This is a genomic window from Aeromonas sp. FDAARGOS 1416 (assembly GCF_019048085.1).
GTDB lineage: Bacteria > Pseudomonadota > Gammaproteobacteria > Enterobacterales > Aeromonadaceae > Aeromonas > Aeromonas veronii.
Genome location: NZ_CP077301.1, coordinates 4,237,501 through 4,293,967, shown reverse-complemented (window position 1 = coordinate 4,293,967; position 56,467 = coordinate 4,237,501). Strand labels below are relative to the sequence as shown.

The 56,467-nt window shown below is 60.4% G+C and carries 48 protein-coding genes, 6 tRNA genes, 2 rRNA genes, 1 pseudogene and 1 riboswitch (1 of these 58 cut by a window edge); of the genes and pseudogenes, 27 read left to right on the top strand and 30 right to left on the bottom strand.

Annotated features, from left to right (window positions below):
* Nucleotides 1-23 precede the first annotated feature (23 nt).
* Entirely contained in the window at nt 24-503 is a 480-nt protein-coding gene (locus I6L46_RS19570) for a murein L,D-transpeptidase family protein (protein ID WP_031227763.1), read from the bottom strand.
* 279 nt (nt 504-782) lie between these two features.
* On the opposite strand from I6L46_RS19570, the gene I6L46_RS19565 reads away from it, so the two are divergent.
* The gene (locus I6L46_RS19565; RefSeq protein WP_216976831.1) at nt 783-3,929 is read left to right on the top strand and encodes a S41 family peptidase; all 3,147 of its coding nucleotides are present in this window, start codon (nt 783-785) and stop codon (nt 3,927-3,929) included.
* 36 nt (nt 3,930-3,965) lie between these two features.
* Here I6L46_RS19565 and I6L46_RS19560 read toward each other — a convergent pair whose 3' ends face one another.
* A complete protein-coding gene (locus I6L46_RS19560) occupies nt 3,966-5,258 on the bottom strand; it encodes a ferric reductase-like transmembrane domain-containing protein (RefSeq protein WP_216976829.1) in 1,293 nt (430 codons plus the stop codon).
* A gap of 308 nt (nt 5,259-5,566) precedes the next feature.
* Between I6L46_RS19560 and I6L46_RS19555 the strand changes: the two genes are divergently transcribed.
* On the top strand, nt 5,567-5,800 hold the full coding sequence (locus tag I6L46_RS19555; RefSeq protein WP_216976827.1) for a hypothetical protein: 234 nt from the start codon (nt 5,567-5,569) through the stop codon (nt 5,798-5,800).
* Between the two features lie 84 nt (nt 5,801-5,884).
* On the opposite strand, the gene I6L46_RS19550 is transcribed toward I6L46_RS19555, so the two are convergent.
* Nucleotides 5,885-7,750, bottom strand: a complete 1,866-nt coding sequence (locus tag I6L46_RS19550) for a M3 family metallopeptidase (RefSeq protein ID WP_216976825.1) — start codon at nt 7,748-7,750, stop codon at nt 5,885-5,887.
* 276 nt (nt 7,751-8,026) lie between these two features.
* Between I6L46_RS19550 and I6L46_RS19545 the strand changes: the two genes are divergently transcribed.
* A complete protein-coding gene (locus I6L46_RS19545; protein WP_216976823.1) occupies nt 8,027-9,709 on the top strand; it encodes a methyl-accepting chemotaxis protein in 1,683 nt (560 codons plus the stop codon).
* 265 nt (nt 9,710-9,974) lie between these two features.
* A riboswitch (cyclic di-GMP riboswitch) is annotated at nt 9,975-10,060 on the top strand.
* 65 nt (nt 10,061-10,125) lie between these two features.
* Nucleotides 10,126-11,547, top strand: a complete 1,422-nt coding sequence (gbpA, locus tag I6L46_RS19540; protein ID WP_216976821.1) for an N-acetylglucosamine-binding protein GbpA — start codon at nt 10,126-10,128, stop codon at nt 11,545-11,547.
* 150 nt (nt 11,548-11,697) lie between these two features.
* Here gbpA and I6L46_RS19535 read toward each other — a convergent pair whose 3' ends face one another.
* The 11 genes and pseudogenes from I6L46_RS19535 to I6L46_RS19485 form a co-directional block, all read right to left on the bottom strand.
* A complete protein-coding gene (locus I6L46_RS19535; RefSeq protein ID WP_216976819.1) occupies nt 11,698-12,534 on the bottom strand; it encodes a transporter substrate-binding domain-containing protein in 837 nt (278 codons plus the stop codon).
* Nucleotides 12,531-13,293 (bottom strand): annotated as a pseudogene (locus tag I6L46_RS19530) (amino acid ABC transporter ATP-binding protein). Before I6L46_RS19530 ends, I6L46_RS19535 begins: the two are co-directional and overlap by 4 nt.
* A complete protein-coding gene (locus I6L46_RS19525; protein ID WP_216976817.1) occupies nt 13,290-13,952 on the bottom strand; it encodes an amino acid ABC transporter permease in 663 nt (220 codons plus the stop codon). The pseudogene I6L46_RS19530 and the gene I6L46_RS19525 overlap by 4 nt, the downstream one beginning before the upstream one ends.
* Before the next feature lie 92 nt (nt 13,953-14,044).
* Nucleotides 14,045-14,710 (bottom strand): amino acid ABC transporter permease, encoded by a 666-nt coding sequence (locus tag I6L46_RS19520; protein ID WP_040067357.1) that lies wholly within the window; start codon nt 14,708-14,710, stop codon nt 14,045-14,047.
* Entirely contained in the window at nt 14,707-15,918 is a 1,212-nt protein-coding gene (locus I6L46_RS19515; protein ID WP_216976815.1) for a threonine synthase, read from the bottom strand. The genes I6L46_RS19520 and I6L46_RS19515 overlap by 4 nt, the downstream gene beginning before the upstream one ends.
* Nucleotides 15,919-16,113: 195 nt before the next feature.
* Complete coding sequence (cbl, locus tag I6L46_RS19510) at nt 16,114-17,061, bottom strand: HTH-type transcriptional regulator Cbl (protein WP_042030338.1); 948 nt, start codon at nt 17,059-17,061, stop codon at nt 16,114-16,116.
* 123 nt (nt 17,062-17,184) lie between these two features.
* Nucleotides 17,185-18,252 (bottom strand): sulfate/molybdate ABC transporter ATP-binding protein, encoded by a 1,068-nt coding sequence (locus I6L46_RS19505; RefSeq protein WP_181497617.1) that lies wholly within the window; start codon nt 18,250-18,252, stop codon nt 17,185-17,187.
* A gap of 22 nt (nt 18,253-18,274) precedes the next feature.
* Nucleotides 18,275-19,165 (bottom strand): sulfate ABC transporter permease subunit CysW, encoded by an 891-nt coding sequence (cysW, locus tag I6L46_RS19500; RefSeq protein ID WP_104015986.1) that lies wholly within the window; start codon nt 19,163-19,165, stop codon nt 18,275-18,277.
* On the bottom strand, nt 19,162-20,001 hold the full coding sequence (gene cysT / locus I6L46_RS19495; RefSeq protein WP_216976812.1) for a sulfate ABC transporter permease subunit CysT: 840 nt from the start codon (nt 19,999-20,001) through the stop codon (nt 19,162-19,164). The genes cysW and cysT overlap by 4 nt, the downstream gene beginning before the upstream one ends.
* 271 nt (nt 20,002-20,272) lie before the next feature.
* Nucleotides 20,273-20,848: an alpha/beta hydrolase gene (locus I6L46_RS19490; protein WP_216976809.1), complete on the bottom strand. Its 576-nt coding sequence runs from the start codon at nt 20,846-20,848 to the stop codon at nt 20,273-20,275.
* A gap of 56 nt (nt 20,849-20,904) precedes the next feature.
* Nucleotides 20,905-21,906 (bottom strand): sulfate ABC transporter substrate-binding protein, encoded by a 1,002-nt coding sequence (locus I6L46_RS19485; protein WP_216976807.1) that lies wholly within the window; start codon nt 21,904-21,906, stop codon nt 20,905-20,907.
* 217 nt (nt 21,907-22,123) lie between these two features.
* On the opposite strand from I6L46_RS19485, the gene I6L46_RS19480 reads away from it, so the two are divergent.
* From I6L46_RS19480 to I6L46_RS19465, 4 genes are all read left to right on the top strand, one after another.
* Entirely contained in the window at nt 22,124-23,386 is a 1,263-nt protein-coding gene (locus I6L46_RS19480; protein WP_216976805.1) for a DUF4010 domain-containing protein, read from the top strand.
* Nucleotides 23,387-23,472: 86 nt separating this feature from the next.
* The gene (locus tag I6L46_RS19475; RefSeq protein ID WP_216976803.1) at nt 23,473-24,063 is read left to right on the top strand and encodes a sugar O-acetyltransferase; all 591 of its coding nucleotides are present in this window, start codon (nt 23,473-23,475) and stop codon (nt 24,061-24,063) included.
* Nucleotides 24,060-24,398, top strand: coding sequence for a DUF1294 domain-containing protein (locus tag I6L46_RS19470; protein ID WP_043850033.1), 339 nt, complete (start codon nt 24,060-24,062; stop codon nt 24,396-24,398). Before I6L46_RS19475 ends, I6L46_RS19470 begins: the two co-directional genes overlap by 4 nt.
* Nucleotides 24,399-24,512: 114 nt before the next feature.
* Nucleotides 24,513-24,725 carry a hypothetical protein gene (locus I6L46_RS19465; RefSeq protein WP_216976801.1) on the top strand — a complete coding sequence of 71 codons (213 nt, stop codon included), beginning with the start codon at nt 24,513-24,515 and terminating at the stop codon, nt 24,723-24,725.
* 68 nt (nt 24,726-24,793) lie between these two features.
* Here I6L46_RS19465 and yrfG read toward each other — a convergent pair whose 3' ends face one another.
* The gene (gene yrfG, locus I6L46_RS19460; protein ID WP_216976799.1) at nt 24,794-25,474 is read right to left on the bottom strand and encodes a GMP/IMP nucleotidase; all 681 of its coding nucleotides are present in this window, start codon (nt 25,472-25,474) and stop codon (nt 24,794-24,796) included.
* A gap of 143 nt (nt 25,475-25,617) precedes the next feature.
* Between yrfG and nudE the strand changes: the two genes are divergently transcribed.
* The 3 genes from nudE (at nt 25,618) to I6L46_RS19445 (ending at nt 28,785) form a co-directional block, all read left to right on the top strand.
* A complete protein-coding gene (gene nudE, locus I6L46_RS19455) occupies nt 25,618-26,226 on the top strand; it encodes an ADP compounds hydrolase NudE (protein ID WP_058058568.1) in 609 nt (202 codons plus the stop codon).
* Between the two features lie 37 nt (nt 26,227-26,263).
* The gene (cysQ, locus tag I6L46_RS19450) at nt 26,264-27,076 is read left to right on the top strand and encodes a 3'(2'),5'-bisphosphate nucleotidase CysQ (RefSeq protein WP_216976797.1); all 813 of its coding nucleotides are present in this window, start codon (nt 26,264-26,266) and stop codon (nt 27,074-27,076) included.
* Nucleotides 27,077-27,513: 437 nt separating this feature from the next.
* A complete protein-coding gene (locus I6L46_RS19445; RefSeq protein WP_103252478.1) occupies nt 27,514-28,785 on the top strand; it encodes an aromatic amino acid transport family protein in 1,272 nt (423 codons plus the stop codon).
* Nucleotides 28,786-28,855: 70 nt separating this feature from the next.
* On the opposite strand, the gene I6L46_RS19440 is transcribed toward I6L46_RS19445, so the two are convergent.
* From I6L46_RS19440 to metJ, 3 genes are all read right to left on the bottom strand, one after another.
* Nucleotides 28,856-29,194, bottom strand: a complete 339-nt coding sequence (locus I6L46_RS19440; protein WP_005343050.1) for a tRNA-binding protein — start codon at nt 29,192-29,194, stop codon at nt 28,856-28,858.
* A gap of 72 nt (nt 29,195-29,266) precedes the next feature.
* On the bottom strand, nt 29,267-30,001 hold the full coding sequence (locus I6L46_RS19435; RefSeq protein WP_042053270.1) for an AraC family transcriptional regulator: 735 nt from the start codon (nt 29,999-30,001) through the stop codon (nt 29,267-29,269).
* A gap of 41 nt (nt 30,002-30,042) precedes the next feature.
* Entirely contained in the window at nt 30,043-30,366 is a 324-nt protein-coding gene (gene metJ / locus I6L46_RS19430) for a met regulon transcriptional regulator MetJ (RefSeq protein ID WP_005340251.1), read from the bottom strand.
* 220 nt (nt 30,367-30,586) lie between these two features.
* On the opposite strand from metJ, the gene metB reads away from it, so the two are divergent.
* Together metB and I6L46_RS19420 are read left to right on the top strand one after the other, a co-directional pair.
* Nucleotides 30,587-31,759 (top strand): cystathionine gamma-synthase, encoded by a 1,173-nt coding sequence (gene metB / locus I6L46_RS19425; RefSeq protein WP_216976795.1) that lies wholly within the window; start codon nt 30,587-30,589, stop codon nt 31,757-31,759.
* Nucleotides 31,759-34,215 (top strand): bifunctional aspartate kinase/homoserine dehydrogenase II, encoded by a 2,457-nt coding sequence (locus tag I6L46_RS19420; RefSeq protein ID WP_216976793.1) that lies wholly within the window; start codon nt 31,759-31,761, stop codon nt 34,213-34,215. Before metB ends, I6L46_RS19420 begins: the two co-directional genes overlap by 1 nt.
* 92 nt (nt 34,216-34,307) lie before the next feature.
* Here I6L46_RS19420 and I6L46_RS19415 read toward each other — a convergent pair whose 3' ends face one another.
* Together I6L46_RS19415 and I6L46_RS19410 are read right to left on the bottom strand one after the other, a co-directional pair.
* Nucleotides 34,308-35,573, bottom strand: a complete 1,266-nt coding sequence (locus I6L46_RS19415; RefSeq protein ID WP_005343043.1) for an inorganic phosphate transporter — start codon at nt 35,571-35,573, stop codon at nt 34,308-34,310.
* 25 nt (nt 35,574-35,598) lie between these two features.
* A complete protein-coding gene (locus tag I6L46_RS19410) occupies nt 35,599-36,279 on the bottom strand; it encodes a TIGR00153 family protein (RefSeq protein ID WP_005340244.1) in 681 nt (226 codons plus the stop codon).
* A gap of 169 nt (nt 36,280-36,448) precedes the next feature.
* On the opposite strand from I6L46_RS19410, the gene I6L46_RS19405 reads away from it, so the two are divergent.
* Nucleotides 36,449-37,417 (top strand): inorganic triphosphatase, encoded by a 969-nt coding sequence (locus I6L46_RS19405; RefSeq protein ID WP_216976791.1) that lies wholly within the window; start codon nt 36,449-36,451, stop codon nt 37,415-37,417.
* Between the two features lie 60 nt (nt 37,418-37,477).
* Here I6L46_RS19405 and I6L46_RS19400 read toward each other — a convergent pair.
* A protein-coding gene (locus I6L46_RS19400; RefSeq protein WP_216976789.1) for an IS3 family transposase occupies nt 37,478-38,697 on the bottom strand; the annotation gives its coding sequence in 2 pieces (ribosomal slippage) (nt 37,478-38,349 and nt 38,349-38,697; 1,221 coding nt in all).
* A gap of 119 nt (nt 38,698-38,816) precedes the next feature.
* Nucleotides 38,817-39,689 carry a 4-hydroxy-tetrahydrodipicolinate synthase gene (dapA, locus tag I6L46_RS19395; protein WP_043820620.1) on the bottom strand — a complete coding sequence of 291 codons (873 nt, stop codon included), beginning with the start codon at nt 39,687-39,689 and terminating at the stop codon, nt 38,817-38,819.
* 280 nt (nt 39,690-39,969) lie between these two features.
* Between dapA and rsmC the strand changes: the two genes are divergently transcribed.
* From rsmC to I6L46_RS19350, 9 genes are all read left to right on the top strand, one after another.
* The gene (gene rsmC, locus I6L46_RS19390; RefSeq protein WP_216976787.1) at nt 39,970-40,998 is read left to right on the top strand and encodes a 16S rRNA (guanine(1207)-N(2))-methyltransferase RsmC; all 1,029 of its coding nucleotides are present in this window, start codon (nt 39,970-39,972) and stop codon (nt 40,996-40,998) included.
* A 151-nt stretch (nt 40,999-41,149) separates the two neighbouring features.
* Nucleotides 41,150-42,367 carry a glucose-1-phosphate adenylyltransferase gene (gene glgC / locus I6L46_RS19385; RefSeq protein WP_005340236.1) on the top strand — a complete coding sequence of 406 codons (1,218 nt, stop codon included), beginning with the start codon at nt 41,150-41,152 and terminating at the stop codon, nt 42,365-42,367.
* Nucleotides 42,357-43,817 (top strand): glycogen synthase GlgA, encoded by a 1,461-nt coding sequence (glgA, locus tag I6L46_RS19380; RefSeq protein ID WP_005343039.1) that lies wholly within the window; start codon nt 42,357-42,359, stop codon nt 43,815-43,817. The genes glgC and glgA overlap by 11 nt, the downstream gene beginning before the upstream one ends.
* A gap of 128 nt (nt 43,818-43,945) precedes the next feature.
* Nucleotides 43,946-44,031 (top strand) — tRNA-Leu (locus I6L46_RS19375).
* Nucleotides 44,032-44,084: 53 nt separating this feature from the next.
* Nucleotides 44,085-44,170 (top strand) — tRNA-Leu (locus I6L46_RS19370).
* A 44-nt stretch (nt 44,171-44,214) separates the two neighbouring features.
* Nucleotides 44,215-44,300: transfer RNA gene (locus I6L46_RS19365), tRNA-Leu, on the top strand.
* A gap of 46 nt (nt 44,301-44,346) precedes the next feature.
* A tRNA-Leu gene (locus tag I6L46_RS19360) sits at nt 44,347-44,432 on the top strand.
* Nucleotides 44,433-44,503: 71 nt separating this feature from the next.
* A tRNA-Leu gene (locus tag I6L46_RS19355) sits at nt 44,504-44,589 on the top strand.
* Between the two features lie 109 nt (nt 44,590-44,698).
* Complete coding sequence (locus I6L46_RS19350; protein ID WP_005343036.1) at nt 44,699-44,971, top strand: late competence development ComFB family protein; 273 nt, start codon at nt 44,699-44,701, stop codon at nt 44,969-44,971.
* On the opposite strand, the gene I6L46_RS19345 is transcribed toward I6L46_RS19350, so the two are convergent.
* The gene (locus tag I6L46_RS19345) at nt 44,966-45,175 is read right to left on the bottom strand and encodes a hypothetical protein (protein ID WP_005343034.1); all 210 of its coding nucleotides are present in this window, start codon (nt 45,173-45,175) and stop codon (nt 44,966-44,968) included. The genes I6L46_RS19350 and I6L46_RS19345 overlap by 6 nt on opposite strands.
* A 301-nt stretch (nt 45,176-45,476) precedes the next feature.
* Between I6L46_RS19345 and nhaC the strand changes: the two genes are divergently transcribed.
* On the top strand, nt 45,477-46,886 hold the full coding sequence (gene nhaC, locus I6L46_RS19340) for a Na+/H+ antiporter NhaC (protein WP_005357819.1): 1,410 nt from the start codon (nt 45,477-45,479) through the stop codon (nt 46,884-46,886).
* A 138-nt stretch (nt 46,887-47,024) separates the two neighbouring features.
* Here the strand turns inward: nhaC and erpA are convergent, their stop codons facing one another.
* The 3 genes from erpA to clcA form a co-directional block, all read right to left on the bottom strand.
* Nucleotides 47,025-47,375, bottom strand: coding sequence for an iron-sulfur cluster insertion protein ErpA (erpA, locus tag I6L46_RS19335; protein ID WP_005340225.1), 351 nt, complete (start codon nt 47,373-47,375; stop codon nt 47,025-47,027).
* Between the two features lie 87 nt (nt 47,376-47,462).
* Nucleotides 47,463-48,158, bottom strand: coding sequence for a DUF6776 family protein (locus I6L46_RS19330; protein ID WP_005343032.1), 696 nt, complete (start codon nt 48,156-48,158; stop codon nt 47,463-47,465).
* A gap of 91 nt (nt 48,159-48,249) precedes the next feature.
* Nucleotides 48,250-49,638: a H(+)/Cl(-) exchange transporter ClcA gene (gene clcA, locus I6L46_RS19325; protein WP_216976785.1), complete on the bottom strand. Its 1,389-nt coding sequence runs from the start codon at nt 49,636-49,638 to the stop codon at nt 48,250-48,252.
* Between the two features lie 244 nt (nt 49,639-49,882).
* Between clcA and hemL the strand changes: the two genes are divergently transcribed.
* Both hemL and I6L46_RS19315 read left to right on the top strand, forming a co-directional pair.
* Nucleotides 49,883-51,169 carry a glutamate-1-semialdehyde 2,1-aminomutase gene (gene hemL / locus I6L46_RS19320; protein WP_185227833.1) on the top strand — a complete coding sequence of 429 codons (1,287 nt, stop codon included), beginning with the start codon at nt 49,883-49,885 and terminating at the stop codon, nt 51,167-51,169.
* Between the two features lie 217 nt (nt 51,170-51,386).
* Complete coding sequence (locus tag I6L46_RS19315) at nt 51,387-52,202, top strand: hypothetical protein (protein ID WP_216976782.1); 816 nt, start codon at nt 51,387-51,389, stop codon at nt 52,200-52,202.
* Here the strand turns inward: I6L46_RS19315 and I6L46_RS19310 are convergent.
* Both I6L46_RS19310 and I6L46_RS19305 read right to left on the bottom strand, forming a co-directional pair.
* Nucleotides 52,117-53,019, bottom strand: a complete 903-nt coding sequence (locus I6L46_RS19310) for a sulfite exporter TauE/SafE family protein (RefSeq protein ID WP_075115952.1) — start codon at nt 53,017-53,019, stop codon at nt 52,117-52,119. The genes I6L46_RS19315 and I6L46_RS19310 overlap by 86 nt on opposite strands.
* 296 nt (nt 53,020-53,315) lie before the next feature.
* On the bottom strand, nt 53,316-54,065 hold the full coding sequence (locus I6L46_RS19305) for a DsbA family protein (protein ID WP_042084194.1): 750 nt from the start codon (nt 54,063-54,065) through the stop codon (nt 53,316-53,318).
* A gap of 197 nt (nt 54,066-54,262) precedes the next feature.
* Between I6L46_RS19305 and I6L46_RS19300 the strand changes: the two genes are divergently transcribed.
* Nucleotides 54,263-54,350: transfer RNA gene (locus I6L46_RS19300), tRNA-Ser, on the top strand.
* Between the two features lie 627 nt (nt 54,351-54,977).
* Here I6L46_RS19300 and rrf read toward each other — a convergent pair.
* Together rrf and I6L46_RS19290 are read right to left on the bottom strand one after the other, a co-directional pair.
* Nucleotides 54,978-55,092 (bottom strand): 5S ribosomal RNA (gene rrf / locus I6L46_RS19295).
* Nucleotides 55,093-55,211: 119 nt separating this feature from the next.
* Nucleotides 55,212-56,467: ribosomal RNA gene (locus tag I6L46_RS19290) — 23S ribosomal RNA — on the bottom strand (it continues 1,633 nt past the right edge of the window).

Sequence of the window (56,467 nt, the reverse complement as noted above, 5' to 3'; positions counted from 1 at the left end):
AGTCGCGGGCGTGCACAAGGGGATCAGGGCTCGATGACGATGGGCGTTCCCGGGTCAACGGCGTCCCACACCTCATCCAGCTCGTGATTGAGCATGGCGATGCAGCCGTTGGTCCAGTTGGAAGGCTGAACCCTGCGGTTGCCAATGCTGTTGCGCTGGCCGTGGATCATGATCATGCCACCCGGACGAACACCCAGCTCGTTGGCACGCTTGATGTCATCCAGGTTCGGATAGTTGATATGGATGGCTTTGTAGTAGCCGGAATTGGTCTTCTTGTAGTCGAGGGTGTAGCGCCCTTCCGGCGTACGCTGATCCCCTTCCTGCTGCTTGTGCCCCTTGGGCGCCGGGCCCAGAGCAATCCAGTAGCGCTTCAGTTCTTTGCCATCCTTCATCAGGGTCAGGCTATAGGTCGACTTCTTGACCACCACCAAATCGGCTTTTTCGGTCAAGGCAAAACTCAATGCGGGCCAAAGCCCCAACAAACACAGTAATACGGCTCTCATTCCATCCCTCGACAAGCCTCTGGTGCGGGCTTTTCTTGTTACCAGATCATCTGAACGATGCCCGCCGAGCGGCGAGCGAGCGCCATGATATTGGATCGCCATCAATACTCAATATGCCCGGCAAAACATATCTTGCCGCAGCCAGGCCATCTTCCTTGAACGCCATCATTTGGCATTGGTAATTAACAGTTAAAACAACAAGATACCAAAAATTATCGCGCTGGCACCCGGGGCAATGATCGGCGAAGATAACACTCTACTCCCCGACAGGATCATGCCATGCGCTCTTCGTGCCGCCTCGCCACCCTGCTGTTCTCGCCACTCCTGCTCTGGCTGCCCGCCAGTGTCGCCGCCGATGCACTCTGGCTGCGCGAGCCCGCCCTCTCCCCCGATGGCAAGCGGCTTGCTTTCACCTGGCAGGGGCGCATTTTTGTCGCCAGTGCCGAGGGTGGCCCCGCTACGGCGCTCACCGGCAGCGACTACCTGAGCCAGCGGCCAATCTGGTCACCGGATGGCAAACAGCTCGCCTTTGCCGCCAATCTCTACGGCAACGAGGATGTGTTCGTGGTGCCTGCCAGCGGCGGCGAGATGGTGCGCCTCACCCGCGATTCACGCACCGATCTGCCGCAAGCCTTCAGCGCCGATGGCAAACGGCTGCTGCTGAGCAGCCAGCGCCTGGGGGCTCCCGATGCCGACCATTTTGTTGCGGAAGGCTACCAATGGGGCGAGCTCTACTGGACCCCGATCACCGGCGGCACCTTGCAGGCCGATCTGCCGCTGCCTGCAACTCTCGCCCGCCCCCACGGGGAGCGGCTCGTCTACCAGATGCCCGCGGCGGATCAACCCTTTCGCAAGCATCAGCACTCGTTCGCGGTGCCCCGTCTCTGGTTGTTTGATGGCAAGCAGCACAAGCAGCTGACCGAAGATCGGGTGGCGGCCACCGATCCGGTCTGGAGCTACAAGGGAGATACCCTCTTTTACCTGAGCGAGCGCAGCGGCGATTTCAACGTCTGGCGCCGGGATCTTACCAGCGGCAAGGAGCAACAGCTGACCCACTATCAGGGCCATCCGGTGCGGGGGCTCAGCGCCTCTCGCAATGGCGATCTGGTCTGGTCATGGCTGGGCGAACTCTATCGCCTTGATGCCGGTAGCAGCGAGCCACGCAAGCTGACCCTCACCCCGCAAGTGGCGAGCGCGCCGGATGAGGCGAGCGAGACCATGACCCTGGCAGACGAAGCACTGGTCAGCGAAGAGGCGGACGAGCTGATCCTGGTGAGCGAGGGCAACCTGTTTGCCGTCGACCCCGAGCGGGATCGGGTGCGCCAGCTGACCCGCGATCCGAGCGAGCAATCCAGCCCCCTCTTTGCCGAGCAGGGACGCGCCCTCATCTATCTGTCGGAGCAGCAGGGGCACGCCGCCCTCTATCGCCTGCGCAAGGGAGATCCGGATCTGCTGTTCAGCGATCCCGGCACTCTGACCGAGAGTCTGCTGCTGGCCATTCCCGACAAGGGGATCAGCCGTCCGGTGCTATCCCCCGACGGCAAGCAACTCGCCTTCGTGGTGGATGGCCAGGCCATCCATCTGCTGGATCTGGCGAGCAACAAGCAGCGGGAGCTGGTGCCTGCCAGCTTCAACCCGTCTCGCCACGAGGTGCATCTCGCCTTTGCCCCCGACTCACGCCATCTGGCGCTCACCTTCCGCCCCGATGCGGCAGAGCAGGAGATCGCGGTGATCGATACGGCCAATCCCAAGGCCAAACCGGTCAATGTCAGCCTCAACGGCTATCAGGATGGGCAACCGGGCTGGAGTCAGGATGGCGCCATCCTCTACTGGCAATCGACCCGATTTGGCGCACTGGGGCCCGATGGCGAGCCCCTCGTCACCAACCTGCTCGGCATTTACAGTAGCCGCGCCGCCAGAGCCGATGCCATTGCCGAACTGGAGCCGCCGAAAGGGGGATACGGCTTTGAGAGCGATCGTCTCAACCATCGGGAAGCGCTGCTGCTGCAACCCACCGGTACCCTGCTCGCCAGCCGCATCATCGGCGACCAAGTGATCTATCTGGTGGAAGAGATGGGGGTCAACAGCGAGAGCGAGATCAAGGGCTACAGCCAGGATCTGCGCAAGGGCAAAACCAGCGAACTGTTTGGCGAGCAGCCCGGCCCAGCGCTGGCAAGCCTCAACCAGCAGGGCACCCTGGCTACCCTGGTGCGGGATGGGGAGATCACCCGGATCCACCTCGACTCCGGCGAAGCCACCAGCGCCCCCTTCGCCTTGCAACCCACCAGCCGCTGGCAGGAACGCATGACCGCCGCCTTCGATCAGATCGCCCGGCTCACCCGGGACGAGTTCTATCTGGACGACATGAACGGGGTGAACTGGGATAGCTATGTCGCCGCTTACCGCCGCCTGCTGCCGGGCATCGGCAACCCGCGGGACTTTGGCAACCTGCTGGCGGAGCTGGCTGGCGAGCTCAATGTCTCCCACACCTGGGGCAGCGGCCCCGCCCCCTTCCCGCGCATGGCGGACGAGACCGCAAGCCTTGGTGGCTACTGGCAGGATGGCGAGCAGGGGGTGATGCTCACCGCCCTGCTCTCTGGCGGCCCGCTGGATCAAGAGAGCGATATCGCCCCGGGCGCCCGTCTGCTCGCCATCAACGGCGTCCCGATTGCCAATCTGGCCGAGCTGGATCGGGCCCTCAACCATCAGGCCGGTGCCCGGCTTGCCCTCACCTTCCAGCAAGAGGGCAACAAGCAAACTGACGAGGTGGTGCTCACCGCCATCGACAAACAGCAGGAGTACCAGCTGCAACAGGATCGCTGGATTGAGAAACGGCGGGAGCTGGTGGCCAGCCTGAGTGGAGGACGGGTCGGCTACGTCTATCTGCCGGCAATGAATAGCGAGGTCTACGATGCGGTGGTGGCGGATGCCCTCGGCAGGCAGCGCAATCGCGAGGCGCTGATCGTCGATGTCCGCTTCAACAGCGGCGGCTATCTCGCCAATACCCTGGTGGAATTTTTGACCGGCAGCGGCAGCACCAAGGGGATGGCCAGCAGTTGGCCCCGTCAGGGCAAGGGTGAAACCGACGCCGCCACTCGCCAGTGGACCAAGCCTTCGGTGGTGCTGGTCAACGCTGGCAGCTACTCGGAAGGCTCCGCCTTCCCCGAGTACTACCGCACCCTCAAGGTCGGCCCCATCGTCGGCGATCCGGTGCCCGGCACCGGCACCATGGTCTACAGCCACGACTCCCGGCTGATCCCGGGCCTCTCCTACGGCATTCCGACCCTGGGGCTGCGCAAACCGGACGGCACCTTCTACGAGAATCAGGAGCTGATCCCGGACCTGCAGGTGCCCCTCACCCCCGCCGACATGGTGGCCGGGCGCGACCCGCAACTGGAGGCGGCAGTACAAGCCGCCCTCAAGTAGTTGCCAGCCAGCGCCAAATAACGGCGCCCATCGAGCTCAACGAAAGCGAAACAGCTCGCGATGCAGATGCCCGTCCGGCAACAGCCGGGTCAGGGCATCTGCCATCCCCTCCGGCCCGCAAAACCACACCTGCTCGGGCACATCCTGCGCGATGCGAGCCAGATCCAGCCGCTCGGCCGCCTTGTCCAGATGCAGCTGGTAGCGCACACCGGTGCGATGACAGATCTCGGCCAACCGCTGGTGGTAGACGGCGCCCGCCAGATCCGGCGCGCACTGGATCAGGGTGATCCCCTCGCAGCGCTCTCCACGGGCAGCCAGCCCCTCCAGCCAGGCAACAAACGGCGTGATACCTATCCCGGCCCCCAGCCAGAGGGCTCGGCCTCCCCTCTGCGGGGCGACAAAGGCGCCATAGGGGCCGGTCACCACCACTCCATCCCCGACGCGCGCCTCTGCCACCAGCTGACGGGTATGATCCCCAAGCGCCCGCACCGCGATCACCAGCTGGCGCCGATCCGCCGACACCCGCACCAGAGTAAAGGGGTGCGGCCCCTCCTTGGCGTCAAATTCGAAAAAGGCAAACTGACCCGGGCGGTAATGGGCGAGCGGCCGCCCCAACTGCATGGTCAGCTCGCAGGTGTGATCCGCCAGCGTCCGCACCGCAATGACCCGGCCCGGATGGCGATCCCGTGCCCCCACTTGTCCCAACAGAGAGTAGAGGGCCCCGATAGCTCCCAGCCCACCGATCAACCAAATCGATACCCCCACGGGAGTGATGGCTCCAATCTGAGGCAACAGGCAGAGCCCATGCCCCCACCCCGCCAGATAGATGATCGGCGCCAGCCGGTGGATCAGCCGAAAACGGCCATAACTCACCAGCGCCAGCAAGCTCACCACCACCAGCGCGATCAGCAGATAGAAGCTCCACTCACCAAGGGTATTGCCAAGGGCATGGAGCGAGATGCCATTGCCTGTGCCAGCCCCAGCACCGCTGGCCCCACGCCGAACGGGACGGCTCAGCCAACCCGCCGAGACCGCCCACTTGGGCGCCTCCACCAGCAGCCAGTGGGCGGTCAGCGCCATTGCGCCGCCGATGGCCGTCTGGCGGTGCAATCGCAACATCCGGTCCAGACCACCACACCACACCTCCAACTGCGGCAGACGCAAGGCCAGCAGCAGCGAAATGGCCATATAGGCCATCCCCAGCAGGCCGGTCAGTAACAACATCTCATGGCGCCAGGGCCACACCCCGTTGGCATCCCCCGCATAACCGAGCCACCAGACCCCGACCACCAGCAGCGGCAACAGCCACCACATCCATTTATTCGTCATAACATGCTCCCTCGATCCACCGCGGCAGGGCCTCATCTCCCTGCTCATGGCACCATTGCACACCTGTCTGGTCACAAAACTTTGCCATTGGGGGAAGCTTGTGTGGCAATGTGTGACAAACGGAAACAAAAGAGGGGCCGACTGGCCCCTCGTGATCACCCTTGTTGGCTCGCCCCTCTTCACAGGAGATAGCGCACAATTCGCCTCCGCTGTGATTGACGATCCGCCAGCAAAAGAAATCAAATGGGGACGTTACATATCTGCGGCGGAAAACCTGCTGCCCACTCTTCCGGACAAGGAGATCCCCCTTGCTTTCATCCACCGAACAACGCGTCTGCCCGAGTTGTCAGCGCGAGACCACCCATGTCGTGGTGCTGGTCGACAAATCCTATGGAAAAGAGGTGAAACCAGAGCAAAAGCGCACTGCATTTATCAAAGACTTCATTACCGGCTGGGCCGCCGGCCCCTTTCTGGCCAACATGGATCGCTTTGAACGCCACACCATCTGTGAAAATTGCGGAAAAAAGGTCATAGATGAGTAGTGAACAATGAGCAAAAAGAATGGCAGGAAGGTCGCCCCTCCTGCCAATTGCCTATTCATATCAAGCCTTCCTTCATCACATCACTTACTGCACGCAGCTCAGCTCCTCTCTGACATCTCCAGCAAAGTAGCACCGGGTAATCCACGCTTCGAAGTCGGCCAGCATGCGGGTTTCCGACTCGCTGTTGTCGGCGATAAGCTCGGCGCCGTGTAACACCCGGATATGGGCATCGAGCGGGCTTCCCTCACCCGCCGCGGGGCGCTGCTGGGCGGCAGCCATGCAGGCTTGCGCCTGTTGCCACGCCTCGGCGGCGCTCAGGTTGCACGCCTCGGCCAGCGGCACGGCACTGAAGCCTTCCCCGGTCAGGCTGCGCAGGGTCTCATCGTGAGTCATGCCATTGCCCGGCCCCCAGTAGTGGGCAGCCAGATCCGGCCCGATGCGCGGGTTGTCGGTAAGGTAGCCATCGCGCTTGAGGAAGTAAGCGCGGGTTTGCTCCACCGCCATCAGCGCCAGCAGGTAGCCGTGATAGGCGCAGGCCGACTCCTGATTAAGGAGGTGCGGAATGGCCAGCAACGGGCGCGGGCTCTCGACCCCGAGGATCTTGCGCTCCCATTTGCGGGCCAGTGCCAGCACAGCCTCGGGCGTGCGATCGCTCTCTGCCATGGCGTAGAGATCCCGCTCGAAGTAGGCCACCAGCGCGATCTGGCGTTCGTTAAAAGCGCGAAACGGCTGGCGGGCGGCGATCATCTCCTTGATGAGGGCATCGGGGATCGCCTCTCCTGCCGCATTTCTGGCGTAGCGTTTGAGCCAGTCGGCATCGTCCAGCAGGCTGTCACAGAACATCGACTGGGTCTCGGCATAAGCCATGGAGGTGGGCGGGAACTCCTGGGAGAAGCAGGGGGCATTGCCGGTGACATTGGCAAAGTGCGCAGCGTGGCCCCCCTCGTGGAACAGGGTGTTGAGGCCACTCCAGCCGCTGCCCACCTGCGCCGGATCGGCCAGGCTGGTGAAGTTGACCACCGCAGGTATCCACTCACCCTGCTGGAAGAAGCTCGGTACCGGGCCGTGGCAGAAGCCGTTCTCGTATTTCCCCTCCCGGGTCAGCAAGTCCAGGGTGAGGGTCGCACCGCGATACTGGATGCCGATCCTACGGAAGCTCTCGACCCAGTCCCGCAGCGCCCGCGAGAAGGGCACATAGGGGTCGAGCTGGCGGGTCACGTCGCCACTGACGAAGTAACGCAGGTTATGGGGCAGCAGGGCCGCCTCCCCCTTGGCGACCTTCAGCTCTGCCAGACTCTGCTGCAACCGGGCGTCGGTGCGGGCAATAAAGTCGTCAAGGATGGCGAACAGCTGATCCGGGCTCATCTGTTCGTTCTTGCGCACCTTATAGGCGAAGTAGTCGCGATAGCCCATGGCGCGGGCAAAGCGGTTGCGCAGCGCCACCACCTCGAGAAAGCCGTTGCCGACCACCCACTGCTCCAGGGTGTGGAACATGGCGATAGCGCTTTGGCGCACCGCCTCGTTCGGGCTGGCGGCCAGCGAGGTGCTGGCGGCGGGCAGGCTGCCAACCACCTGCTGGCCCTGCTCATCCAGCAGGGTCAGTTTCAGACCTTTGCGGCGGGCAAACAGATCCGCCTCGGCAGCTACCAGCTCATCCATCAGGGCGGATGCGGCGGGATCTTCAATCACATTGCACTCGAAGAAGGCGATCCAGCCTTGCAGGCCGCGCTTGAGATCATCCTCGTCGGCCTGCGCCAACATCTCCCGCAATTCGGGCAGACGGGCCGGATTGGCACAAAAGGCCTTGTAGGCCTGCTCGGCCGCGGTGAAACCGGCCTGATCGTCGCTGGTGCCCATATAGGTGGACCAGAAGAGATCCTCCTTGCGCCTGTGCACCTGCAGGTAGTCGGCGTTGAGCTGGTTGAAGTAATTCCTGGCAATGGAACTCATAAATTCCCTCTTGTTATGGGGTCACCCGCAGCGGGGCCCACTCCTTTTTTTAACGAAGTGCCAAACCATTCACACTCTTTGGCAAAAATTGCGCAGGGATGCGCATCAACACGCTACCAAAAAGTGGGGGTTGCTGTCTGCTGACTATACTGATGTTAAAACGCTCATTTGAGAAAGGTCGGCAAGAGACTGAAAGTAAATGAGTTGTTAACTCTTACGAACTGGCTGCCGCGGTACAGAGCCACATAAAATCAACAGGGAAATGAGGGTTTAGTCATGTTCAAGCTCGGTGATATTACCGTGAGCCGCAAATTGATCTTGCTGCTCGCACTGGCGTTTGTCGGTTTTGTCTCGCTGCTGCTTATCTCGGCCAACGCGCTCCAGCGCAATCTGATGAGTGAGCGAGAGGCGCGGCTCAATGCGGTACTGGAGCAGGCCATGAGCCAGATCCAGTTTCTGGCCAGCACCCTGCCGGCAGAGCAGGCTCAGCAGGAGGCGCGCAAGCTGCTGACCAACACCCGCTTTGATGGCAACAACTATTTGTTCGTCATCGACGAGAACCGCACCATGGTGGTTCACCCCATCCGCCCCGAACTGGTCGGCCAGAAGATGGGTGAAGGGGGCGCCGCCACCGCCGGGCAGTTCTGGTATCAGATGGTGGATATCGCCAAAGGGGGCAAACAGGGCACTCTGCAATATGTCTGGACAGGCCCATCGGGCGAAACCGCCGACAAGCTATCCATGGTCTCCGGCTATCAGCCTTGGGGCTGGATCCTCGGTTCCGGCATGCTGCTGCAGGATATTCAGCAGACCATCTGGGCCCAGTACATGAAGATGGGTACCGCCACCGCCATCGTGATCCTGCTGATGGGGCTGCTGGGCTGGCGCATCACCCACTCCATCGTCTCCCCCCTCAGCCAGATCAACAACGCCATGCAGCGGGTCGCCAAGGGGGATCTGGTGGTGAGCATCCCGGTACAGGGCAAGGATGAGTTGGGCGTAGTCGCCCGCTGCACCAACCAGAGTCTCGATGCCATCCGTCACGCGCTGCTGGAGGCAAGTCAGGGAGCCCGCAACGTGGCCGATGCCGCCCTGCGCATCGCCGCCTCTGCCGAGCAGACCAATCAGGCGGTGACCAGCCAGCGGGATCAGCTGGCCCAGCTCGCTACCGCCATGAACGAGATGAGCGCCACCATCTCCGATGTGGCCGGGCATGCCGAAAATACCGCGCGGGATACCCAGGAAGCGACCGGAGAAGCCGGGCTCGGCAACCGTGACGTTCATGCCAGCGTACATGGTATCAAGGCGCTGGCCACCGAGGTGGAGCAGGCCACCCAACAGGTCAACCAGCTCAAGGAGGGGGTGATGCAGATCAGCGAAGTGACCGCTGTCATCAGCGCCATTTCGGAGCAGACCAACCTGCTGGCCCTCAACGCCGCCATCGAGGCAGCCCGTGCCGGTGAGCAGGGCCGTGGCTTTGCCGTGGTGGCCGACGAGGTGCGCCAGCTGGCCAGCCGCACTCGCCAATCCACCGAAGAGATCCAGAGCACCATTGCCCAGCTGCAGCAACGGGCCGTCAGTGCAGCCAATGCTATGGATACCAGCCGCAAACTGGCAGAGAGCAGCGTCAACCAGTCCCAGCAGGCGGGGCAGGATCTCACCCTGATCGTCAACCACATCCAGCATGTGAGCGACATGGCAACCCAGATCGCTACAGCCGCCGAGCAGCAGAGCATGGTGGCCGAGGATATGAACCGCAACGTCAGCGGCATCAACGACTCGGCGCTGGAGATGTCCCAGTCCGCCTCGCAACTGGCGCAGGAGAGCGAGTTGCTGGCCGGTCTCTCCCGCAGTCTGGATGAGCGACTTGCGGTGTTCAAACTGGGCAAGGAGTCAGCTGCAGCGCCAATGATGGCTCCCGTATCTCCCCCCTCCGGAGAGCAGCGCGCCCGTCATTGATGGCGTCAATCCGTGTCGCCTTGTCACCCAACCTGCCAGCCAAGCTGGCAGGTTTTTTTTACGTCAGCAACACGCAATCAACATGCATCTTATCGGCATATTCAACGTTGATCGGTGCCATTCACAGATAAGAGAACAATTTAAAAACAGCCAGTTAGAATGATTTTCGCGCCATTGAATGGTGCATTTAAACATTTAACTTCAAATAATTAATCAATGCAGTGCACAATGGTGATGGCCGAACATTTGGCCCATCACTAATCATCTAGTCATTTGGCAAACTGACCGAAAGGTCGGGACGCAAAGCCTCCGGTCTACAGACGTTTTGTCCAGGATAGCGGGGTTGCTACACGCAAGTGTGTATCGGGGAATCCCCAGGCCAACTGACTGCCCACATCTGTCGAACAGAGGAATGTATGGCAGCAAAAATCCAACTCAATCACATCGCAGCGGTGCTGGCTCTGCTGGCCAGCGGCAGCGCCCTGGCTCATGGCTACATCAGCCAGCCAGAGAGCCGCAACTATCTGTGCAAAACCGGCGGCAACAGCCAGTGTGGCGGCGTGCAGTGGGAACCCCAGAGCGTGGAGGGCCCTTCCGGCTTCCCGCAGAGCGGCCCGCAGGATGGTCAAATCGCCTCGGCGGGCAGCCCGCGCTGGAGCGAGCTGAACATCCAGACCAGCGACCGCTGGACCAAACGTGAAGTACAGCCCGGCCCCTTCGCCATCAGCTGGACCTTCACCGCAAACCACGTCACCCGCAACTGGCGCTACTACCTCACCAAGCAGAACTGGAACCCCAACCAGCCGCTCACCCGCGCCTCGTTCGACCTGACCCCCTTCTGCGTCATCGACGGCAACATGGTGCAGCCGCCCAAGCAGGTAACCCACAACTGCATCCTGCCGGAGCGCACCGGTTATCAGTTGATCCTCGGCGTGTGGGAAGTGGGCGACACCAGCAACAGCTTCTACAACATCATCGATGCCAAGTTCAAAGATGGTAGTCAGCCGCCGCTGGAGTGGAGCCAGTCCGGCACCATCTACCCCTCCATCGACCTCGCGGCAGGCGACAAGGCGATGACCCGGGTATTCGATGCCAACGGCGAGCGCCCCGATCTGCAAACCGTGCTGACCATCACCACTGCCGAACAGGGCCAGAAGAACAACTGGGCCCATGCCCTCGCCAGCAAGATCAACGCCGAGCAGAGCCTGATCCGCGCCGGTCAGCAAGGAGCCGATGGCCAGTTCAATCCGGTCTACGGTATGAACCCCGTCTATCTGCATCGAGACAGCAAACTGAAGCGGGTCGAGATTGACCTGCAACAGCAGCAACCGCCGGTGGTGGACAGTATCAGCGTCAGCGGTCTGGCCAGCGACTATGTGCTGGACAACGGCAAGGCAACCCTCGATTTCACCGTCACCGCACAGGGCGATCTGACCGTATCCAACACCCTCTATGACCACGGCGGCGTGGCCAAGGGTGAAAGCAGTGCCGACATCAAGGACAGCAGCCACACCTTCACCATGGCGCTGGAAGGGCTCAAGGCAGGTCACCACCAGCTGGTGATCAAGGCCACCCCGAAAGCGGGCGGCGAGACCATCCAGCAGACCATGGATCTGATGTTCAAGGAGCAGAGCAGCGGCGAATATGACTTCGTCTTCCCGAACAACATCAAGTCCTACACCGCCGGAACCAAGGTGCAGCAGCCGAAAAATGGCAAGGTCTATCAGTGCAAGCCCTTCCCCTACAGCGGCTACTGCCAGCAGTGGACCACCACCGCCACCCAGTACGAGCCGGGCATCGGCTCCCACTGGCAAATGGCGTGGGATGAAGTGCACTAACCCACGCTTGGGCACATAAAAAAGGGCGTCCTCTCTAGCAGGGGACGCCCGGAAAAATCAAACCTTGCGGTTTGCATACCAACGGAACCAAGACCTCACTCTTCACTTACTTCACACACTCAACACACTCTTCAAAACAGGGTTTGTCCATTAACCCTGCCATTTTCCTCCTTCGACAATCACATCATTCGGATCGGTATCAGGGCTCAGCTTGTCACGCACATACTGGTCATAGAGTTTCAGCAGGTACTTCTCCTCACCCAGCTTGGCGAGACGGTCGTTGACCCAGTCACGCAGCTCGATATTGCCCTTCTTCACCGCCGGGGCGATGGGATCTTCCGAGCCCAGTTTTTCGGGCAGTACCCGATAGCCCGGGTTCTCCTTGGCCCAGCTGAACAGTACCAGGTTGTCCTGGGCATAGGCGTCACCACGGCCCTGGGCCAGCGCCTGCAAAGATTCGGTGTTCTTCTCGAACTTGAGTACCTTCCACTCCGGGTGGTTGCGGGTCAGCCAGATGTCGGCTGTGGTGCCGGTGGTCACGATCAGGGTCTTGCTGGCCAGATCGTCGAGCTTCTTGGCCGGACTCCCTTCCGGCACCAGCACCTGTACCGCCACTCGCAGGTTCGGGTTGGTGAAATCCACCACCTCGCGCCGCTCCGTGGTCACCGTCATATTGGCGAGGATAAGATCCACCTTGTCGCTCTGCAGGAAGGGGATGCGGCTGGCAGGCTCCACCGCCACGAACTCGATCTTGTTCTCGTCCCCCAGCAGATCCTTGGCGAAGCGGCGGCCGAGATCGGTGTCAAAACCGACGTAGTTCCCCTTCTCGTCCACGTAGCCAAACGGCGGTTTGTCGGTGAAGACGCCGACGATGAGCTTGTCCCGCGCCTTGATCTTGTCGAGGGAACCGTCCGCCGCATGGGCGGCGCCACTGGCGATACCCAGTCCCAATAAGGCACTAAGCAGAACCGAGGTGATTTTTTTCATGCTGACTCCTTTCGTTTGATGACATTTGTATAAGAAAACTTGGCGAGGAACTGGCGCGCACGCTGGCTCCTGGGATTGTCGAAAAATTGGTGGGGGGCGGCCTGCTCCAGAATGTGGCCGCCATCCATGAAGACGATGCGATCCGCCACCGCCCGGGCGAAGGCCAGCTCGTGGGTGACGATGAGCAGGGTCATGCCGCTGCCGGCGAGATCGCGGATCACCTCCAGCACCTCCTGCACCATCTCGGGGTCGAGGGCGGCGGTTACCTCGTCAAACAGCATCACCTGCGGGTTCATGCACAGCGCCCGCACGATGGCGATGCGCTGCTGCTGGCCGCCGGAGAGCTGGCGCGGATAGTCATGGCGCCGCTCCCACAGGCCGATGCGGGTCAGCAGCTGCTCGGCTTGCAGCAGCGCCTCTGCCCGCTCCCGCTTTTGCACCTGCAGGGGGCCAAGCAGCACGTTTTCCAGCACCGTCAGGTTGGGGAAGAGGTGATAGCTCTGGAACACCATGCCGATCCGCTGGCGCACCCGCTGCCAGTCGGTGGCACCATCCAGCAGCACACCATCGAAGCGGATCTCGCCCCCCCTGAATGGGTTCGAGCCCGTTGAGAGTGCGCAGCAATGTGCTCTTGCCGCAGCCGCTCGGCCCCAGGATGACGATCACCTCCCCGGCGCGCACGCTGAGGCTGATCCGATCCAGCACCAGATTTGGGCCGAACTGTTTACTGACAGAACCGAGTTCAAGCAGAGGTGTCATACCGCATTACCCCATTGTTGCTCCAGCCGGCGCGAGGCGAGCGAGAGCGGATAGCAGACCAGAAAAAAGAACAGAAACAGCAGACCGTAAATAAGCAGCGAGCCATAGGTGCGCTCGATGATCTGCTGGCCCACCTTGATCACCTCCACCACCCCGATCAGCACCGCCAGCGAACTGGTCTTGATGATGCGGGTGTAGGTGTTGATGGTCGGCGGTGTCAGCCGCTGCAACGCCTGCGGCAGCAACACATGGCGATAGAGCTGCCAGGTCGAGAGCCCGAGCGCCAACCCGGCCTCCTGCTGACCACGGGCGAGGGAGTTGAGGCCACCGCGCACCACCTCTCCCACCTCGCTGGCGCCCCAGAGGGCGAGTACCAGCACGGCGCACCAGAAGGCCGGAATATCGAGGCCGACAAAGATCGGCAACCCGAAGAAAAAGAGATAGAGCCACACCAGCACCGGCACTACCCGAAACAGCTCGAGATAAAGCCGCAGCAGACCCCGCACCAACCGGCCGCCCTGTTGTGCCAACACGCCGTAAGCGACACCGCCGAGGGTGGCAAACAGGATGGCCAGCAGCGAGATAGCGAGGGTCTGGCCTGCGCCCACCGCTAGCAGTGGCAACGCCTGCGTCAGCTGCTCAGTAACGGAATTGACCATATTGAGCCCTCCTTTCCTGCGCCTCGGTGGCGAATGACTGCGGCAGCTGGAAGATAAGTGCCCACATCGGGATCCTCGCCTGCATTAGCGATTCAGTGACCGAACTGACCATGTTGCAGCCTCCTTTCAACGACGCGCAGAGCGAGGGAGAGCGGCAAAAAGATCAGCACGCACATCAAGGTCAGCACCGCCAGCATCTCGTAGGTCTTGTAGTAGAGGGCGATGTAATTCTTGGTGGTGTAGAGCAGCTCTGGCACCGCCACCGCCGAAGCCACGGTTGTCTCTTTGAGCAGGAAGATGAAGTTGGCAAACAGCGCCGGCAGGCTGGCAAGCCAGGCCTGGGGCAACTGCACGTGGCGCAGCAGTTGCCAGCGAGAAAGCCCGATAGCCCTGCCAGCCTCCAGCTGACTGGCGGGCACCGCCTGAATGCCTGCACGCAGCGCCTCGGTCAGATAACCACCGCCGAGGAAGGTCATGGCGATCACTGCCGTGGTAAAGCCCGACAGCGACAAGCCGAGCGCAGGCAACCCGAAATAGAGGAAGAAGAGCTGGATAAGCAGCGGCGTGTTGCGGGCCAGCTCGACATATCCGCGGATCAGGGCGCTGAGCGGCCGCTTGTGCAGACTCAACAGGGCGACGTTGAGCAGGGCAACCGCCAGCGATGTGAGGATTACTATGGTTCCCAGCTGCAAGGTGACCCAGACCGCCTTGCCGAAGGCGGGCAGCGTCGTGAGGATGAAGGGCAGATCCAGATTCATGCCAGGATCCTCCCGTCACGCTGCAGACGCTGGGGCAGCACAGTGATCGCATCCGGGTACTTGATGCCGGCACCGGTATTGAGCACGACAACCTGCTCCTGCTCCCGGATCCAGCCAGCCTCGCGCAGTTGACGAGCGGCAGCAAACGCGGCGGCCCCTTCCGGGCAGACAAAGCTTCCTTCGCGAGAAGCAAGCAAGCGGATCTCGCTCTGGATCGCCTTGTCATCCACCGCGATGGCGCAACCCTCGGTGCGATAGAGGGCGTCCAGCACCAGAAAATCCCCCAACGCCTTGGGCACATTGATGCCGAACGCCAGCGTCCGAGAATCGGGCCAGAAGCTCGACTCGGCGGCTCTCTGTTGCCACGCCTGTACGATGGGAGCGCAACCGCTCGCCTGCACGGCCACCAGCCGGGGCAGCTCACCCTTGACCCAGCCCAGCTCCTGCAGCTCGCACAGCCCCTTGTAGATACCGATAAGGCCGACCCCGCCACCGGTGGGATAGATGATCACATCCGGCAGGGTCCAGCCCAGCTGTTCGGCAATCTCCAGCCCCATGGTCTTCTTGCCCTCAATCCGGTAGGGCTCTTTCAGGGTTGAGGCATCAAACAGGGCGTGCTCCGCTACCGCCTGCGCCACCTGACGACCGGCATCGCTGATCAGGCCATCCACCAGATAGAGACGGGAACCGGCGAGGGAGGTCTCCAGTCGGGTGATGGCGGGAGCTGCCTGCGGCATGACGATGGTACTGCGCAGTCCGGCGCGTGCACCGTAGAGCGCCCATGCAGCCCCTGCGTTGCCGTTGGTCGGCATGGCAAAGTGGGTGACGCCGAGTTCACGCGCGCGGGAGATACCCACCGCTGCGCCACGAGCCTTGAAGGAGCCGGTGGGGATGACGCTCTCGTCCTTCATCCAGAGATCCGGAATACCGATCTGCTTGCCCAGCGTGGGCAGCCGTAGCAGCGGGGTAAGCCCCTCCCCCAACGTCACAACGTGGGCGGGATCCCGCACCGGCAGCAGCTCGTGATAACGCCACAGGCTGGCCGGGCGACCCGACAATGCCGCCGGGTGCCAGGCTCGCTTCAACGCATCGAGATCGTAGCTGGCCAGCAGTGGTGCACCTGCCCGGCTCAGTTGCCAGGGCTGGTCGGCATCATGGATCTCGCCACTCTTGCTGCAACGCAGATGTGATAGGTAGCTATACGGCATGCTTTATCCTGAATGGATCGACTTTGGTCAGTCACTTATTCCATCATGCAATCCAAGTGCCTGATAAAAAACAAAATTAACTGGCAAGCCTAAGTGAAAAAATTCATATGAAGCCGTCTGTTTTCGCTGGCAATCTCATCTGCCAGCAATAAAGAAGGGGAGCCATTGGCTCCCCTTCTGCTCTTCTCTTCCGATTCAAATCTGGAAGTCGATGGCAGGCTCGCTGCCCATGGCGCGGGCCTGAATATCCGCCAGCGCCAGCTCGGGGTTGCAAAGCTGGATAAACTGCCAGGCAAAGTTGTGCTGGAACTGCCCCTGCTTGAGGCCAATCCAGGCGGTGTGGGGGGCAAACAGATGGCTGCCGTCGAGCTGTACCAGCCCCTGATCGCGCTGGGCGTCGAACGCCATGTCGGCCAGTATGCCGACCCCCATCTCCAGCTCGACATAGGTCTTGATGACATCGGAGTCCTGCGCCGTCAGCAGGATCTGCGGTTCAATGCCAGCCGCAGCAAAGGCTTCATCCACCCGCACCCGCCCGGTCAACCCGGCTTGATAGGTGACGATGGGCCAGTTGGCCAGCGCCGCCAGCGTCAGATCCCGCTCGCCTGCCAGCGGATGTTGCTCGGGCACCACGATATTGTGGTGCCAGCGGTAGTAGGGGAATGCCACCACCCCTTCGCTCTTGTCGAGCTGCTCGCTGCTGATGCCGATATCCACCTCGCCGGTCTGCACCAGCCGCACTATCTCCTCCGGGCTGCCCTGACGCAGCTCCAGCTGTACCAGCGGGAACTGCTCGCGAAACGCCTTCACCACCCGCGGCAAGGCATAGCGCGCCTGGGTATGGGTGGTCGCCACCAGCAAACGGCCCGAGTCGCGGTTGGCAAAGGTGCTGGCCAGTTTGCGGATGTTGTTGGCGTCATTGAGAATGCGCTCGGCAATCACCAGCAACTCCTTGCCCGGCTCGGTCATACCGAGCAGCCGCTTGCCGTAGCGGATAAAGAGCTCGATACCGAGCTCCTCTTCCAGCTCGCGGATATGGCGACTCACCCCGGATTGCGAGGTAAAAAGGGCGTTGGCCACCTCGGTCAGGTTGTAATCCCGCCGCGCTGCCTCCCGGATAATTCGTAACTGCTGAAAATTCACCTTGTCGCCTCCTGCGAAGAGTGGGTGACACAAGCTGGTCACCCCCTCATTTTTGTTATTTGGCCGGATCATGCCCCGGCAGAGCGCCTGAACCCGGGCAGCCATGCCACCCGCAACACAACATCAAATCTGGTAATCGGGATAGAACTGCGCCTGCCTGGCCACCAGCCTCACCCCCTGTCCCGGAGCAAACTGCTTGGCCGCCTCCTTGCTCAGCTCCGCCTCGTAGTGGGCCCCTTTGGTCTCGCCATCGCCACGCAGCTCCACCCGAATGCGTGGCCCCATGGGCAACAGACGGGTGATGGTGGCACGGATCCCGCCCGGCGCATCGGCTGGCAAGATCTCCAGCTCATGGGGACGGACATAGGCGATGGCGGCACTGCCGTGAGCCAGATGAGAAGCCGACGGCCCGCCGAGCAGCTGCTCGCCGATGCCGAATCCCTGCTCCGCCACCCGACCGCGGAACTGATTCACACTGCCGAGGAAACTGTGGACGAAGGAGCTGGCGGGCTGGTCGTAGACCTCGGCTGGGGTGCCGATCTGCTCGACCCGTCCGGCATTCATCAGCACCACCCGATCCGCTACCTCCAGCGCCTCCTCCTGATCGTGGGTGACGAACAGGCTGGTGACATGCAGCTCGTCGTGCAGCTCGCGCAACCAGCGGCGCAGCTCCTTGCGCACCTGCGCATCGAGGGCGCCGAAGGGCTCGTCCAAGAGCAGTACCTTGGGCTGCACCGCCAGCGCGCGGGCCAGCGCGACCCGCTGACGCTGGCCGCCGGAGAGCTGGGTCGGGTAGCGCTCAGCCACGTGGCTGAGCTGCACCAGATCCAGCAGCTCCTTGACCCGGGCACGAATGGCCACCTCAGCCGGGCGCTCACTGCGCGGCTTGACCCTAAGGCCAAACGCCACGTTCTCGAAGACTGTCATATGGCGAAACAGGGCATAGTGCTGGAACACGAAGCCGACATTGCGCTCGCGCACATGCAGATCCGAGGCATCCTCGCCACGGATGATGACGCTGCCACTGTCGGCCTGCTCCAGCCCGGCGATGATCCGCAGCAGGGTGGTCTTGCCGCAACCGGAGGGGCCGAGCAGCGCCACCAGCTCACCGTCGTGAAAGTCGAGGTTGATGTCTGCCAGCGCCGCGTACTGATTGAAATGCTTGTTGAGTTGTTGAACCTGAATGCTCATGGCTGCCTCTTTAAAACGGTGATCAGTGAGATTTGGTGGGCTGGGCACGCAGCCGGGCCAACAGGGTTTCCCCCAGCAGGGTGAAGATCCCGAACAGAGCCAAGAGGCTTGCCACTGCAAAGGCGGCGCCGGTCTGGTACTCGTTGTAGAGGATCTCGATATGCAGCGGCAGGGTATTGGTCTGGCCGCGAATATGGCCGGAAACCACCGACACCGCGCCAAACTCCCCCACCGCGCGGGCGGTACAGAGCAGCAGGCCGTACATCAGGCTCCAGCGAATGCCGGGCAGGGTGACGCGCCAGAACATCTGCAGACCGCTCGCCCCCAGCATGATGGCCGCCTCCTCCTCTTCCGGGCCACGCGCCTCCATCTGGGGCAGCAGCTCGCGCACCACGAAGGGCACGGTAATGAAGGTGGTGGCCAGGATGATCCCCGGGGTGGCGAAGATGATCTTGATGTCGTGTTCGCTCAGCCAGTCACCGAACCAGCCGCGGCTGCCGAACATCAACACCAGCATCAGACCGGCGATCACCGGCGACACCGAGAAGGGCAGATCGATGATGGTGATGAGCAGCTGCCGACCGGGGAAGCGGAAACGGGCGATGGCCCAGGCCGCAGCAATCCCGAACAGCAGATTGAGGGGAACGGCGCATAGCGTCACCAGTGCGGTGAGACCGAGGGCGCTCAGGGCATCCGGCTCGCTGATGGCGTGCCAGAAAAAAGCCAGCCCGGGGCTCAGCGCCTGAATAAAGACGGTGGCCAACGGCAGCAGCAACAGGGCGGCAAACCAGCCGAGACCCACCGTGATGAGCAGCCATTTGACCCACTGGGGTTCACGGATCACTGGAGGTGCCTTGCGCACGGGAGCAACCTCCACAGGGGCGACTTCAAGGGCGAGTGTCGATGCGTTCATATCCGGCTCCCTCCGATACGAGACCAGCTCCAGGCCTGCAACTTGTTGATTAGCAGTAACAAAATGAATGAGATCAGCAGCATCACCACGGCAATGGCAGAGGCGCCGGCATAGTCGTACTCCTCCAGATGGCTCATGATCATCAGCGGTGCGATTTCCGAGACCATCGGCAGGTTGCCGGCGATAAAGATGACGGAGCCGTACTCCCCCACAGCACGGGCAAACGCCAACGCAAAGCCGGTGAGCAGGGCCGGGATCAGGGTCGGCCAGAGCACGTGGATAAAGGTCTGCCAGCGATCGGCGCCGAGGCTGGCGGCGGCCTCCTCCTGCTCGCTCTCAGCCTCTCGCAGCACCGGCTGCAGGGTGCGCACCACAAAAGGCAGCCCGATAAAGGTGAGGGCGATAACGACGCCGATGGGGTTGTAGGCGAGCTGGATGCCGAGCGGCGCCAGCAGATGGCCGATCCAGCCGTTGGGGGCGAAAATGGCGCACAGGGCGATGCCGGATACAGCGGTCGGCATGGCAAATGGCAGGTCGATCAACGCATCCACCAGTCGACGACCGGGGAAGGTGTAGCGCACCAGGATCCAGGCCAGGATCAGGCCAAACAGGCTGTTGAGCAGCGCCGCGACAAAGGCCGCCCCGAAGCTCAGGCGAAAGGAGGCGAGCACCCGGGGTGAACCTATCACCTGCCAGAACTCGGCGGCGGTCAGGTTGTTGACCGCAAACAGCACCAGGGCCGAGAGCGGCAACAGCACCAGCAGGCCCAGATAGAGCAGGCTGAACCCCAGGGTGGGGCCAAAACCGGGCAGGACAGAATAAGAACCAAATCGCATAACACATCCATCTGTTATGAAGAATTTTCGATATGGTGATTCTGCGCACTCCCCTCATCGGCAACAAACATCAATTGCGACTTTGCTAATCACTTTTTTGTCTAACCGCAGAGTCACAAGGCTCTTGGCGCACTCCAAATAAAAAAAGGTCTTTTATATAAATAAAAGACCTAAGAAATGGAGCAATACGGAGCGGAGCATTCAAAGAACGGGGGCATGGAGTAGCCAGCGAACAGCGCGCTCGCCAACCCTCCAACCACTTCACAGATACCTAGCGAAAGCCCAATACGACCGGCCGGGGCGATGCGGTCTTGACCGGTGCCACTACCAGCTCACCACGGCGGTAGAGTGCCCCCAGCAAATGCAGCCCCTGATGCCAGTCCCCATGACCTGACTGGGCATTGATATGGCCCGCCTCACCGGCATCGAACAGCGGCACCTGCCACTGACGGCTCCAGTATTCGGCCCGTTCAAAGCTCATCCAAGGATCATTGCGGCTGGCCACCAGCTGGGCCGATACCTGCAGCGGCCCGGCCAAGGCCTCATCCGCAATGCCAAAACGTACGGGATCAGCGGGCGCCACCAGAAAGATCGAGGCCACCTTCTCCGGCTGCAAGCGGGCCGCCGCGATGGCGGTCAGGGCGCCGAAAGAGTGGGCCACCAGATGGACCCGGCTGCGGCGACGTTTCAGCTTGCTCGCCAGCTTGGCACTCCAGACCCTGAGGTCCGGCTTGTCCCACGGTAGCCCGGTCATCCGCTGCCATTGGGGAAAATGATCGTGCCAGCGGCTCTGCCAGTGATCCGGCCCACTGTTGTGCAGACCGGGAACCAGGAGGATCTTGTTCATCTTGGTGCTCCTATCGGCTGGCACAGGGGCCAGTTCAGTGATGGATAACGAAGCTATCAACGACCCGGCTGATAGATCTGGTCAAACAGACCGCCCTGGGCGAAGTGTTTCTTCTGGGCTTTCTCCCAATCCCCTTCCAGATCCTTGACGGTAAAGAAGGCAAGCTGCGGGAACTGGGCTGCTGTCTCCTTCAGGATCGCCGGGTTGCTGGGGCGATAGTGATGTTTGGCGACGATATGTTGCCCCTCGTCAGAGTAGAGATAATCGAGATAGGCCTTGGCCACCGCTTCGGTACCGTGCTTCTTGGCCACCTTGTCCACTACCGCGACCGGCGGCTCCGCCAGAATGGAGACCGAAGGCACCACCAGCTCGAACTTGTCGCTGGCCCCCGCCTGACCAAGCACCAGCAGGGCTTCGTTCTCCCACGCCAGCAGCACGTCACCGAGACCGCGCTCGGTAAAGCTGGTGGTGGCACCGCGGGCGCCTGAGTCCAGCACCTTCACGTTCTTGAATAGATCGCCAACAAACTGCTTGGCCCCCTCTTCACTGCCGCTCTTCTTCAGGGCATAGCCCCAGGCGGCCAGATAGTTCCAGCGTGCCCCGCCGGAGGTCTTGGGGTTGGGAGTCACGATGGCGACATCCTTGCGCACCAGATCATCCCAATCCTTGATCTGCTTGGGATTGCCCTTGCGCACCAGGAAGACAATGGTGGAGGTATAGGGCGAGGCGTTGTTGCCGAGACGACTCTGCCAGTCGGCAGCGGTCAGCCCCTCCTTGGCGATAGCGTTGACATCGTAGGCCAGCGCCAGCGATACCACGTCGGCCTCCAGTCCATCCACCACAGCGCGGGCCTGCTTGCCGGAGCCACCGTGAGACTGGCTCACCACCACGTCGTCGCCGGTTTTGGCCTTCCACTCCTTGGCAAAGGCGGCGTTGTACTCCAGAAACAGCTCGCGGGTCGGATCGTAAGAGACATTGAGCAGGCGGATCTCGGCGGCATTGGCCTGGCCAAATGCCAGCAGAGAGAGCAGGGTCAGGGCGGTCATTCGCAGTTTCATGGTGATACTCCATATCTTGTTGGGTTGAGAACAGCATGCCGTGGAGTTGTTATGCCCAGAAGAAAGAAATAACTCTTTGCTTATCTCTTTTGCTCATATCAACTCAGCCACCCGCACCGGAAGCCGGACGCAGACTCTGTGAGCCATGCCCCTCTGGCCCCTTGCTCGCTGTGCCATCATGGGAACAAGGCAGGCAGATGACGAAAAGGAAGTCGTTATGTGGATCAATGCAGAACCGGTCAACGGAGCCCTGGTCTCGCTGGCCATCGGCCTTATCATCGGGCTGGAGCGGGGCTGGCAGGTGCGCCAGCTGGGGGATAACCAGCGCATCGCCGGGATGCGTACCTACGGCCTTATCGGCCTGCTCGGCGGGGTATGCGGTTTGCTGCTACCGACTCTGGGCCCCTGGCTGCCACTGCTCGGCCTGCTGGCGGTGGTGATCGGCTGCGGCCTCTCGGTCTGGCTGGCCCAACGCTGGCAGGGGGAGTTTGGCCTCACCAGCTCGGTGGCCATGCTGCTCACCTATTTGCTGGGGCTGATGTCGGTGCTGCTGAGCCCGAGCGAGGCGGTGGCCTGCGCCGTGCTGGCCGCCCTGCTGATGGGGCTCAAGGGCAAGATCCAGCAGGGGATGCTGTTTCTCAGCGAAACCGAATTTCACGCCACCCTGCGCTTTCTGCTCATCTCGCTGGTACTGCTGCCAGTACTGCCCAACGAGGAGATGGGGCCCCTCGATGCCTTCAACCCCTTCAAGATCTGGCTGATGGTGGTGGTGATCGCCGGCATCTCGTTTTGTGGCCACTTCGCGGTGCGGCTGCTCGGTACTCGCGCCGGGCTGGTGCTCACCAGCATACTGGCGGGATTGGCCTCCTCCACCGCCCTTACCCTGCAGTTCGCCCGCCTCAACAAGGAGCAGGGGGGACTGGAACGGCTGCTGGCCACCGGTATCCTGCTGGCGGGGGCCACCATGTGGCTACGGCTGCTGGTGCTGGTGCTGCTCATTCACAGCGAGCTCGCGATGCGCCTCGCCGCCCCGCTCGTGTTGCTGGCGACCACAGTGTACGGCTTTGCCTTCTGGTTCTGGCGCCAGCGCGAGGAGCTGACTGACGGCCCGGTACAGCCGGAAACCAGCAACCCGCTCGATCTGGCCACCGCCATCAAGTTCGGCCTGCTGCTGGCGTTGATCGGCTTTATGGCAACGCTGCTGCAAGACAAGGTAGGCAACTCGGGGGTCTATCTGCTGGCGCTGGTGTCGGGGATCACCGACGTGGACGCCATCACCTTGTCGCTCTCCCAGCTCTCCCACAAGGAGCTGGCGCTGGAGGTGGCGGCCCGCGGCATCCTGCTCGCCGGGCTGGTCAACTCGCTGGTGAAGGGGTTGCTGGCCATCGGCATCGGTGGTCGCAGTCTGGGGCTGCGGGTGCTGCTCCCCTACTTCGTCTCGGCCCTGCTGATCCTGCCCCTCGTCTGGCCAGCAGGATGACGGGGATCACCTGCCAGAAGTGACAGACTGACGCCTCTCGCGCTTGTCACGTATACTGCCCCCTCTTGCAGCATGAGGAGGTAGCAATGGCGAGCGACTGGGACAAGGTACTGGCAGGCGGGGCGCTGGATGGCCAGAGCGAGGAGATAGCGAACGACCGGATCCGCGGTCAGGCGCTGCTGGCCCGGCTCAATGGTTCACCTGCAGGCGATGGCCCTCTGCGCCAGCAGATCTGCCGCGAGCTGTTCGGCCACTGCCCCGACTCCTGCTGGATCAGCACGCCCTTCACCTGCGAGTTTGGCCGCAACATCCACATCGGCGAGAAGACCTTCTTCAACTTCAACGTCACCATTCTCGATCTGGGTGAAGTGCATATCGGCAGCCATGTGCTGCTGGCCCCCAACGTGCAGATCTACACCGCCACCCACACCACGAACTATCTGGAGCGACGCAACTGGACCGCCTACAACAAGCCGGTGCGGATCGGTGACGACTGCTGGATTGGTGGCGGCGCCATCATCTGCCCCGGCGTCACCATAGGGCCGCGCTCCATCATAGGTGCCGGCGCCGTGGTCACCCGAGACATCCCGGCTGACTCGGTGGCGGTGGGCAATCCGGCCAAGGTGATCCGCACCCTCAAGCAGGACGAGGAGCGCTGCTGGGAGTTGGCCCAATGATGGCGCTGGCGCTGCTGCCGCTGGGCTGGACCCTCTGGCTCGGCCTCGACAGCCAGCAGTGGTGGCCACTGGCCGCACTGCTGACCATGAGTCTGCTGACGCTGGCGGCCTACGCCTGGGACAAGCGGCAGGCGGTGCGGGGCGAGTGGCGCATTCCCGAATCCCGTCTCCATCTGCTGGAGCTGTGCGGCGGCTGGCCGGGCGCACTGGTGGCCCGCCAGTGGCTACGTCACAAGACCCAGAAGCGCAGCTACCGGCTGGTCTTCTGGTTTATCGTGCTGCTGCACCTCACCCTGTGGGCGCTCTGGGTCGGGCGGCCACTCTGGCAGCAATAGCCAACTGCATCACAAAGGCTAAAAGGGCCCCATTGCGGCCAATTGGCGGCTGTGAGAAAACAGAACGGATCCCATCAGCGTTTTCGCCGTTTATAGACGACAAGGAGTCGTGACATGACCATGTGGACAGGCATAGTCCTGATCGTATTTATCAGCCTATTGTTCGGATATCTCGGCAAACGGGCCCGCTATCAGATGGGGGATGCCCGCATCACCGACCGCCTCGGCAAGCAGGATATGATCATCAGAGAGTTGCAGGAGCGGGTCGCCAATCTGGAGGCGATCGTCATAGAGGAAGAGAAACGGCGTCCGTTCCGGGAGCTGTGATTTTTTCACCGCCAGGTTTCAGATACAGAGAGGGCTGCATGATGCAGCCCTCTCTTGTTTGAACTGATTCAGATTGCCAACGGCAGCAACTCGGCATAGTCGCGGATCGCCGGAAAAGCGGTAATGCTCTGCTCCGGCTTGCAGCTATCCGGATTCTGGATCGCCAGCTGATAGCCGATGCCATAGTCGGCGGCAGCCCGCAGGATCCGCTCGCTGTCATCCACAAACAGGGTGCGGGCCGGATCGAACGCCAGCCGCTGTGCCAGCGCCTGCCAGCAGTGCTGACTCTCCTTCGACCAGCCCAGCTCGTGGGTACTCACCATCAAATCCAGATGGTCGCGGAGCCCCAGCTGTGCATCCTTCACCGACAGGCTGGCGGGGTGGGCGTTGGTGAAAAGCACCAACTGCTTGCCCGCGGCACGCAGCGCGGCCAGAAAGGGGATGGCGTGGGGACGCCACTGGATCTTCGCCAGCAGCTCCTGCTTGAGGGCACGGATGTCGAGCCCCAGGGTCTCGCTCCAGTAATCCACGCAGTACCAGTTGAGGGTGCCGTTGACGGCGTGATAGTGGACATCGATCTGCGCTTTGGCTTCATCCAGCGGTAGCCCGAGCCGCTCGGCGTAACGCTCCGGCACCAGCTGCTGCCAGAGGTGGTTGTCAAAATGCAGATCGATCAGGGTGCCATCCATATCGAGCAAGACGGTATCTATCTGGTGCCAGAGCAAGGTGGTGGAGCAGGAGTGTGGCATCGGGCCTCTTGATCGCGGATCTCGGAAAACGGGGCGGCAGTATAACGGATTTTTCCTCCCCCTTTCCCCTCCCTGCCCCGTGGTGTTCGGTGTGGGAGTCGTTTACTCTTGAAACACGATTTTTTAACGAGCCGTCACCCCTGATGAGTGAGCACCACAAAAGCCCCCCCGAACAGATTTCGATCGACCAGCTGGAGCAGGAGAAGAGCAAACCGGAGATCCTCAAGGCCGAGATAGTGGCCGAGAGCCGGCTGTTCAGAGTGGAATCCCTCCACCTCAAATTCTCCAACGGCGAAGAGCGGGTCTACGAGCGGATGCGCGGCGGCAATCGTGGTGCCGTCATGGTGGTGCCACTTTTCGATGCCCACACCCTGCTGCTGGTGCGCGAATATGCCGCTGGCACTCACTCCTACGAGCTGGGCTTTCCTAAAGGGCTGATCGACCCGGGCGAAGATGCCTTCGAGGCGGGCAACCGGGAGCTGATGGAGGAGGCGGGCTTTGGCGCCAACAGCCTGACCCTGCTCAAGCAGGTGTCGCTGGCGCCCGGTTACTTCTCCAGCCGGATGGATATCCTGCTGGCCCGGGATCTCTTCCCCGAGCAGCGGATCGGCGACGAGCCCGAACCGCTGGAAGTGATCCCCTGGCCGCTAAACCGGATAGACGAATTGCTGGCGCGACCCGACTTCACCGAGTCGCGCAGTATCAGTGCCCTGCTCCTGGCCCAGAAGTGGCTGGCGGAGCAGGCAAAGTAGCCCGCAGACGGGCAGTTAACAGACAGAGGATAACGAGATGCAGGAGTTGTTGGCCTGGGTGCCGGGGGTCAAGGAGATTGCCCGCGAAGCCGGAAGGATCCTTCACGACATCTATCACGGCGGTCAGTTCGAGTGTCAGCTGAAGGAGGATGCGACCCCGGTCACCAGTGCCGATCTTGCTGCCGATGCCTACCTCAAGCAGGCGCTCTCGGCGCTCACTCCCCACGTTCCCGTGCTGACTGAAGAGGCGGCCGACATCCCCTTCAGCCAGCGATCCAACTGGCGGCAGTACTGGCTAGTGGATCCCCTCGACGGCACCGGCGAATTTATCGCGGGCAGCGGCGACTTCGCCACCCTGATCGCCCTGGTGCGGGACAATGTGCCGGTGCTCGGGGTCATCTACGCCCCCGAGTCCAACGTGCTCTACTGGGCGGTGCGCGGCTACGGCGCCTTCAAGGAGGTGAATGGCGAGGTACTGCCCATCAGCGCCATGCATCACGAGCATGACCAGCCCGACTCGCTGGTAGTCGCCATCAGCCGCCGCCAGAAGCTGGAGAACCTCACCAGCCGCCTCAACCCGGCCATCAACTACGAGCTGATCCCGCTTGGTTCCAGCTCCCTCAAATCCTGTCTGGTGGCGGAAGGTGCGGCCGATTGCTACGTGCGGCTCGGCCCCACCGGCGAGTGGGACACCGCCGCCGCCCAGTGCATCGTCGAGGCAGCCGGTGGCCGTATCCTCAGCCTGGCGTTGCAGCCGCTCAGTTACAACGAAACCGAGTCGCTGGAGAACCCTGACTTTATCGTGATGGGGGATCCGGATCTCGCCTGGGGCAGCATTCTGGCCCACTAGACGAGTAGCGATATCATCACACCAGACAAGCAGGCGGCCCGATGGCCGCCTGCTTTTTCAGGGAAGTTGCCCCGGGTGATGGCCGGTGTGATCCGCTGGTCAAGGCACTCTTGAACAGCGTGATACGCTGGCAAAGCGGCAAAATGATAGTGAAACATCACAATCGGTCGGCGAGAAATGGTGCGATTTTTCACGTAATTCTGAAAACACCTGATTAGCCAAAATAAAAAAATGATAGCAGATCAAATTTTGGTTTTATATTTCACAAAAATCACCAATATCAGTTTCGTTCAATTCTGTGAACCAGATTCCATTCCCAATCTCGCTGGCTAAACCCCGCAATGGCAGTGATATGTTTCAGTCTCGCTTTTTGAGAATTAAATCCCGATAAACCACAATAAGCTCAGATTAAAACACTAGCAAAAAGTGAATTAGTAATGAGTTTATCTGTAGAAGCTACCAAGGAGCTATCCGGTTCCTGCTCCACCACGGCCAGCACCACCCGCTGGCGCCGTCACGACACCCACTGGGTCATCAGCCTGTTTGGCACCGCCGTTGGCGCCGGTATCCTGTTCCTGCCCATCAATCTGGGTCTGGGCGGGATCTGGCCTCTCGTCATCGTCGCGGTACTGGCAGGCCCCATGACCTTCCTCGCCCACCGCGGGCTGGCGCGCTTCGTGCTCTCCTCGTCACGCCCCCACGCCGACTTCACCGAAGTGGCGGAGGAGCACTTCGGCAAAATGGCCGGCCGCCTTATCTCGGCGCTCTACTTCCTCTCCATCTTCCCGATCCTGCTCATCTACGGGGTCGGGCTGACCAACACGGTGGAGAGCTTCATGGTCAACCAGCTCGGCATGGCGACCCCGGATCGGGTGATGCTCTCCGGCCTGCTGGTGTTTGCCATGATCGCCGTGATGCTGGCGGGTGAGAAAGCGATGCTGCGCGCCTTCGCCTTTATGGTCTATCCGCTGGCGGCCATTCTGGCGGCCCTCTCCTGCTACCTGATCCCTCAGTGGCAATGGCCGGAAGTGACCGCGTTTGAAGGGGTCAGCTTCCTCAACACTGTCTGGCTGGCGCTGCCGGTCACCGTGTTCGCCTTCAGCCACGCCGCTGCCATCTCCGGTTTTGCCAACGTGCAGCGCCGTGAATATGGCGAGCAGGCAGAAGCCAAGAGCGGCCTGATCCTGCGCAACACCACAGTAATGCTGGTGGGCTTCGTGCTGTTCTTCGTCTTCTCCTGCGTGCTGAGCCTCTCGCCAGCCCAGCTGGCTGAAGCCAAGGCCCAGAACGTCTCTGTGCTCTCCTATCTCGCCAACATCACCGATAACCCGGTGATCGTGACTCTGGGACCGCTCATCGCCTTTATCGCCATCAGCTCCTCCTTCCTTGGCCACTTCCTCGGTGCCCGTGAAAGCCTGAAAAGCCTGATCGCCAAGCCTACCGGCCTGCCGCTGGCCAAGGCGGACAAAGTCGGTATCGCCCTGATGTTCTTCTCTATCTGGGGGGCCGCCGTCATCAACCCGGGCATTCTGGGGCTGATGGAGACCCTCTCCGGCCCGGTCATCGCCATGATCCTGTTTATCATGCCGGTGATTGCAATCTACAAGGTGGAGGCGCTGGCCCGCTTCCGTCACGGCTGGACCAACGGCTTTATCCTGCTGACCGGTTCGCTGGCGGTATCGGCGCTGATCTTCAGCCTGTTGAAGTAACGACTCGCAGCAGAAAACAAAAAGAGAGGCGACCTTGGGTCGCCTCTCTTCTCTCTGTTCGGGTGTGAGCTCAGCCCAGCCTGGCGCCGTTCTCCACCGCTTGCTCGGGGATAGCCATCACTACAGCGCCATCCGGCCGATAGAAACCGGTCAGCAGAAACTCCGACTGAAACGGGCCGATCTGCTTGGTCGGGAAGTTGACTACGGCGATGATCTGGCGGCCCACCAGCTGCTCTGGCTGGTAGAGTGCGGTGATCTGGGCGCTGCTCTTGCGAATCCCCAGTTCAGGGCCAAAATCCGCCCACACCTTGTAGGCCGGTTTGCGCGCCTCGGGGAACGGCTCGACCCGCACCAGGGTACCCACCCTCAGCTCCACCATCTCGAAATCCTGCCAGCTAATCGTCTCCATTTCGGCTCCTGTTTATCGTGCACCTTGCATGACCCGCAGCATGGCCCAAAGAGAGAAGGCTGTCTTCGGCGATCAGCCGTTTCGTTGCGGCAGGTGGCCGTTTTGCTGGCGCCAGAGGGACGGAGTGAGCCCGGTCTCGGCCAGGAAGCGCTCGCCGAAGGCCCCCTGATTCTGGTAGCCGCAGCGGCTGGCAATCTCCCCAACGGGCAGTTGCGTACCGGCAAGCAGGGTTCGCGCCAGTGCCATGCGCCGACTGCGAATGTAGTGGGAGACGCTTACCCCCAGTTGTTGGCGAAAGGCGAGCTTGAACTGGCTCTGGCCAAGGCAGGCGATGGCGGCGAGTTGCTGATTGGTCAGCGGGGCGGCGAGATTGGCATCGATATGGCGCTGCACCTTGAGGATGCGAGCGGCAAGACGCGGGGTGGCAGTGCTCTGCATCCCCTGCCCTTCCGCCAGCAGGGAGAGCCACACCTGCGCCATGCCCGCCACCTGCCGCCCTTCGGCCACCATGCGGTGCAGAAAAGCGAGGTAGTGGCGCTGGGGCTCATCCAGCTCGATAAAGGGGTGAGCCGCCAGATCGCCGGGTAGCCAGTCGCTCTCCTGCACCAGAAACGAAAGCGCGGGATCGGCGGCGTAGTCGTGCCGCTCGCCGGGAGCGATGATGCAGGCAGAACCGGGGGCAAGCCTGCGCCCCCGGCCCTGCACCTCGATCTCGAGGGGGCCGTCGAGGGGGATCACCAGCTGGGCAAAGTCGTGGCTATGGCTGCAGAAGTGGTGGTGATAGTGGCGCAGGCTGAAGCGGGACATGGCAGATAGCAATGACGCGGCCAGGGCCGCGTCATTGGGGGTTATTCCTTGTCGAAATCTTCGATCTCTTTGCCCAGCGCTTCCATGATGGCGCGCGCTTCGGCCGGGACACTGTCCGGTTGATCCTTGCGCAAGTCTTCGTCGCAAGGGAGCGGCTGGCCGGTGAAAGCGTGCAGGAAGGCTTCACAGAGCAGCTCGCTGTTGGTCGCATGACGCAGGTTGTTCACCTGACGGCGGGTGCGCTCATCGGTCAACACTTTCAACACCTTGAGCGGGATCGAGACGGTAATCTTCTTGACCTGTTCGCTCTTCTTACCGTGTTCCGCGTAGGGGCTGACGTAGTCGCCGTTCCACTCTGTTCCCATGACTCACCTGTTCTCATTTAGCCGTGAGCGCGGATTTTAACCCTTAAGGAAATTAATGGCAATCCAACAGCAAAGCCATTTAGACGTCTGGAAGTGTTGACGGCTTTTTTAAGCTGGCGTAGTGTGGTTCATCATGATGCCAGCATTGGCACGATTGCGTGTGGCAAAAGCAGCGTGGCAGGAAGAGCGGCCACCGTCCAGAGAGATCAAGGAGAGAAACATGACCCACAAGGCCACCCTGGCGGTTCGCACCGGGATTGAGACAGACCAGCAACACGGTGCCGTGGTGCCGCCTATCTACCTCTCCAGCAACTACACCTTTGCCGACTTTGGCGAGCCCCGTCAATACGATTATGCCCGATCCGGCAATCCGACCCGCACCAATCTGGCAGACGCGCTGGCGGCGCTGGAAGGGGGCGCTGGCGCCGTGGTCACCGGCACCGGCATGGGCGCCGTCCATCTGGTCACCACGGCACTGCTCAAGGCTGGGGATCTGCTGATTGCCCCTCACGACTGCTACGGCGGCACCTGGCGCCTGTTCGAGTATCTGGCGGCCAAGGGCCACTACCGGGTGCAGTTTGTCGATCAGGGTGACGAGGCCGCTCTGGCCGCCGCGCTGACGCAAAAGCCTGCGCTGGTATGGGTCGAGACCCCCTCCAACCCGCTGCTGCGGGTGGTGGATATCAGCGCCATTGCCAGCGCCGCCCACGAGGTGGGTGCGCAGGTGGTGGTGGACAACACCTTCCTCTCCCCCCTGCTGCAACAACCGCTGGCCCTCGGTGCCGACGTGGTGGTGCACTCCACCACCAAGTACATCAACGGTCACTCAGACGTGGTGGGCGGAGTGGCGATTGCCAAGGAGGCAGCACTGGCCGAGTCGCTGGTGTGGTGGGCCAACTGTCTGGGGCTCACCTCCGGGGCGTTCGACTCCTACCTCACCCTGCGCGGCCTGCGCACTCTGGCCCCCAGATTGCGCACCCATCAGGAGAACACCGACCGCATCCTCGCCTTCCTGCAACAGCAGCCGCTGGTGAAACGCATCTATCACCCCAGCCTGCCGAGCCATCCGGGCCACGACATTGCGCGCCGTCAACAGTCCGGCTTCGGCGCCATGCTAAGTTTTGAACTCGATTGCAGCGAGGCAGGCATTCGCGCCTTCCTCGCGGCCCTCACCCTCTTCTCGGTGGCCGAGTCCCTCGGCGGGGTGGAGAGTCTGGTGGCCCATCCGGCCAGCATGACCCACAGGGCCATGACCCCGGCGGCGCAGCAGGCAGCAGGAATCAGCGCCCAGCTGCTGCGGTTGTCGGTCGGTATTGAACACGGTGAAGACCTGGTGGCCGATCTGGCTCAGGCTTTTGAACAGGCGCAGCAGGCAGAACAGGTAGCGAAGTAATGGAACAGCAGCAACAAGGAGAGATCGCGGTGGCAGCAGAAGCAGGATTGAAGCGACGTCACGTCCACAAATTCGGTGGCAGCAGTCTGGCGGATCCGGTCTGTTATCGCCGGGTCGCCAGCATCGTTGAACAACAGATGGGTGGCGACGAGCTGATCGTAGTCTCCGCCGCTGGCAAGACCACCAACCGACTGATCCAGCTGGTGGAGCTGGCCGAAGCGGGGGACGAAGCCGCCGGTGAAGCCATCTCTGCCCTGCAGGCCTATCAGCAGAGCCTGATCGACGGCTTGCTGGAGGGTGAACTGCAGCTCGATCTGAGCAAGCAACTGGCCGACGACATGCAGCTGATCGCCAAAACGCTGGAAGGGCAGTTTGACCGCTTCGCCCGCAACGGCCTGCTCGCCTTTGGCGAAGTGTGGTCGGCGCGCCTGCTGGCGGCCCTGCTCACCAGCCGAGGCGACAAGGCTATCTGGCTCGATGCCCGCAGCTTCCTGCGCGCCGAGGATGGCGCTCTGGTCAAGGTGGATACCGCCCTCTCCAGCGAGCTGCTCAAGGCGCGGCTGGCCGAACATGCCGGTCGCATCGTGGTAACCGGCTTTATCGCTGCCGACATGGAGGGGCGATCCCTGCTGCTCGGTCGCAACGGATCCGACTACAGCGCCAGCCTGTTGGCGCTGCTGGCAGACGGCGAATCCACCACCATCTGGAGCGATGTGGCCGGGGTCTATAGCGCCGACCCGCGCCGGGTGAAGGAGGCTCGCCTACTGGAGCGCCTGAGCCTCGCCGAAGCCAACGAGCTGGCCCGTCTTGGTTCTTCGGTATTGCATTCGCGCACTCTGCAACCTGTGGCCGACAGCCGCCAGCGCCTCACCCTACGCTGCAGCTACAACCCGGACGAGGGCTGCACCCATATCCTGCGCCGCGCCCCCCGCTCCGGCGGCGCCCGCATCGTCTCCTCGGTGGATCAGATCGCCCTCATCGAGCTGAAGGTACTGCCGCAAACCAACTACGAGCAGACTGTGGCCACCATCGAGGCCCATCTGGCCCGCCACCGCCTCAACCCGCTCACCCTGCAGCGCCAGCCGGATCGCCGGATCCTGCGTCTCGCCTACACCCTTGAGGTAGCACAGGGCGCCTTCGAGCTGCTGCGCGACTTCCAGCTGCAAGGGAGCTTCACCGGCCTCATCCAGAAAGAGGGGTTCAGTCTGGTGGCGCTGGTCGGCGCCGGTGTCACCGACAACGCGGAGCAGTGTCACCGCTTCTATCAGCTGCTGGCAGATCAACCGCTGGAGTTCGTCCAGGTAGCCCGAGATGGCCTGAGTCTGGTGGCCGTGCTGCGTCAGGTAGTGCTGGAGCCGCTGCTCATCGCCCTCCACAGCGCCCTGTTCAGCCGCCCGACCCGGGTCGGGCTGGTGGTGTTCGGTAAGGGCAATATCGGCGGCCACTGGCTGAGCCTCTACGCCCGCGAAAAGGCGCGGCTGGAACATGAACTCAATCTGGCGCTCACCCTCTACGGGGTGTTCAGCTCGGAAGGGGGCCTGCTCGATGAAGAGGGGCTCAACCCCCTCAAGGTACAGGACAACTTCAACCCCAAACCGCTGATCTGGCAGGAGTTGCTCTCCCAGCTTGAGCAGCACGGCTTCGATGCGCTGATTGCGCTGGACATGACCGCCAGTGAAACGGTGAGCCGCTACTACCCGGATTTTGCCCAGCTCGGCATTCACATCATCGCCGCCAACAAGTTTGCCGGTGCCGCCGACAGCGAGTTCTACCAGCGCATCAAGCAGACCTGTCGCGACCATCAGGTGCAGTGGCGCTACAACGCCACCGTGGGCGCCGGGCTGCCGATCCAGTCCAGCATCCAGATGCTGCGCCAGAGCGGCGACCGCATTCAGGGGGTCTCCGGCATCTTCTCAGGCACCCTCTCTTGGCTGTTCCAGCAGTATGACGGCTCCCGCCCCTTCTCCGAGCTGGTGGACGAGGCGTGGCAGCACGGCCTGACCGAACCGGATCCCCGCGAGGATCTCTCCGGTCAGGATGTGCGGCGCAAGCTGCTTATTCTGGCGCGGGAAGCAGGCTTCGAGCTCGACTCCGCCGATATCGAGCTGGAGAATCTGGTGCCCGTCACGCTGCGCAAGGTGACCGCCGATCAGTTCATGGACAGACTGAAAGAGCTGGATGGCCCGATCCAGACCGCCTTCGAAGGGGCCAAGCGCCTCGGCAAGGTACTGCGCTACGTCGCCCGCTTCGAGCATGACGGCAAGGCGCGGGTCGGACTGGAGGCGCTGGAGCCCCACCACCCGTTTGCCAACCTCTTGCCGTGCGACAACATCTTCGCCATCGAGAGCGACAGCTACCGCACCAACCCGCTGGTGATCCAGGGGCCGGGGGCAGGCCGGGAAGTGACCGCCGCCGCTATCCAGTACGATCTGTGGCAAATCTGCGCCAGCCTCTAAGGCTGATATGCAACGGGAGCAGCACCTCTCTCCCGCGCACAATAAAAAAGCCCGAGTCGATGACTCGGGCTTTTTGCTGAATGCCGCTTCGATTAGGAGAAGCAGGCCTGCAGCACGTAGAAGATGGCGATAGCCAGAATGGCACCGGCAGGCAGGGTGATGATCCAGGAGACCACGATGTTGCGCAGTACCCCCAGATTCAGCGCCGCAATGCCGCGCGCCAGACCGACACCCATCACAGCACCGACCAGGGTCTGGGTGGTGGAGATGGGCAGACCGGTACCGGAGGCAATCACTACGGTCGCGGCAGTCGCCAGCTGGGCAGCAAAACCACGGCTCGGGGTCAGGTGAGTGATGCCGGTACCGACCGTCGCCATCACCTTCTCGCCCATGGTCGCCAGACCTATTACGATACCGATACCGCCAAGGGGCAGGATCCACCAGGCAATGGCAGCCTGACTGGAAATCTCGCCACCGGAAGCCACGATAGAGGCCACCGCAGAGAGCGGGCCGATGGCGTTGGCCACATCGTTGGAGCCGTGGGCAAAGGCCATGGCACAGGCGGTGATCACCATCAGGATGCCGAACACCTTCTCCACGTTGGCGAAGTGCATCTTGCTGTCATCCTGCGGGTTGTACTTCTGACCGCGAATGTAGATCCAGCCGGCAAACGCCACTGCGATGGAGATGGCGATGGAGAGCAGAATGCCCTCGCCATCGCTCAGGTGCAGACCGACGTGGGTCAGCCCCTTCTTGATGGTCACCAGACAGATCACCAGCGCAGTCAGGAACATGTAGAACGGCACATAGCGCTTGGCGTTGTTCAGGGGATCATCGGTGTTGAAGATAAGCTTCTGCACGCTGATGAACATGAAGTAGGCGATGACACCTGAGATGGCCGGGGTGATGACCCAGGAGCCGACGATGCCGCCAAACTTGCTCCACTGCACCGCTTCCGGGCCAATGCTCACCACCGCAAAACCGACGATGGCGCCGATGATGGAGTGAGTGGTGGAAACAGGCCAGCCGAAGTAGGAGGCGAGGATCAACCAGGCGCCCGCCGCCAGCAGGGAGGCGATCATGCCGAGCACCAGCAGGTCCGGGCTATCGACAAACGCATTGCTGTCGATGATGCCGTTACGGATGGTGGCCGTCACTTCGCCACCGGCCAGATAGGCACCGGCAAATTCGAAGATCATGGCAATGATGATCGCCTGACGAATGGTCAGGGATTTGGTGCCGACCGATGTCCCCATGGCGTTGGCCACGTCATTCGCGCCAATGCCCCAAGCCATCAAAAAGCCGAACAAGGCCGCCACGAGCACCAGAGTGGTGCCGTAATTCGCGATAATGTCCATTAATAGTGTTTACCCAGTCAGTCGATTACGAACGAGCCAGCATCAGTTCCAGACGGGCGCCTACGCGCTCGGCCTGATCTGCCAGGTCACCTACCCATTCGAGGATCTTGTAAAGGAACATCACATCGATCGGATTGTAATTGTGCTCAACCGCTTGCAGCTGTTGGCGCAGTCCGATCTGCATGGTGTCTGTATCGTCCTCGATCAGATCCAGCTGGTGGATCATCTCGGCAACCATTTCCACTTCCCGTCCTTTGAAGCCGGTCTCGAGCAGCTCGTCGAGCTCCCCGATCGCTTTCTCGGCCTGAGCGGTCGCATCAATACAACGTTTGAGGTAAGCCATGAAATCCGTCCGCATTTCGGCGGGGAACTCCATGCGACGACCAAGCATGCGGCCGGAGATATCCTTGGCACGGTTGGCAATCTTGTCTTGCTGGGTCAACAGCTCCAGCAGGTCGGTACGTGCAACCGGCAGGAACAGGCCGCGAGGCAGTTTCAGACGGATTTCACGCTTGAGGGTATCTGCCTCTTTTTCCAGCTGGGCGATCTGCTGCCGGATCTTCTCGGCATCTTCCCAACGGTCTTCGGCAACGGCGTCAAAGAAGGGAACCAACTGCTGGGAGCACTGGTGAACCTTGACGATATGCTTCTGCAGCGGCTTGATGGGGGACTTGGCAAAAAGCCCCAAAATAGTATTTACTGGCATGGCCAAACCTGTGTCGGTGAAAAAACACTCGATACGATTTTATGAGGCGCGCATGGTAACCGAACTGCGCCCTCAATTAAACCGCGAATTAATCTAGTCGTCTCGCGGGCATTATATCCCCGCGACCCGAATCCTGCCCCCCAAAGTTGCCTGCCAGCCCGGAATGACTATGCAAACTGAGATCGAGATAAAGTTTTTTGTCGCCCGCGATATTCAACCCGAGTTATCCAACCTGCTGAATTCTCTTGAGAGTAAAGAATCATCACAACAGCAGCTCGGCAACGTCTATTTCGATACGCCGACCTTGGCTCTGCGCCAACTGGAGATGGGGCTGCGCATTCGCCGCTGCGACGCCTTCGCCGAACAGACCATCAAATGCCGCGGCCAGGTGGTGGGCGGCCTGCACGCCAGACCCGAGTACAACGCCCCTGTCAGCGGCGATCTGCCGACCCTCTCGGCCTTTCCCGATGAAATTTGGCCGACCCTGACCGAGCGTGACCACATTCAGCAGCAGCTGGTCGCCCAGTTTCGCACCGACTTCCTGCGCCGCCACTGGCTGATCGTCTTCGAGGGGACCGAGATTGAGCTGGCCTGGGATCAGGGAGAGATAGTCGGCAGTCAGGGCAACACCACCATCAACGAGCTGGAACTGGAGCTCAAATCAGGCGCTACCGCGGCGCTGTTTGCACTGGCCCGGCGCCTTGCCAGGATCGGCGGGCTGCGCCTTGGCGCCCAATCCAAGGCCCAGCGCGGCTACCGACTGGCCGGGCTCGGCAAACCGCTGGCTCTGCAGGCGCAGGTCGAACATGAAGGTATGGATGGCATAACGGGGGTAAGCGAAGGGCTGCGTCACTGGCAGCATCACGAGCAGCTCTGGCTGGAGCATCCGCAGGATGAAGATGCTCAACAGCAGGCACTCGCGGCCCTGTGCCAGGGGATCGATCTGGTCGCCCGCAGTGCGGCCGCGCTGCCACAACCCGCACCTTGGCTGCCAGCATTGACCAACCTGCAAGCCGATCTGCAAGCCCAGTCGGGCGAGCAAAACGAGTGGCCTGCCGAACTGGCCGATCTCTTCCTCTATCCGGCGTATGTCGAGTTGCAGCTGGCCATCGCCGCATGGCTGCATCACGCAGCCTGAGTAGGGCGATATGTCTAGTCCTGAAATAGGTTTACACATTTTCAACTAGCATTTCTCTACTCAGAACCCCCTATGCACCGCATCGGGGGTTCTGTATTTCAACGCATGATGCGGCCGCTCCGCGTTGTAAATATCCACTGCTTCACGCACCATTTCCCGCGCTTGCGTCAAATCCTGCGGGCTTTGCAGCAATAACTCTCCTTTCAAAATCCCGTTCACCCGCTCCGCCAACGCATTCTGGTAACAGTCATACCCATCCGTCATCGAGCATTTCACCCCGTACCGTTCATGTAATGATTGATACAGTCCCGAGCAATACTGCACGCCGCGGTCCGAGTGATGGATGAGTTCACCGCCGCCACGTCGTTGCTTCAGCGCTTTCTTGAACGCCATTGCCACCGATTCGGCATGCATTCCTTCGTGCACGTGATGGCCCACTATCTTGCGTGAGTACGCATCCGTCACCAGGCTCAGGTACAGCGGCCCGCTCCTGGCTGGCAGATAGGTGATATCTGCGACCCAGACCTGCTCCGGGGCCACCGGCGTGACCTGCTCTGGCCCCGCCTTGAGCAAGTTGGGATGACGGTAGAAACGGTGAAAACTGTGGGTGGTCTTGTGATACGCCCGTCTGGGCAGCACCAGCAAGCGGTGCTCGGCCAATATCCGAAACAGCCTGTCACGCCCGACTTTGAGCCCGCCATCATCCTGACCCAGCAGCAGATAATGCAGCTTGCGGGTACCGACCCGAGGTTGTCGCAGTCTAACCTGACGCACAAAGCGCACCACCTGCAATCCTTGGGCATGGCGCTCGTCGGCGACCCGATTGCGCTTGTAGTAAGCCTGCCGGCTTATCCCCAGAAACAGGCAAGCCCTGACAATGGTCAGCCTCTCGACTTGCCGCTGCGAGAGGACTTGCCGGGTCGCTTTTTTACGATGGAGACGCCGTAGTCATTCTTCAGTACATCGACGACGGCCTCAAAGAACTGGGCCTTCTGACTCATCAGCGCCAGCTGTTGCTCGAGTTCCTTGATGCGCTGTTCGGGTGTCTGGTTGTCGGGGTCAGGCATGTTGATGCTCCTGCCGGCACGCACAGAAGCCCCCTGGCTCCAATCTTGCCGACCATGTTTACGCAACCATACCAGAACGGTGGAGCGGCCCTGAATACCATAACGCACCTGAGCCTGTTTGTAGGTGAGCTCGCCTTTTTCAATCTGCTCGACCAGTGCCAGTTTAAAAGTCAGCGAGTAATCGCGCTGTGTCCGTTTCACACCTTGTCCCATCGGGTTCTCCATTTATTGGGGGGAAAGGTGTAAACCATATTCAGGACGGGACAATATCGTAAATAAAGGCCAGAAAAGCCGAAAACAAAACGGGTGAGCCTTGGCTCACCCGTTTTGCATTACAGCAGGTTGAGCTGCTGCATGGCGCTGCGAATGCGCTCGCGGGTCGCTTCCGACAGCGGCATCACCGGCAGGCGACACTCCTCGCTGCAGAAACCGAGCAGGGAAGCGGCATATTTGGCACCGGCCGGGCTCGGCTCGGCAAACATCGCCTGATGAAGCGGAATCAGCTTGTCTTGCAGTTCGCGTGCTTCTTGCCACTTGCCCGCCAGCGTGAGGTTCTGCACCTCGGCTACCAGCTTGGGGGCCACGTTGGCAGTCACCGAGATACAGCCCTGACCGCCGCCGATGTTGTAAGCAACCGCAGTGGCATCCTCACCGGAGAGCCAGGCGAAGGGCTTTTTGATCAGCTGGCGCTCGGTCCAGGGGCGCGCCAGATCGCCGGTGGCATCTTTCACCCCGGCAATGCGCGGCAGCTCGGCCAGACGGGCCAGGGTCGCGGGCTGCACGTCGACGATGGCGCGCGGCGGGATGTTGTAGACGATGATCGGCTTGGCGGTGGCATCGTGGACCGCCTTGAAGTGGTGGTAGAGCCCCTCCTGATTGGGACGGTTGTAGTAACCTGCCACATGCAGGGTGGCATCGGCCCCCACCCGCTCGGCATGGAGAGTGTACTCGATGGCTTCGACCGGATTGTTGGAGCCCGCTCCGGCAATCACCGGAATGCGACCAGCGACCTGCTTGACCACCAGCTCCACCACCCGGCAGTGCTCGTCATGGGTCAGGGTCGGGCTTTCCCCCGTGGTGCCCACCGGCACAATGCCGTGAGTGCCCTGCTCGATATGCCACTCCACCAGACGCAGCAGCGCCTCTTCATCCAGCTTTCCCTGTCGAAACGGGGTGATCAACGCAACGATTGAACCTTGAAACATGGGATCTCCTTCTCCTAAATGACGCGCATATGGCAATAAAAAACCCCGGTACGATGTGCGCAACCGGGGTTTGAAGCTTCTCAGGGATGAGAGGTTACGCGCGAACGTCGGCAGGCCCGAATTTCAGGCTTTTTTTGTGCTTTCGTTTCAACCCGTTGAACCGCATTTCGTCATCTCTGGTCAAAAAATGGTGTCTGGGCATATTTCGGGAACACGGCATAAATGTCAAGGCGAAAGGGGCTATGTATAATGGCCGCCCAAAATTGCGTGGAGAGACCCGATGAGCAGCCCAATCAGTGCCGTCAGCCAGATGCTGGAACGAAACCAAGCCCTCTTTGTCGGCAAGCGGCTACTTGTCTGCGGCGCGCTGGAGGATGACTACCCCCGCCAGCTGGCGAGCCTGGCCCGGACCCTGACCGTCTTTACCACCGATTACTGCTACTACCGCAGCCAGCAGGCCGCCCTCGGCGAGGCGATCCTGTTCGACCACCAGCTCGGTGGCGCCCCCCGCTTCGATGCCCTGTTGCTGCTGATGCCCAAGGCCAAGGCCGAGGCACAATATCTGCTGGCCATGATGACCCCCTTGCTGGAAGCGGGTGCCGACCTGTTCCTCGCCGGTGAAAACCGCGGCGGCATCAATGGCGCCGACAAGCTGCTGGCCCCCTATGGCGAAAAGCCGATCAAACGCGATTCGGCGCGCCGCTGCTCTCTCTATCACGGTGAGCTGAGCCAACCGGTTGAACCTTTCAATCTGGATAGCTGGTTTGGCCGCTATCAGTGCAAGGCGGGTGATACCGAGCTGACCGTGCTGGCGCTGCCCGGCGTCTTCAGCGCCGCCGAGCTGGATCTCGGCACCCAGATGCTGCTGGCTGCCGTGCCACCGATGACGGGCGAATTGCTCGATTTCGGCTGCGGCGCCGGGGTGATTGGGTCCGTGCTGGCCAAGCGCAATCCGGATCTGCAGGTCAACATGGTGGATATCAGCGCGCTGGCACTCGAATCGAGCCGCCGCACCCTGGCGCTCAACGGTCTGCAGGGCAAGGTCACAGCTTCCGATGTCTATTCGGATGTCTCCACCCGTTTCCAGCACATCGTCTCCAACCCGCCATTCCATGCGGGTCTCAAAACCTTCTATGCGGCGACCGAGCAGTTCCTGGCCAAGGCGCCGGAATTTTTGCTGCCAAATGGTTCGCTGACCATTGTTGCCAACGCCTTCTTGCGCTACCAGCCTATACTGGAGACACACTTCAAACGGACTGAAGTGATCAGCAGTGATGCCAAATTCAAGGTCTATCTGAGCAAAATGTAAATAAGTGTAAGCAGCACAATAAAACAGCTAGAGAGCGCCATCCGGCATCTGATAAGGTATTAAGCACACGATAAAAACCACCCCTTTAGGGGTGTTTTTATACCGAACATTGAAAACCTTTTCATGTTGTTAATTCAGGGAGAGAAATACGATGGCAGGCATTTTGACCATGATCCTGGCTGGTGGCGAAGGTACTCGCCTGCAGCCTCTGACCACCACCCGCAGCAAGCCTTCCGTCCCCTTTGGTGGCAGCTACCGGCTGATCGACTTTGTCCTCAACAACTTCGTCAACGCCGACTTTCTGCGCATCTATGTACTGACCCAATTCAAATCACAGTCCCTCTACCTGCACATGAAGAAGGGGTGGAATATCGTCGGCATCACCGACCGCTTTATCGATCCCATCCCGGCCCAGATGCGGATGGGCAAACGCTGGTATGACGGCACCGCCGACGCCATTTACCAGAACCTCGGCTTTATCGAGCGGGCCGAACCGGATCACGTCTGCATCTTCGGCTCCGACCACATCTACAAGATGGATGTGAGCCAGATGGTCACCTTCCACAAGCAGAAGAACGCCGCCATGACGGTCGCGGCCCTGCGCATGCCCATCGAAGAGGCGAGCGCATTCGGGGTGATCGAGGTCGATACCGAAGGGCGGATGATCGGCTTTCAGGAAAAGCCGAAGCAGCCCAAGCACATTCCCGGCGATCCGACCCAGGCGCTGGTCTCCATGGGCAACTACATCTTCGAGACCGATGCCCTCTGCCGCGAGTTGAAGCGGGATGCCGCCGAGGAGAACTCCAGCCACGACTTTGGCAAGGATGTGATCCCGAGCCTCTACCCGCGCGCCCCCGTCTATGTCTATGACTACAGCACCAACGTCATCCCCGGCGAGAAACCGCACGTCTACTGGCGGGATGTGGGCACCCTCGACTCTTATTGGCAAGCGCACATGGACTTGGTGGCCGACAATCCCCCCTTCTCCCTCTATAACCGCAAGTGGCCCCTGCACACCCACTATCCGGCGCTGCCGCCTGCCACCTTCATCGACAGCGACGAGTGCAAGGTGAAGATCGCCAACTCGCTGATCTCCGCCGGTTGCTTCATTCAGGGCAGCCAGATCCAGCGATCCATCCTCGGTTTCCGCTGCAATATCGGCGCGTGCAGCCATATCAGTGAATCCGTTCTGCTGGGGGATGTGAAGATTGGTGAAGGCTGCTCCATCCGGCGCGCCATCATTGATAAAAACGTTGAAATTGCGCCAGGCACCGTTATCGGTGAAAATCTGGACCACGATAGAGAGCGATTTACCGTATCCGAAGGCGGTATCGTGGTGGTACCTAAGGGAGCAAGAGTTGGCTATTAACCCACTGAAAATCCTGTTTGTTGCCTCGGAAGTTGAGGGGCTGGTCAAGACCGGGGGCCTGGCCGATGTCGCCAGAGCCCTGCCGATGTACCTGGCCCAGAAGGGGCATGATGTCAGGATCATGCTGCCCTTCTACAAGACGATAAAGCGACGGGATGAGGCCAGACTGGTGGCATCACGCTGGTTGCCAACCCACCCCGGGCTGCCGGATATCGGTTATCGCATCTACCAGATGGAGCTGGATGGCGTCTGCGTCTATCTGCTCGACTGCCCGCAATATTTCGATCGTCCCCAGCTCTACGCCGAGAACAATCAGGCCTATCCGGATAATGGCGAGCGCTTTGCCTTCTTCTCGGCCGCTGCCCTCCATGCCTGCGAGCAGCTTGGCTTTGCCCCGGATATCGCCCACTGCAATGACTGGCACACCGGCCTGCTGCCACTGCTGCTGAAAACTCGCCACGCTCACAACCCCTTCTTCCAGCAGACCCGCAGCGTGATCAGCATTCACAATGCGGCGTTTCAGGGGGTGTTTGGCCGCGAGCAGTTCTGGGCCATGCCCGAGATCGCCGACTACGAACGCCGCATCAACTACGACTACGGCCACGTCAATCTGCTCAAATGCGGGGTGCTCTACGCCGACAAAATCAATGCGGTCAGCCCCAACTATGCCCAGGAGCTGCTGACTCACCTCGGCGCCCACGGCATGGCGCATATCTTCCAGCAACGGGCGGCCGATCTCTGCGGCATCCTCAACGGCTGCGACTACAAGGACTGGGATCCTGAGTTCGACGAATTCCTGCCTGCGACCTACAGCATCGACAACATGGCAGGCAAACAGATCTGCAAAGAGAGCCTGCAGCAGGAGGCGGGGCTGGCCGTGGCGGACTTGCCCATCTACGGCATGGTTTGCCGCCTGACCGAGCAGAAGGGCGTTCCCCTGCTGCTCCCTGCGCTGGAGAAATTCCTCCACCATCAGGTACAAGTGGTGATCGTCGGCTCTGGCGATCCTGCGCTCGCCACGCAACTGCAAACCATGGCCCGGGATTATCCGGGCAAGCTCGCCTTCATCAACACCTATGACGATCGACTGGCTCATCTGGTCGAAGCCGGTGCCGACTTCTTCCTGATGCCCTCTCTGTTCGAGCCTTGCGGCCTCAACCAGATGTACAGTCTCGCCTATGGCACCCTGCCACTGGTGCGCGCCGTGGGTGGTCTGAAAGATACCGTGGTGGATTGGGATGCCGATCCCGAGCATGCCACCGGCTTCTGTTTTAACGATCCGACTGCCGCCATCCTGCTCGATACCATGCGTCGCAGCCTGCTCTATTTTCTGCAGGACAAAGAGCGCTTTGCCAAAGTGCAGCGCAATGCCATGAGCACCCGCTTCAACTGGCCTGACTCGGTCACCCAGTATGAACGGATGTATCAGAGCGCATTGGGCCGTTACTGAACGCCAAACGTCAGCTGATTGCTGAAGTTTTGTACCCTTGGCGCCACTTTGGGCGTCAACAGCGAAAAAAGTCCCCTTTGGCTGTTGACGCTCCCCCAAAACTCTATAGAATCCCCCTCCGCAGTGATGCGAAGGTGGCGGAATTGGTAGACGCGCTAGCTTCAGGTGTTAGTGTCCCACGGATGTGAGGGTTCGAGTCCCTCTCTTCGCACCAATACTGCCATGCTGATTCAGCAGCATGTAAATCCAACTAGAAAACCCGAATGTGCGAAGGTGGCGGAATTGGTAGACGCGCTAGCTTCAGGTGTTAGTGCCCCCCGGGTGTGAGGGTTCGAGTCCCTCTCTTCGCACCATGCTTCTCCAGACAGCATGTAAATCAAAACTGGTAACACAATGTGCGAAGGTGGCGGAATTGGTAGACGCGCTAGCTTCAGGTGTTAGTGTCCCACGGATGTGAGGGTTCGAGTCCCTCTCTTCGCACCATGCTTTATTCAGACAGCATGTAAATCCAGACTGGAAACCCGAATGTGCGAAGGTGGCGGAATTGGTAGACGCGCTAGCTTCAGGTGTTAGTGCCCCCCGGGTGTGAGGGTTCGAGTCCCTCTCTTCGCACCATGATTCTGACATGTAAACACAGAGCAATGCGCTCCAACCGCATTTAAAAACCAGCTGGAGAAAATCAGTGTGCGAAGGTGGCGGAATTGGTAGACGCGCTAGCTTCAGGTGTTAGTGTCCCACGGATGTGAGGGTTCGAGTCCCTCTCTTCGCACCATTCATTACGCAAAAGGCCCATCACGAAAGTGATGGGCCTTTTGTTTTTACTCCTTGTTATGGCTATGCTTTTGACGACTCACCGCTCATCGTCATGCCAAGGAACGCATATGATACTGGATACCGACATTCACAACTTTTACGAACATCTGGTGCTCAAGGAGATTGAGAAACAGGGGCTGCAGCAAAAGCTCAACAGCGATCAGATGGCCGACCTCTGCTGCCTCACCCTCAACCAGCTTCCGGCCCACTATATTCGCCACAATGTCGACATGATCTACTTCCTGACCGATGCAAAGCGCACCGAAATGGAGAAGCTGGTGGTCGAATCGCTCAAGGTGGCACAGCAGAAGATCAAGCAGGCTCCCGTCAAAAGCTCATAACCAGGGCTGCTGCCAGAGCAGGGTAACGATACCGGTCAACCCGGCCACTGGCAGCAAGATCAAGGCGGGGCGCAATCCGGGCTCCAGCATCACCCAGGCAGCCAGCAGAAAACCTACACTCCAGGTGCCGTACTCTTTATCCTGACCCCATGCGAGTACGGCCACCGCCACCAGCAACATCATCCCCCGCAATATCCAGCGCATTGTTTTCTCCCCCACCAACAATTGATAATAATTATCATCTTCATCTGCTGGGGATGCAAGTGGCGTCACAGATAAGCTTCGTATGTACCCCTTTGTGTCAACAGGCCGCTCAAAAACGGGTTATGAGATCAACTAATTTGTGATTTTTTCAATCAAATGTGCATTTTTGCCAATTTGATGGGGCTTTAACCCGCCGGGTTTGTGGTAGATTGCGGCCTCTTTTTGGGTTGCCTCCTCGGGATCGATGTATCCACAGGACGAGAGGGAGTGACCTTGGCGAGCAAGAGTTTAGGAAGTATCTATGCAAAACCAACAAAACCACATCCGACTACCGGGCATGGCACAGGTGTTTGCCTGTCTGGCCATTTTCCTGGCCCTGGCATTCTCGTTCACCAGCGTGCTCGATCTGCCGATCCAGCTGGCGTTGTTCATCGCCTGGTTCGTCATCATGGGGCTTGGCATCAAACTCGGCCACGATTACAAATCCCTGGAACAGGCAGCCGTTGACGGCGTTGCCAAGGGAATGGGGGCCATCCTGATCCTGGTCTCCGTCGGTGCTCTGGTCGGCACCTGGATTGCTGGTGGCATAGTCCCCAGCATCATCTACTTCGGCCTCAAGGTGATCCACCCGTCCATCTTCCTGCTGGCAACCCTGATCATCTGCTCCCTGACCTCGCTGGCCACCGGCACCTCCTGGGGCTCTGCCGCCACCGCCGGTATCGCCATGATGGGGATCGGCCACAGCCTCGGCGTGCCTGCGCCGCTGGTAGCCGGTGCCGTGCTCTCCGGCGTCTATTTTGGTGACAAGCTCTCTCCGCTCTCCGACTCAGTAGTGCTGGCTTCGACCATGTCCAACGTCGACGTGGTGGAACATATCAAGGGGATGCTGCCTATCAGCCTGCTCTCCTATGTCATCACCGCCGTACTGTTCACCGTAGTGGGCATGCAGTATTCGGGTAATGTCAGCCTGGAGCAGGTCAATCTGGTGATGGAGGCTCTCGACAACCAGTTCAATATCACCCCGCTGGCCATAGTGCCGGTGGTGCTGGTACTGGGCCTGCTGGCAAATCGCAAGCCCGCCTTCCCGGTGATCAGCTTCGGCGCCCTGCTGGGCCTGATCTGGGCCATCGCCTTCCAGGGCATGGATCCGGTCAAGGCGATGCACTCGGCTTATAGTCCGTTTGCCATCACCTCCGGCATCGACTTTATCGACAACATTCTCGGTCGCGGTGGCATGGAGTCCATGCTGGGCTCGGTCGCGGTCATCATCTTCGGTCTCGGGTTTGGTGGCCTGCTGGAGAAGGTCGGTATTCTGGAAGTGATCGCCAGCGCCTTCGAGAAGCGCATCAATAGCGTCGGCAGCCTGACCAGCCACACCATCGGCACCGCGTTTCTGGCCAACGTGTTTGGCTCGGCCATGTATGTGTCGCTGATCCTGACCCCCAAGATCATGGCCAAGAACTACGACCGACTGGGACTGGCGCGCAAGAACCTATCTCGCAACGCCGAGTTTGGCGGCACCCTCACCTGCGGCATGGTGCCCTGGAGCGACAACGGCATCTTCATGGCCGGGGTTCTGGGGGTGGCAACCCTCGACTACCTGCCCTACATGTGGCTGAGCTTCACCTGCATCATTGTGACCATCACCCTCGCCTACATGGGCAAGGCAGTGAACCGGATCCCGCTGGTCGCGGCGGCAAGCTCCCGCTAAGCCATCCTGAAACAACAAAGGCGCCACCAAGGCGCCTTTGTTGTTTCAGGGGGGATGCTGTTTTACCGTCATCCCAGAGCCCCCAAACAAAAACAGCCCTCGTTGCCGAGAGCCGTTTCATCAGACCGATAATGCCGATCAGATGGAGAAGCTGGAGCCACAGCCACAGGTCGTGGTGGCATTGGGGTTGGTCACGGTGAAGCGTGAACCTTCCAGACCCTCGGTGTAATCCACACTGCCGCCTACCAGATATTGCAGGCTCATGGGATCGATCACCATGGTGACGCCATTCTTCTCGACTACGGTGTCCCCGTCGTTGATCTTCTCATCAAAGGTAAAGCCATACTGGAAACCGGAGCAGCCCCCACCCGTGATGTATACCCGCAGCTTCAGCTCGGGATTCTCTTCCTCGGTGATCAGGTTCTTCACCTTGTTGGCCGCCGCATCCGTCATCTGGATGGGCAGCGGGGCTTCTGCTACTGCACTCATTACTGACCTCACAACCATTAGATCCACAAACATGGAAACCGCGAAATTATCCAATACCCGACCATTCAGTTCAAGTATTCACCACGTTTAACCGGCCGCGGGAACCGGAGCAGGCGGCGCGGCGACCAGCGGCTTGATCACCTCGCCCCACTCAACCAGCAGCTCTTGCGCCGGTTGCCTGCCATCCTTGTTGATGGTGACACGGATCCGATCCGGCACAAAGCCTTCCGGCAACTGCCAATTCCCTTCCAGCAGCTGAAAATAACGCAGGGCATAGCGCCACTCGCTCACCTTCATTCCGAGATCGCGACCGGTCAGCGTCTTCGGCTTGTCAGCCAGACTCCCCTCGACCCTGATCTGCACCTGACCACGGAACAGCTCCCGCTTTTTGGCGGGCTGGGTCAGGGCGAGACGATAGTGGTAGCGACCGGGAATGCTGGTCTCCTGCAGAGTCAGGTTGTCGATCACTACCCCCACCTGTTCGCCGGTGGGGCGCATGATCCGCTCGAAAAAGGCCAGCTGGCGTTTGAGCTCCTGCACCTGCGCCTCCTGACTCTTCAGGGTGGTCTGCAACTGCTCAAAGGCCGCTTTCTGGGTCGCCAGCTGGGTATCTTTCACCCCCAATTCGGTCTTGAGCTGGCCGATGGCCTTGCCCTGACGATCCAGCGTCTCCTGCTGTACCACCAACAGACTGCTCTGGGCCAGCTCCTGACGGTTACCGACAAAGTAACCGATGAGCCCGCCAACGGCTAACACGACCAATAACTTCAATAGATTGGACATAGCCCCTCATCCCGTTATCACGCCATTTACGGCAGCGCCTCTCCCTTCACTATACCGCCCTGACCGGGGTCACAGGCGATAAAGGGAAAAATTAACTGGCCGTGGCGCTGCCATCACCCCGCTTTTGACGCGCGGCGAGCCGTAAAGTTCGCTCCAGGATCTGGGAATAGATGGGTCGGCCACCCAGCCACTGGGCAACCAGAGTCGCACCGACCGTGGTGATCATCATCGGCAGGATCAGCTGATAGTTGTCGGTCATCTCGGTGACCAGCACGATGCCCGTGATGGGAGCACGCACTGTGGCAGCAAACAGCGCCCCCATCCCTGCAATGGCAAAAGCGCCGGGCTCGATGCCAAGCTCCGGAAACGCCGCATGAAACAGATGGCCAAACACCACGCCAAACAGGGTGCCCAATGCCAAGGTCGGTGCAAATACCCCGCCCGGGGCACCGGAGCAGAAGCAGATGAGGGTCGCGACCAGCCGCACCGAGAAGATAAGGAACAGGGTCGCCATCGCATACTCATCCCCCATCAGATGGGGAATAAGCTCTGTGCCGCCCCCCGTTACCGCGGGAGCAAACAGCGACAGCACGCCAAACGTTCCGGCGACCAGCATGCCGATGGCCACAAAACGGTGGCGCTTGTTCTGGTGCAACGCCAGATAGCCATCCTGACAGGCCAGCACCAACTTGTTGAAGACAAAACCGAGCACCCCGAAGGTGGCTCCCATAAAGAGGAACAGCCAGAGCGCCTTGAGGGCTGGCGCATCGTAGTGGGGCAAGGTGATCACCGCCCCCTGCCCTTTCATGTTCTGCAACATCAGGGTCGCCATGATGGCGGAGATCCCCACCGCCTTGATGGCCAGAAAGGAGTAACGAAACTGCGGCCGCATCTCCTCCATCACGAACAGGATGCCCGCCAACGGCGCATTGAAGGCTGCCGCCAGACCGCCCGCCGCACCGGCGGCCAACAGGGCATGGCCATGCTCCTTGGGCAGCCGGAAGATATCCGCCACCATCTTGCCGAGGTTGCCGCCGATCTGTACCGAAGGCCCCTCCCGCCCCAGCACCATGCCGGAGCTCAGGGTACAGATGCCGCCGAAGAACTTGACCGGCAACACTCGCCACCACCGCACCGGGCGCAGATCGTCCATCGCCCCCTCGATCTCGGGAATGCCGGAGCCCCCCGCTTCCGGGGCAAAGGTATGAGTGAGGAAGTAGCCGACAAATCCCAACAAGGCGCTGAAGCCAAAGCCGAGCAGACCGAGCTGCCACCAGGGACGGTCGGCCAGCAAGGCGATACGTTGTTCTGCCAGCCAGTGGACACCTGATTCGAACAGACCGCACACCAGTCCAGCCAGGGTACCGACCAGCGCAGCCAGCAGCAACACCAGCAAGGGCATCTTGTCTTGCCGGATAATGCGGGAAAGCGGCCCCCGCGAAGCGGTTTCGGGTTCAGAGGAGAGAGCTTGTTGCGCCATCTTGTTACACCAACTTGGAAAAACCATATCGTCAGCTAGCTGAGATCAGGATCACCCGGCGCGTTGCTCGGCTGCCCAGGGCTGGGGCTTTCTGCTATAGTCGGCCCGTTAAATTTTTGTCACGGGAGCAGACCGAGAGTCCGGGTGGCGAGAGCGCAAAGCATACTCCTGATGCTCCGGCCTGCCGAGTCTCAATCGGCTGCAATCCCTTGTGTGACGACCAAAATCCCATTAAGGATGATCCATGTCAAAATCAGATCAGCTGTTTGAACAGGCCCGCCAGACCATTCCGGGTGGCGTCAACTCACCGGTCCGCGCCTTCAATGGGGTCGGCGGCACGCCCCGCTTCATCGATCACGCCGATGGCGCCTATCTCTATGATGTGGATGGTCAAGCCTACGTGGATTACATCGGCTCCTGGGGCCCCATGCTGCTGGGTCACAACCACCCAGCCATCAAGGCCGCCGTCATCAAGGCCGTTGAGAAAGGGCTAAGCTACGGTGCGCCGACCGAGATCGAAGTGCTGATGGCCGAGAAAGTCCGCCAGATCGTCCCCTCCATGGAGCAGGTGCGGATGGTGAACTCCGGCACCGAAGCCACCATGAGCGCCATTCGTCTGGCCCGTGGCTACACCGGCCGCGACAAGATCGTCAAATTCGAGGGTTGCTACCACGGCCACGCCGACTCCCTGCTGGTCAAGGCAGGTTCCGGCGCCCTGACCCTGGGTCAACCCAACAGCCCGGGCGTACCGGCCGACTTCGCCAAACACACTCTCACCTGTGTGTTCAACGATCTGGCGTCGGTGCGCGAAGCCTTCACTCAGTACGGCAGCGAGATCGCCTGTATCATCGTCGAGCCGGTCGCAGGCAACATGAACTGCATCCCGCCGGTCCCCGGCTTCCTGGAAGGGCTGCGCGCCATCTGTGACGAGTTCGGTGCCCTGCTGATCCTGGACGAAGTAATGACCGGCTTCCGCGTCTCCTTGCGCGGTGCTCAGGGTCACTACAACATCGACCCGGATCTCACCACCCTCGGCAAGATCATCGGTGCCGGCATGCCGGTCGGCGCCTTCGGCGGCAAGAAGAAGGTGATGCAGCACATCGCCCCGACTGGCCCCGTCTATCAGGCTGGTACTCTCTCCGGCAACCCGGTGGCCATGGCTGCCGGCCTCACCATGCTGGATCTGCTGCTGGAGCCGGGCCTCTATGAGCAGCTGAGCGCCAAGACTGCCCGTGTTGCAGAAGGGCTGAAAGCCGCCGCTGCCAAACACGGCATCCCGCTAGCTATCAACTATGTGGGTGGCATGTTCGGCTTCTTCTTCACCGACGAGCCCGAAATTACCCGCTACGAGCAGGTCACTCGCTGCGATATGGAACGCTTCAAGCGCTTCTATCACCTGATGCTCGAAGAGGGCGTCTATCTGGCGCCGAGCGCCTACGAGGCAGGCTTCCTGTCACTGGCTCACGGCGACAAGGAGATCGAACATACCCTGGCTGCCGCCGAGCGCAGCTTCGCCAAGCTGGCTGGCTAAATCGCCGCTGGTTGTCGCAAAGGGCCCGTCACGGGCCCTTTTCTATTGCAGTGCCTTCATCACCAGACAGGACATCGATACGCCCAGTTCTGGTGCATTCCCTCTTCGTCACTGACCAATTTGTCATCCTCTGGTGCAACTAGCCCTGCCATCCCTGTCATAAAGCAGGCCCACTATTTGCACATTCACCAAAAGATCCCACGTCACCGAGGTCCATATGGCAGAGATGAGCCCCATCGATGTGCTGCGGCGCTATCAGGAGTATCAGGAGGAGTTGACCCCGCTACTGCAGGGGCTGCTCAGCGCCCCCCTTGTCTCGCTCAAGGGGTATCCCTTTGTCGTCAGCATTGACCACTATCAGGGGCCGATGTGCATCCAGCCTGCGGCACCGGCGGCCCATAACCGGCTGCACCTTATTGTGCAGGGGCAAGGACGGGAGATCACCGTCTGTCTGAATCAGCTGATTGGCTGGTTGATGGGAGACAGGGAGCGCCGCCGCGCCATGCCCTGGTTCAAGGCGGTCTATGTGGTGCTCAGCATGGCGCTGTTTCTCATCGTCGCCACCCTGATCTGGCACGGGCTGGAGCAGCTCTACCAGCTATTGTGCGACGAGCGGCAGAACCAGCTCGGCGCCTTTAGCGCCATCATCTTCCTGACGCTGGCACTGGCGGTGTTCGATCTGGGCAAGACCATTCTGGAAGAGGAGGTACTGCTGCATAAGGATATCTTCCGCCACAGCGCCATTCGCCGCACCATCACCCGCTTTATCGCCGCCATTCTGATCGCGGTCTCCATCGAGGGGCTGTTGCTGCTGTTCAAAGGCTCGCTCGGCCAGAGCGAGCTGCTCTGGCCAGCGGTCGGAGTGATGGGGTGTGCGGTGGGTTTGCTGCTGGCGCTTGGCCTCTATGTTTTTCTGGGGGCCAAGGCCGAAGCGGCACTGGTACAGGCTAGCCTGCGCTCTCCACCGTCAGCTGCACAGGGGAGCGACGCGCCGCCCGCCAGGAGGCGTACATGGTCCAGGAGGTATAGATGACGATAAAGGCAACCAGCCACTTCAGCATCTCCATATCCATCGATTTGACCAGCATGGCGGCCAGCACCACACCGATGGGGCCAAAGATGGCTACCGCCAGCACCGCCTTGGCATCGAACGCCCCTTTGCGGATAAAGGTGCCTGCGGAGAAGACGCTAAGCACGGCGGTGGAACCCATCATGATCGGAAACGCCGCCAGCGGGTTCATCCCCAGCAGATAAACCAGCGTCATGCAGGGGGCAAACAGGCCGATACCGACATTCATCAATACCCCGAAGATGAAATTGCCAAGCAGGGCGATCGCCAGCTTGTAGCCGCTGAGCCCCATCGCATCGCCGCCTACAGGGAAAAGCCCCAGCAGACCGGCAAAGATAAGCCCTGCAACGACCAGTAAGGAGATAGCCATCACCAACCGGATGGTCTGCCGATCAAACGAGGCCACATGACGAGCGCCCCAAGCTGCGCCCGCTGCGGCGGCCATCATCATGCTGATCAGCGTCAGCGGCTCCACTGCGACTGCGCCGACGAAGATCAGCGACTGAGTCACGGTCGGCAGCACGCACTGCCCATTGAGGGTACCCGGCAGCACCCGGTCATCGATCAGCTTGAACTGCTTGTAGCAGGCGGTCTTTACCGCAAAGCTGCCCACCCCCAGGGTATCGAGGAAGTTGGCAACCCCACCGATCAACGCCACCGGCCAGAAGGGGGTCGCCTCAAAGGATCCACTCTGCTTCTTCCGCCAGCAGGCTTGCACCAGCATGAAGACAAATACGAGGCCTCCGGCTATAAAAACCAGCCGTAAAATATCAACTAACATAGGGGTTTCTCCTGCAACGGGCGGCGATTCTAAGGCAAGCAGCAGAAAAAATCTTGACCGGAATTAAGCAATGCTCACGACACGCCTCTGCAAGGTGAAATATTTATCAATAGACTCCGAACGACTCTGCTAATACTTGTTACTGAGGCCAACAGGCCGGGTCCTGAGCACGTTGTTATGGTCCTTTCGCGACGACCACTTGTGCCAAAGGACATAATAAAAAAGAGGGCCGGTAGTGATACCGACCCTCTTTCTGTATCTGGCCGGAGCGCTGGGCCCTCGACCATGACAACTGCCTATTGAATGCTCTTGCCGGCACGCACGTCCTTGATAAACCCCTTCAGGCTAGCCAGATCACGGGGGGCACCGCGCAGGATCTGATCACCGATGATGAAGGCCGGGGTACCGGAGATACCGAGCGCTTCAGCCAGCGCACGGTTGGTACCGAGGTTCTGGTCAATGCTGCCATCCTTGATCTTGGCCTCCACCTTGCTCCAGTCCACACCGGCCGCCACTGCCAACTGCTTGACCTGAGCTTCATCTGCGAGCGGGCCCTGATGGGTATAGAGCTTCTCGTGGAACGCCTGGTATTTGTCAGGCTGACCCAGCTGGACCGCCAACGCAGCACGGGCTGCGAAGTAGGAGGACTCGCTCAGAATGGGGAACTGCTTGTAGATGTAACGGATATCTTTATCTTCCGCCATCAGCTGCTTGACCAGCGGATGGGCCCGCTTGCAGTAACCACAGTTGTAATCGAAAAACTCCACAATGGTCAGCGACGCCTTCGGATTCCCCATCTCGGGATCCTGATTCGCATAAAGCTGCTTGGAGTGAGCCTTAATCAGCGCCTTGTCACTCTCGGCCTGCTGGCTCTCCTGCTTGGCACGCAGGGCATTGGACATCTCGACCAGGATCTCGGGATTCTTGACCAGATAGTCGCGAACGATTTGCTCGACATCGCTTTTGGTCAGCTCGCTTGCATGTACTGGCGTCGCCAGCAGGGTCACGCCAGCCAGCGCGCAAAACAGGGCATTTTTAATAGTCATAACGTTATCTTGCAGAGGATATGATAGAGGCCACTATAGTGGTTGAGTCTGTTTTCAAGTCAAGTTATCTGGCCAAAAAAGCGCTTGATGCACCCTGATTGCCACTTTTTCATGTCGTTTCGTGCAATTAACCAGCAATCGAACCGGACGGGGATTTACAAGCCGGATCAGCATGGTAATATTCGCCGCACTGCTGCGGAGGGGTGGCAGAGCGGCTGAATGCACCGGTCTTGAAAACCGGCGATGGGCGACCATCCGTGGGTTCAAATCCCACCTCCTCCGCCATTCATACCGAGCCCATGCAACGCATGTTGCGTGGGCTTTTTATTTGCCTCCGATTTGCCACTCCTCATAGCTCTCAACACATTAGTCTTCTTCAACTCCTTTCTTGATCTTCTCACCTGTGGGCTCAACAGCTGCCACAAGATCACCTATCAACATCGAACCTCTGCGTTCCTGCGAGCATCCCTTCCCATTTCCTTATTGCCCCAAACAACAACGACCCAACGCAGCGACCACGGCTCCAGCATGTTGGTACCGCCAATAACCCCTCTTCTGAATAAAGTCAGGGCCGGTTAACACAGTCATAAAAAGCAGGGACGATGGGGTTGCGGCTTAAAAAGAGGGAGCAGCTAACTCAGGAAGCAGAGATCCCAAACAAGAGATCATGACGTATAGGCGATCATGGGATGCACGGGATATGACGACGCCAGAGCCACCGAAAAAAGCGACAGCAGTTCAGCGAAGAAAGAGTACCAAGCGGAACATCAGGCTATTTGTGGAACCAGAAAACAGCGACGAGTAACAATAAGAACAGAGGAAAGGAGATAGGGCCGGTCAAAAATCAGGCTGCTTTCTGAGTTTCAGGTAATAAAAAACCCCGCTCGATGGGCGGGGTTACTTGTATTTGGTGCCTGGCAGTGTCCTACTCTCGCATGGCGAATGCCACACTACCATCGGCGCTACCGCGTTTCACTTCTGAGTTCGGCATGGGATCAGGTGGTTCCACGGCGCTATGGCCGCCAGGCAAATTCTTCAATCTTGGAAAGCTGACGTGAATAACGATGTTGCTCGTGGCTTGTCGTTATCACTGAATTAGTAGTTCGCTCGTTTGCTACAAGCCTTAGAACACTTCTTGGGTGTTGTATGGTTAAGCCTCACGGGTAATTAGTATGGGTTAGCTCAACACGTCGCCGCGCTTACACACCCCACCTATCAACGTTGTGGTCTCCAACGGCCCTTTAGGACCCTCAAGGGGTCAGGGATGACTCATCTCAGGGCTCGCTTCCCGCTTAGATGCTTTCAGCGGTTATCGATTCCGAACTTAGCTACCGGGCAGTGCCACTGGCGTGACAACCCGAACACCAGAGGTTCGTTCACTCCGGTCCTCTCGTACTAGGAGCAACTCCCTTCAATCATCCAACGCCCACGGCAGATAGGGACCGAACTGTCTCACGACGTTCTGAACCCAGCTCGCGTACCACTTTAAATGGCGAACAGCCATACCCTTGGGACCGACTTCAGCCCCAGGATGTGATGAGCCGACATCGAGGTGCCAAACACCGCCGTCGATATGAACTCTTGGGCGGTATCAGCCTGTTATCCCCGGAGTACCTTTTATCCGTTGAGCGATGGCCCTTCCATTCAGAACCACCGGATCACTATGACCTACTTTCGTACCTGCTCGACCTGTCCGTCTCGCAGTTAAGCTGGCTTATGCCATTGCACTAACCTCCTGATGTCCGACCAGGATTAGCCAACCTTCGTGCTCCTCCGTTACTCTTTGGGAGGAGACCGCCCCAGTCAAACTACCCACCAGGCACTGTCCGCGAGCCCGATTCAGGGCCCTGCGTTAGAACATCAAACATACAAGGGTGGTATTTCAAGGACGGCTCCAGCGCAACTGGCGTCACGCCTTCAAAGCCTCCCACCTATCCTACACATGTAGGTTCAATGTTCAGTGCCAAGCTGTAGTAAAGGTTCACGGGGTCTTTCCGTCTAGCCGCGGGTACACCGCATCTTCACGGCGAATTCGATTTCACTGAGTCTCGGGTGGAGACAGCATGGCCATGGTTACACCATTCGTGCAGGTCGGAACTTACCCGACAAGGAATTTCGCTACCTTAGGACCGTTATAGTTACGGCCGCCGTTTACCGGGGCTTCGATCAAGAGCTTCGCTTGCGCTAACCCCATCAATTAACCTTCCGGCACCGGGCAGGTGTCACACCCTATACGTCCACTTTCGTGTTTGCAGAGTGCTGTGTTTTTGATAAACAGTCCCAGCCATCTGGTCACTGCGACTCCCGACAGCTCCATCCGCAAGGGACTTCACCATCAAGAGCGAACCTTCTCCCGAAGTTACGGTTCTATTTTGCCTAGTTCCTTCACCCGAGTTCTCTCA

Coding starts and splice junctions, on each gene's coding strand:
- I6L46_RS19570 (WP_031227763.1), bottom strand. CDS start 503: ATGAGAGCCGTATTACTGTGTTTGTTGGGGCTTTGGCCCGCATTGAGT.
- I6L46_RS19565 (WP_216976831.1), top strand. CDS start 783: ATGCGCTCTTCGTGCCGCCTCGCCACCCTGCTGTTCTCGCCACTCCTG.
- I6L46_RS19560 (WP_216976829.1), bottom strand. CDS start 5,258: ATGACGAATAAATGGATGTGGTGGCTGTTGCCGCTGCTGGTGGTCGGG.
- I6L46_RS19550 (WP_216976825.1), bottom strand. CDS start 7,750: ATGAGTTCCATTGCCAGGAATTACTTCAACCAGCTCAACGCCGACTAC.
- I6L46_RS19545 (WP_216976823.1), top strand. CDS start 8,027: ATGTTCAAGCTCGGTGATATTACCGTGAGCCGCAAATTGATCTTGCTG.
- gbpA (WP_216976821.1), top strand. CDS start 10,126: ATGGCAGCAAAAATCCAACTCAATCACATCGCAGCGGTGCTGGCTCTG.
- I6L46_RS19535 (WP_216976819.1), bottom strand. CDS start 12,534: ATGAAAAAAATCACCTCGGTTCTGCTTAGTGCCTTATTGGGACTGGGT.
- I6L46_RS19525 (WP_216976817.1), bottom strand. CDS start 13,952: ATGGTCAATTCCGTTACTGAGCAGCTGACGCAGGCGTTGCCACTGCTA.
- I6L46_RS19520 (WP_040067357.1), bottom strand. CDS start 14,710: ATGAATCTGGATCTGCCCTTCATCCTCACGACGCTGCCCGCCTTCGGC.
- I6L46_RS19515 (WP_216976815.1), bottom strand. CDS start 15,918: ATGCCGTATAGCTACCTATCACATCTGCGTTGCAGCAAGAGTGGCGAG.
- I6L46_RS19505 (WP_181497617.1), bottom strand. CDS start 18,252: ATGAGCATTCAGGTTCAACAACTCAACAAGCATTTCAATCAGTACGCG.
- cysW (WP_104015986.1), bottom strand. CDS start 19,165: ATGAACGCATCGACACTCGCCCTTGAAGTCGCCCCTGTGGAGGTTGCT.
- cysT (WP_216976812.1), bottom strand. CDS start 20,001: ATGCGATTTGGTTCTTATTCTGTCCTGCCCGGTTTTGGCCCCACCCTG.
- I6L46_RS19490 (WP_216976809.1), bottom strand. CDS start 20,848: ATGAACAAGATCCTCCTGGTTCCCGGTCTGCACAACAGTGGGCCGGAT.
- I6L46_RS19485 (WP_216976807.1), bottom strand. CDS start 21,906: ATGAAACTGCGAATGACCGCCCTGACCCTGCTCTCTCTGCTGGCATTT.
- I6L46_RS19480 (WP_216976805.1), top strand. CDS start 22,124: ATGTGGATCAATGCAGAACCGGTCAACGGAGCCCTGGTCTCGCTGGCC.
- I6L46_RS19475 (WP_216976803.1), top strand. CDS start 23,473: ATGGCGAGCGACTGGGACAAGGTACTGGCAGGCGGGGCGCTGGATGGC.
- I6L46_RS19470 (WP_043850033.1), top strand. CDS start 24,060: ATGATGGCGCTGGCGCTGCTGCCGCTGGGCTGGACCCTCTGGCTCGGC.
- I6L46_RS19465 (WP_216976801.1), top strand. CDS start 24,513: ATGACCATGTGGACAGGCATAGTCCTGATCGTATTTATCAGCCTATTG.
- yrfG (WP_216976799.1), bottom strand. CDS start 25,474: ATGCCACACTCCTGCTCCACCACCTTGCTCTGGCACCAGATAGATACC.
- nudE (WP_058058568.1), top strand. CDS start 25,618: ATGAGTGAGCACCACAAAAGCCCCCCCGAACAGATTTCGATCGACCAG.
- cysQ (WP_216976797.1), top strand. CDS start 26,264: ATGCAGGAGTTGTTGGCCTGGGTGCCGGGGGTCAAGGAGATTGCCCGC.
- I6L46_RS19445 (WP_103252478.1), top strand. CDS start 27,514: ATGAGTTTATCTGTAGAAGCTACCAAGGAGCTATCCGGTTCCTGCTCC.
- I6L46_RS19440 (WP_005343050.1), bottom strand. CDS start 29,194: ATGGAGACGATTAGCTGGCAGGATTTCGAGATGGTGGAGCTGAGGGTG.
- I6L46_RS19435 (WP_042053270.1), bottom strand. CDS start 30,001: ATGTCCCGCTTCAGCCTGCGCCACTATCACCACCACTTCTGCAGCCAT.
- metJ (WP_005340251.1), bottom strand. CDS start 30,366: ATGGGAACAGAGTGGAACGGCGACTACGTCAGCCCCTACGCGGAACAC.
- metB (WP_216976795.1), top strand. CDS start 30,587: ATGACCCACAAGGCCACCCTGGCGGTTCGCACCGGGATTGAGACAGAC.
- I6L46_RS19420 (WP_216976793.1), top strand. CDS start 31,759: ATGGAACAGCAGCAACAAGGAGAGATCGCGGTGGCAGCAGAAGCAGGA.
- I6L46_RS19415 (WP_005343043.1), bottom strand. CDS start 35,573: ATGGACATTATCGCGAATTACGGCACCACTCTGGTGCTCGTGGCGGCC.
- I6L46_RS19410 (WP_005340244.1), bottom strand. CDS start 36,279: ATGCCAGTAAATACTATTTTGGGGCTTTTTGCCAAGTCCCCCATCAAG.
- I6L46_RS19405 (WP_216976791.1), top strand. CDS start 36,449: ATGCAAACTGAGATCGAGATAAAGTTTTTTGTCGCCCGCGATATTCAA.
- dapA (WP_043820620.1), bottom strand. CDS start 39,689: ATGTTTCAAGGTTCAATCGTTGCGTTGATCACCCCGTTTCGACAGGGA.
- rsmC (WP_216976787.1), top strand. CDS start 39,970: ATGAGCAGCCCAATCAGTGCCGTCAGCCAGATGCTGGAACGAAACCAA.
- glgC (WP_005340236.1), top strand. CDS start 41,150: ATGGCAGGCATTTTGACCATGATCCTGGCTGGTGGCGAAGGTACTCGC.
- I6L46_RS19350 (WP_005343036.1), top strand. CDS start 44,699: ATGATACTGGATACCGACATTCACAACTTTTACGAACATCTGGTGCTC.
- I6L46_RS19345 (WP_005343034.1), bottom strand. CDS start 45,175: ATGCGCTGGATATTGCGGGGGATGATGTTGCTGGTGGCGGTGGCCGTA.
- nhaC (WP_005357819.1), top strand. CDS start 45,477: ATGCAAAACCAACAAAACCACATCCGACTACCGGGCATGGCACAGGTG.
- erpA (WP_005340225.1), bottom strand. CDS start 47,375: ATGAGTGCAGTAGCAGAAGCCCCGCTGCCCATCCAGATGACGGATGCG.
- I6L46_RS19330 (WP_005343032.1), bottom strand. CDS start 48,158: ATGTCCAATCTATTGAAGTTATTGGTCGTGTTAGCCGTTGGCGGGCTC.
- clcA (WP_216976785.1), bottom strand. CDS start 49,638: ATGGCGCAACAAGCTCTCTCCTCTGAACCCGAAACCGCTTCGCGGGGG.
- hemL (WP_185227833.1), top strand. CDS start 49,883: ATGTCAAAATCAGATCAGCTGTTTGAACAGGCCCGCCAGACCATTCCG.
- I6L46_RS19315 (WP_216976782.1), top strand. CDS start 51,387: ATGGCAGAGATGAGCCCCATCGATGTGCTGCGGCGCTATCAGGAGTAT.
- I6L46_RS19310 (WP_075115952.1), bottom strand. CDS start 53,019: ATGTTAGTTGATATTTTACGGCTGGTTTTTATAGCCGGAGGCCTCGTA.
- I6L46_RS19305 (WP_042084194.1), bottom strand. CDS start 54,065: ATGACTATTAAAAATGCCCTGTTTTGCGCGCTGGCTGGCGTGACCCTG.